The following is a 57,671-nucleotide window of genomic DNA, read 5'->3' as shown; positions in this document are numbered from 1 at the left end:
GCAGTGATTGTGACTCACGAGTTTGGTCACGCCTTGGGAGCAATGCACGAACATCAACACCCCGAAGCCAATATTCCCTGGGACAAACCGAAGGTGTATGAGTTTTACCAGAATAGAGAGATGAACCCGTTGACCAAAGAACAGGTCGATAGCAATCTCTTTGAGCCCTTCAATACAATCGAAGCGATTTATACCTCGTACGACAGAAAATCCATCATGCACCACCCGGTCGCTAACACGCTGACTCTAAAAAATTGGGAAATCCCTATCAACCGTAAAATAAGTAAAAAAGATAAGAGACTGATGTCGTTGCTTTATCCAAAACGTTAGCAATCAAGTTATCCATAGATTCGAGTGAGCCCGCTTAGACTATTTAACCAGCCCAAGATTGGCCTCACTCAAGTCCAGCTCACCCAACACCTCTCGCAGCACGTCATCACCAATCTGGTGATGACGACTGAGGTTATACAACTCCAGGCGTTGCGCCCGCAGCGCCTTGAGTCGTAATCGGCGCTCCAGCAGATCCATCTGAAAGGCCAGCGCCTGGGCTTCCGCCGAATCATTGAACACATCCAGCTGATGCCGATACTCGGACATGATCCGTGCCTTGAGTTCGACAGCCAACGCTGCCTCACTCGCGTCTACAGGCTTGGCCTCTTCGATTTCCAGCGCATGAATCGCCGCTTCAGCGGTCTTGCGCCACGCGTCTCGCACTTCATTGCGGCGCTTGTCGTCAGGACTTATTTCAATGCCGCGCAGTAACAGCGGCAAGCCGATACACGCTGAAATCAGCGACAACAGGATGACCCCGGCCGCGATGAAGATCAGCAGGTCGCGCTCAGGGAATGCCTCGCCCCCCATCATCAGTGGCACCGACAGCACGCCCGCCAACGTCACCGCACCGCGTACTCCGCCGACCGTCAGCAGCCAACAGGAACGCATCGTCGGCACATGCGTCATCTCGCCTTTGCCGCGCAAGCGCCGCATCAACACCGACAAACGCCAGATGCTCTGCACCCAGACAAACCGCAACACCAGCAGGACCAGGAAAATCGCCAGCACATCCAGACAGCGGTAGAGCAGCGTCGGCCACAGCGAGGTTTCATGGCTGGCCACCGCCTTGATGATGTCCGGCAGCTGCAAGCCCAACAACAGGAAAATCAGGCCATTGAAGGCAAATTCCAGCAATGACCAAACGCTGCGGTTGAGCAGTCGGGTGCTGGTCTGGCGCGGCAGCAAGTCGAGCCAGCTCTGCATCATCCCCGCCGCCACCGCCGACAAAATGCCCGAGGCACCGAGCCGTTCAGCCAACACATAAGCGGCGAACGGCAGCAGCAACATGAACACCACGTGAGTCGCCGGGTCATCCCAACCGCGAGCAATCATCCACGACCGCGAGCGCCCGACCAGCCAGCTCAGTGCCACGCCGACGGCCAGGCCTCCAACCGCCACCAATACAAACGCCAGACTGGCACTGGCCAGCGAGAACACGCCCGTCACCGCAGCGACCAAAGCGAATTTGAAGGTCACCAGACCCGAGGCATCGTTCTACAGCGCCTCGCCCTGGAGCATGTGCATCAAGGGCATGGGCAAGCGATTGCGGGAAATGGCCGATACCGCCACGGCATCCGTCGGCGACAACACGGCGGCAAGGGCGAAGGCCACCGGCAGTGGAATGCTCGGGATCAACCAATGAATGAAGTAACCCGCGCCGACTACAGTGAACAGGACCAATCCCACCGCCAACGTCAGGATCGGCCCGCGCAGTCGCCAGAACTCACGCTTGGGCATGCGCCAGCCGTCGGAGAACAGCAGCGGCGGAAGGAACAGAAAGAGGAACAGTTCCGGGTCGAGTGCCACGTGCAAACCCAGGGTCGGCCACGCCAGCAACGCCCCGGCAGCAATTTGCACCAAGGGCAGCGGCAGTGGGATCACCCGTCCGATCAGACGCGAAACGCCGACCAGCATCAACAGGATAAGAACGGTATAGGCGGTTTGCATAAAGCGCGGTTCCCAGCAATCGACAGCATCGAAGTGCCATATTAGCCGCATAGACTGCACGACGGACGTTACACCAATGTCGCAGGCGGATCTGAGCTCCCACAGGTTTTGCGTTTTAACCGGAAGGCCATGGCATAATCCGTCACCTTTTTTTTTCAGCACCTGCAAAGGGGGCAATTCCTTGACCGTTTCAAGCAAAACGTTGCACCTTTTCGGCATCAAAGCCTGCGACACCATGAAAAAGGCGCGCACCTGGCTCGATGAACACGCTGTCAGCTATGACTTTCATGATTACAAAACGGCCGGAATCGACCGTGAACACCTGACCCAATGGTGCGACGAGCACGGCTGGCAAGTGGTGTTGAACCGTGCAGGCACGACCTTTCGCAAGCTCGACGACGAACGCAAAGCCGATCTCGACCAGCCGAAAGCCATCGAACTGATGCTCGCACAACCCTCGATGATCAAGCGCCCGGTGCTCGATCTCGGTGACCGAACCCTGATTGGCTTCAAGCCAGATATCTACGCGGCAGCGCTCAAGTAAGCCAGCCCGTTCAATTTTGTAGAGGTATTCACATGTCCAATTCCCTGTTCAGCCTGGCCTTCGGTGTCGGCACTCAAAACCGTCAAGGCGCATGGCTGGAAGTGTTCTACGCCGCCCCTGTCCTGCATCCGTCGGCTGAAGTCATCGCCGCCATCGCGCCGGTCCTGGGTTACACCGAAGGCAATCAGGCCATCGCTTTCAGCACCGCTCAGGCGTCGCAACTGGCTGAAGCGCTGAAAGGCGTCGACGCTGCCCAGGCTTCCCTGCTGACCCGTCTGGCCGAGAGCCACAAGCCGCTGGTCGCGACCATTCTGGCCGAAGACGTGCAACTGACTTCCACGCCTGAGGCTTACCTCAAGCTGCACCTGCTGTCGCACCGCCTGGTCAAGCCCCATGGCCTGAACCTGGCCGGCGTGTTCCCGCTGCTGCCGAACGTGGCATGGACCAGCCAGGGCGCGATCGACCTGTCCGAACTGGCCGAGCATCAACTGGAAGCCCGCCTGCGTGGCGAGTTGCTGGAAGTGTTCTCGGTGGACAAGTTCCCGAAAATGACCGACTACGTGGTACCGGCCGGCGTGCGTATCGCTGACGCGGCACGTATCCGTCTGGGCGCTTACGTCGGCGAAGGCACCACCGTGATGCACGAAGGTTTCGTCAACTTCAACGCCGGCACCGAAGGCCCGGGCATGATCGAAGGCCGCGTTTCCGCTGGCGTATTCGTCGGCAAGGGTTCGGACCTGGGCGGCGGTTGCTCGACCATGGGTACCCTGTCGGGCGGTGGCAACATCGTGATCAAGGTCGGTGAAGGCTGCCTGATCGGCGCGAACGCCGGTATCGGTATTCCGTTGGGCGACCGCAACACCGTTGAGTCGGGCCTGTACGTGACCGCTGGCACCAAAGTGGCGCTGCTGGACGAAAACAACAAGCTGGTCAAAGTCGTCAAGGCGCGTGAACTGGCCGGCCAACCTGACCTGTTGTTCCGTCGCAATTCGGAGACCGGTGCCGTGGAATGCAAAACCCACAAATCGGCCATCGAACTGAACGAAGCGCTGCACGCTCACAACTAAGCGACGTCACGATCACCTGTAGGAGCAGAGCTTGCTCGCGATGGGGCCCCTGAGGCCACTAAAAGCTTCGCGAGCAAGCTTTGCTCCTACGGGTTTGGCGTACACCCGCCCATGTTTACCAGGGCCGAAATAACATGATGATCCCCTCTCCCTGGCGCGCCGATTTTCCGGCCATCGCCGCTCTGCAACGGCAAGACCAGACCTATCTGGACAACGCCGCCACCACGCAAAAGCCTCAAGCCCTGCTGGATGCCCTGACGCATTACTACGCCAATGGCGCAGCCAATGTGCATCGGGCGCAACACTTGCCCGGCGCCCACGCCACCCAAGCGTTCGAGGCCAGTCGCAGCAAAGTCGCGCAATGGCTGAATGCTGGCGATGGCGGGCAGATCATCTTTACCCATGGCGCGACATCCGCGCTGAACCTCCTGGCCTATGGCCTGGAACATCTTTTCAATCCGGGCGATGAGATTGTCATCAGCGCCCTGGAGCATCACGCCAACCTGCTGCCATGGCAGCAACTGGCCCAGCGGCGCGAGCTGAATCTGGTGATCCTGCCGCTGGATGCCGACGGCTTGATCGATCTTGAGGCCGCCGCGCAGTTGATTGGGCCGCAAACCCGCTTGCTGGCGGTCAGTCAGCTGTCCAACGTGCTCGGCGTCTGGCAGCCACTGCCGTCCTTAATGGCGATGGCCAAGGCGCACGATGCGTTGACCGTGGTCGACGGCGCTCAAGGCGTGGTGCATGGCCGGCATGACGTGCAGGCACTGGGTTGCGACTTCTATGTGTTTTCCAGCCACAAGCTCTATGGCCCCGATGGCCTCGGTGTGTTGTTCGGCCGCAACGAGGCACTGAAGCAACTGCGTCACTGGCAATTCGGCGGCGAAATGGTGCTGGATGCGGATTACCACCACGCACGCTTCCGCCCTGCCCCGCTGGGTTTAGAGGCCGGAACGCCACCTATTGCCGCTGTGATTGGTCTGGGCGCGACCCTGGATTACCTCACCGGGCTCGATCAGGGCGCCGTTAACGCCCATGAAGCCGCGCTGCATGATTACTTGCTGAAGGGTCTTGAGGCCCGTAACGGCATTCGATTGCTGGGCAAACCGCAACTGGCCCTGGCGAGTTTTGTCGTCGAGGGTGTGCATAACTCAGACCTGGCGCATTTGCTGACCGAACAGGGAATTGCCGTTCGCGCCGGGCATCACTGCGCGATGCCGCTCCTCAAAAGCTTCGAACTGGCCGGGGCGATCCGGGTGTCGTTGGCGCTGTACAACGATTCCGAAGACCTGGAGCGATTCTTTGAAGCGCTGGATCAGGCGCTGGAGCTGTTGAGATGAATCTGCCTGCCGATGCGGTGGCGGCGCTGGAGACGTTCCAGAACGCTGCCGGCTGGGAACAGCGCGCGCGATTGCTGATGCAATGGGGCGACCGCCTGCCTGCGTTGAGCGATATGGATAAGGTAGATGCCAACCGGGTGCATGGCTGTGAAAGCCAGGTCTGGTTAGTGGGCGCGCTGCTGGACGGTCATTGGCAGTTTGCGGCAAGCAGCGACGCGCGGTTGATTCGCGGATTGGTGGCGTTGCTGCTGGCGCGGGTCAACGGGTTGTCGGCGGCTGAATTGCGGCAGGTGGATTTGCCGGAGTGGTTCAATCAACTCGGGCTTTCGCGGCAGCTGTCGCCGTCGCGCAGCAATGGCCTGAATGCCGTGCTCCAGCGAATGAATGAGTTGGCTCAGTAACTGATTGTTCCCGCGCTCTGCGTGGGAACAATCATCCAACCTCAGGCTTTACCCGATCCGAAGGGCGCCGAACACCCGCCACAATCTTGTCCACAGCCTTGGTCGCCGCCACCATCCCGAACGTCGCCGTTACCATCATCACCGCACCAAACCCGCCCGCACAGTCCAGCTTCACGCCATCGCCGACAAAACTCTTCTGCAAACAGATGCTGCCATCCGGTTTCGGGTAGCGCAGTTGCTCAGTAGAAAACACACAAGGCACGCTGTAATGGCGAGTCACGGTGCGAGAGAAGCCGTAGTCGCGACGCAAGGTCGAGCGCACTTTCGACGCCAACGGATCATTGAACGTACGGTTCAAGTCGCACACCTGAATCAGCGTCGGATCAATCTGCCCACCCGCACCGCCGGTGGTGATGATCTGGATCTTGCGCCGCTTGCACCAGGCAATCAGCGCGGCCTTGGCGTTGACGCTGTCAATGCAATCGATCACGCAGTCAATGTTCGGCGTGATGTACTCGGCCATGGTCTCGCGGGTGACGAAATCCGCCACCGCGTGCACCGAGCAGTCCGGGTTGATCCCGCGCAGGCGCTCGGCCATCACTTCAACTTTGGGTTTGCCGACGGTGCTGTCCAGCGCGTGCAACTGACGGTTGGCGTTGCTGACGCAGACGTCGTCGAGGTCAAACAGCGAAATCTCGCCCACGCCACACCGGGCGATGGCTTCCGCAGCCCACGAACCCACGCCGCCGACGCCAACGATTGCCACATGCGCAGCGCGCAGGCGCTCCAGCCCCTCGATGCCATACAAACGGGCGATGCCTGCAAACCGCGGATCTTCTGTACTCATGACCAATACCCCAAAAACCGGCGCGCATTATAGGGCCACTGCGCGAGAACTTTTAACCTTCTGGCTACAAGTGTAAGAACTTATGTGAAAGCAAATTGCCCAATGTCCGGCAATTCCCTGTCCGCTGTACGAAAAGAGAATGCCCGGTGTAGGATGCGCGCCCCTTGGCGACCGCCAACCGTTCCTTCGTTCCACAGTCTTTGGAACCTGAAATAGCTATGTCATCCCGCAAATTTGGACTCAACCTGGTCGTGGTGCTCGCCATCGCAGCCTTGTTTACCGGCTTCTGGGCGCTGATCAACCGCCCGGTCACCGCCCCCAACTGGCCTGAACAGATCTCCGGCTTCTCGTACTCGCCGTTCCAGCAAGGCCAGTACCCGCAGAAAGAGCAGTACCCGACCGACGATCAAATGCGTCGCGACCTGGAGATCATGAGCAAGCTGACGGACAACATCCGTACTTACTCGGTCGACGGCACCCTGGAAGACATTCCCAAGCTCGCCGAGGAATTCGGCCTGCGCGTGACCCTGGGGATCTGGATCAGCCCGGACCAGGAGCGCAATGAGCGCGAAATCACCCGTGCCATCGAAATTGCCAACACCTCCCGCAGTGTGGTTCGCGTGGTGGTCGGTAACGAGGCGATCTTCCGTAAGGAAATTACCGCTGCCGAACTGAGCGTGATCCTTGATCGCGTGCGCGCCGCCGTGAAGGTGCCGGTGACCACGTCCGAGCAGTGGCACGTCTGGGAAGAACACCCGGAACTGGCCAAGCACGTCGACCTGATCGCCGCCCACGTTTTGCCTTACTGGGAATTCATCCCGGTGGACAAAGCCGGCCAGTTCGTCCTTGACCGCGCCCGCGACCTGAAAAAGATGTTCCCGAAAAAACCGCTGTTGCTCTCGGAGGTTGGCTGGCCGAGCAACGGCCGTATGCGTGGCGGCACCGATGCGAGCCCGGCGGATCAGGCGATCTACCTGCGCACCTTGGTCAACAAACTCAACCGCCAGGGCTTCAACTACTTCGTGATCGAAGCATTTGACCAGCCGTGGAAGGCCAGCGACGAAGGTTCGGTGGGCGCGTATTGGGGCGTGTTCAATGCCGCGCGCCAGCAGAAATTCAACTTCGAGGGCCCGGTGGTCGCGATCCCGCAATGGCGCGTGCTGGCGATCGGCTCGGCCGTATTGGCATTGCTGTCCCTGACCCTGCTGATGATCGACGGCTCGGCCCTGCGCCAGCGTGGCCGTACCTTCCTGACCTTTATCGCGTTCCTGTGCGGTTCGGTGTTGGTGTGGATCGGTTACGACTACAGCCAGCAATACAGCACCTGGTTCAGCCTGACAGTTGGACTCCTCCTGGCCCTCGGCGCGCTCGGGGTCTTTATCGTTCTGCTGACCGAGGCGCATGAACTGGCCGAAGCGGTCTGGACTCACAAGCGTCGTCGTGAATTCCTGCCGGTGGTGGGCGACTCGGACTACAGACCGAAAGTCTCAATCCACGTGCCCTGCTACAACGAGCCGCCGGAGATGGTCAAACAGACCCTCAACGCGCTGGCCAACCTCGATTACCCGGACTTCGAAGTCCTGATCATCGACAACAACACCAAGGACCCTGCGGTCTGGGAACCGGTGCGCGATTACTGCGAAACCCTCGGCCCGCGCTTCAAGTTCTTCCACGTTGCACCGCTGGCCGGTTTCAAGGGCGGCGCGCTGAACTACCTGATCCCGCACACCGCCAAGGATGCCGAAGTCATCGCGGTAATCGACTCGGATTACTGCGTCGATCCGAACTGGCTCAAGCACATGGTGCCGCACTTCGCCGATCCGAAAATTGCGGTGGTGCAGTCGCCGCAGGACTATCGCGATCAGAACGAAAGCACCTTCAAAAAGCTCTGCTACGCGGAATACAAAGGCTTCTTCCACATCGGCATGGTCACCCGCAACGACCGTGACGCGATCATCCAGCACGGCACCATGACCATGACCCGGCGCTCGGTGCTTGAAGAGCTCGGCTGGGCTGACTGGTGCATCTGTGAAGACGCCGAGTTGGGTCTGCGCGTGTTCGAAAAAGGCCTGTCGGCGGCGTATTACCACACCAGCTATGGCAAAGGCTTGATGCCCGATACCTTTATCGACTTCAAGAAACAGCGTTTCCGCTGGGCCTACGGAGCGATTCAGATCATCAAGCGCCACACCGCCAGCCTGCTGCGCGGCAAGGACACCGAGCTGACCCGTGGCCAGCGTTACCACTTCCTTGCGGGCTGGCTGCCGTGGGTCGCAGATGGCATGAACATCTTCTTCACGGTCGGCGCATTGTTGTGGTCGGCGGCGATGATCATCGTGCCGCAGCGGGTCGATCCGCCGTTGCTGATTTTCGCAATCCCGCCGTTGGCGCTGTTCGTGTTCAAGGTCGGCAAGATCATCTTCCTGTATCGCCGCGCCGTCGGCGTGAACCTCAAAGATGCGTTCTGCGCGGCTCTGGCCGGGCTGGCGTTGTCGCACACCATCGCCAAAGCGGTGCTGTACGGCTTCTTCACCAGCAGCATTCCGTTCTTCCGCACCCCGAAAAACGCCGATAACCACGGCTTCTGGGTGGCAATTTCGGAGGCCCGTGAAGAGGTGTTCATCATGCTGCTGTTGTGGGGCGCGGCGCTGGGGATCTTTCTGGTCAACGGCTTGCCGAGCAACGACATGCGCTTCTGGGTGACCATGTTGCTGGTGCAATCGCTGCCATACCTGGCGGCGCTGATCATGGCGTTCCTGTCTTCGCTGCCGAAACCGGCCGCCGAGACGGAGCCGGCACCCGCCGTCTAAATCTGTATGGATGCACTAAACGGCGGCCAATGGTCGCCGTTTTGCTTTAAGATAACCGCCATTTTGCGCGCCCAGCACCAATTCCTGTAGGAGCAAAGCTTGCTCGCGATTGATGCGACTCGGTGTAACAGAAAGACCTCATCATCGTTCATCGCGAGCAAATTCTGCTCCTACACAATTAGCTTCCGGAGTTTTCCATGACGGCCCACGCCGACCTTTCGCCGACCCTTCAACTCGCCATCGACCTGATCCGCCGTCCGTCCGTGACGCCGGTCGACGCCGATTGCCAGAAGCAGATGATGCAGCGCCTGGGCGATGCCGGTTTCATGCTGGAACCGATGCGCATCGAAGATGTGGATAACTTCTGGGCGACCCACGGCAAACATGACGGCCCGGTGCTGTGCTTCGCCGGTCACACCGACGTGGTGCCGACCGGTCCGGTGACGGCCTGGCAGATCGACCCGTTCAATGCGCTGATCGACGAACACGGCATGCTCTGCGGCCGTGGCGCGGCGGACATGAAGGGCAGCCTGGCGTCGATGACCGTGGCCGCCGAGCGCTTCGTTGCCGATTACCCGGACCACAAGGGCAAGGTCGCTTTCCTGATCACCAGCGACGAAGAAGGCCCGGCGCACCACGGCACCAAGGCGGTGGTTGAACGCCTCGCCGCGCGTAAGGAACGTCTGGACTGGTGCATCGTCGGCGAACCGTCGAGCACCACGCTGGTAGGCGACGTGGTCAAGAACGGCCGTCGCGGCTCCCTCGGTGCCAAGCTGACCGTTCGTGGTGTTCAGGGCCACGTGGCCTATCCGCACCTCGCCAAAAACCCGATCCACCTCGCTGCCCCGGCCCTGGCCGAATTGGCCGCCGAGCATTGGGACCACGGCAACGATTTCTTCCCGCCGACCAGTTTCCAGATCTCCAACGTCAATTCCGGCACCGGCGCGACCAACGTGATCCCGGGCGACCTGGTGGCGGTGTTCAACTTCCGCTTCTCCACCGAATCCACCGTTGAAGGCCTGCAAAAACGCGTCGCCGACATCCTCGACAAGCATGGCCTGGACTGGCACATCGACTGGGCGCTGTCCGGTCTGCCGTTCCTGACCGAGCCGGGGGCGTTGCTGGATGCCGTGGCGTCGAGCATCAAGGACATCACCGGCCGCGACACCAAGGCGTCCACCAGCGGTGGCACCTCCGACGGTCGCTTCATCGCGACCATGGGCACACAAGTGGTTGAACTGGGCCCGGTCAACGCCACGATCCACCAGGTCAACGAGCGTGTACTGGCCGCCGACCTCGACGTGCTGACCGAAATCTACTACCAGACCCTGATCAAGTTGCTCGCCTGATGCTCGCTTGCCCGATCTGCAGTGAACCGCTGAACGCAGTGGACAACGGCGTGGCCTGCCCCGCTGGGCACCGGTTCGACCGCGCCCGCCAGGGTTACCTGAACCTGTTGCCGGTGCAGCACAAAAACAGCCGCGACCCTGGGGATAACCTGGCCATGGTCGAAGCCCGCCGCGATTTCCTGAACGCCGGCCACTACGCGCCGGTGGCCAAGCGTCTGGCGGAACTGGCGGCGCACTATGCGCCACAGCGCTGGCTGGACATCGGCTGTGGCGAGGGTTACTACACCGCGCAAATCGCCGAGGCCTTGCCCAATGCCGACGGTTACGCGCTGGACATCTCCCGCGAAGCGGTCAAACGCGCCTGCAAACGCAACCCGCAGCTGACCTGGTTGATCGCCAGCATGGCGCGGGTGCCGTTGGCTTCCGGCAGTTGCCAGTTTCTCGCCAGCGTCTTCAGCCCATTGGATTGGGAAGAAGCCAAACGCCTGCTCAGCCCCGGTGGCGGCTTGATGAAAGTCGGGCCGACCAGCGGCCATCTGATGGAGTTACGCGAGCGGCTGTACGACGAAGTCCGCGAATACACCGACGACAAGCATCTGGCCCTGGTGCCGGACGGCATGGCGTTGGCGCACAGTGAAACCCTGGAATTCAAACTGACGCTTGCAGAGGGTCAGGACCGCGCGAACCTGCTGGCCATGACGCCCCACGGCTGGCGCGCCAGTGCCGAACGCCGCGCAGCGGTCATCGAACAGGCCGAGCCGTTCGAGGTCACTGTGTCGATGCGCTACGATTACTTCGTTCTTCAATAAACCCTTAATTTTTTGGTCTTGAGCAACGGCTTGAGGCCGGCTAAATCCGCGAATGGATTTTTCAGACCCGCAGTGAGGACATCCATGCGCCAACCCGATATCGAGATTTACCTGAAAGACGCCGACGTCGACTACAAGGCCATCGCGGCCTGGCTCGGCACTGCGTTGGGCCCGTGCACCGACTGGGTTCAGAAAGGCCAGACATACAAGTGCAAGGCCGGCAACGTGCCGGTGACCTGGTTGCCAAAAGCCGTGGGCAAATGGAACAGCCTGTTTCTGGACAGCGACCAGACCCCATGGGAAGACGACATTGCCTGCGCCCGCGCAGCCTTTGCCGCGCTGAACGTCGAAGTGCGTTGCGCGCCGGGTACGTGGGTCGAGGAAGAAGGTGAAGAGACAGCGGATCGCTGGATGCGTATCAGCGCTGACGGTGAAGAAGAAATCACCTGGAAAACTGCTTAAAACCAGCACACAAAACCTGTGGGAGCGAGCTTGCTCGCGATGGGGCCCTGTCAGCCAACATCAATGTTGAATGTCAGTCAGTCATCGCGAGCAAGCTCGCTCCCACAGTGGTTCTGGGTGATCTGAAGATCGGTTTTACAAACCTACAACGTCCTCAGCCTGCAGCCCTTTCTCGCCGGTCACCACGGCGTATTCAACCTGCTGGCCTTCAGCCAGCGAACGGTGCCCTTCGCCGCGAATCGCGCGGTAATGCACGAACACGTCCACCCCGTCCTCGCGTTGAATAAAGCCGTAGCCCTTGGCGTCGTTGAACCACTTCACGTTGCCGGTTTCGCGCGTAGCCATGAATCAGTACCCCCTTGTTTTTATTTTGAACGGCCGAGTATATGACAGCCGTCAAAACTCTCAACTCACTTTACTTAGCCGCTTTTTTGCCGATTTTCGGTGAATACGGCACACTATCGCCCACCCGAGCAAACGCTCGGTTTTATTCACTCACGCAGAAGCCGTATGACCCGTTCCCCGTTCCGCCGTCTTGTGTTTGGCACCCTGCGCCGACTGTTGTATCTCTGGGTTCGCTCGGAGACGATCAACCAGTCGTCGTTTACCCTCAACCTCGACCGCAGTCGTCCGGTGTTCTACGTCCTGCAAAACCCTTCGCTGACCGACCTCGCCGTGGTCGACACCGAATGCAGCAAGGCCGGCCTGCCTCGCCCGGTGTTGCCGGTTTCAGTGGGTAACCTGGTGGAACCCGCCGCGTTCTTTTACCTCACGCCAGAGCCCGACTGGCTCGGCCGTCAGGATAAACGCGGCGCGCCGCCCACCCTGACTCGCCTGGTCAGTGCCCTGAGCCAGAATGCCGCCGAAGACGCGCAGATCATTCCGGTCAGCGTGTTCTGGGGCCAGTCGCCGGACAGCGAATCGAGCCCATGGAAATTGCTCTTCGCCGACAGCTGGGCGGTCACCGGTCGCCTGCGTCGCTTGCTGAGTATCATCGTGCTCGGACGCAAGACCCGCGTGCAGTTTTCCGCGCCGATTCACCTGCGCGAGCTGATCGATCACAACAAGGGCCACGAGCGCACCGTGCGCATGGCCCAGCGGATCCTGCGGGTGCACTTCCGCAACCTCAAAGCCGCCGTCATCGGCCCGGACATTTCCCACCGGCGCAATCTGGTCAAGGGCTTGCTCAACCAGCCGCTGGTCAAGCAAGCGATCCTCGACGAAGCCGAGCGCGAGAACATCTCCCCGGAGAAAGCCAAGGCCCAGGCCCTGCGCTACGGCAACGAGATAGCCTCCGACTACACCTACACCGCAATCCGCTTCATGGAAGTGGTGTTGAGCTGGTTCTGGAACAAGATTTACGACGGCATCAAGGTCAACAACATCGAAGGCGTGCAAAAGGTCGCCCCGGGTTACGAAGTGATCTACGTGCCCTGCCACCGCAGCCACATCGACTACCTGTTGCTGTCCTATCTGCTGTTCCGCAATGGCCTGACCCCGCCGCACATCGCCGCCGGGATCAACCTCAACATGCCGGGGATCGGCGGCCTGCTGCGTCGCGGTGGTGCGTTCTTCATGCGCCGCACCTTCAAGGGCAACCCGCTGTACACCTCCGTGTTCAACGAGTACCTGCACACCTTGTTTACCAAAGGTTTCCCGGTCGAATACTTCGTCGAGGGTGGCCGCTCGCGCACCGGGCGCATGTTGCAACCGAAAACCGGGATGCTCGCGATTACCCTGCGCAGCTTCCTGCGTTCGTCGCGCATGCCCATCGTGTTTGTGCCGGTGTACATCGGTTACGAGCGCGTATTGGAAGGCCGGACCTACCTCGGTGAACTGCGTGGTGCGACCAAGAAGAAAGAGTCGATCTTCGATATTTTCAAGGTCATCGGCGCGCTCAAGCAGCGCTTCGGCCAGGTGGCGGTGAACTTCGGCGAGCCGATCAAACTGGCGGAGTTCCTCGACAGCGAACAGCCGGACTGGCGCCAACAGGAACTCGGCCCGCAATTCAAACCGGCCTGGCTCAACGAAACGACTAACCGCCTCGGCGATAAAGTCGCACAGCATCTCAACGAAGCGGCAGCGATCAACCCGGTGAATCTGGTGGCGCTGGCGTTGCTGTCCACCAGCCGTCTGGCGCTGGATGATCGCGCCATGGCGCGGGTGCTCGATCTATATCTGGCACTGCTGCGCAAGGTTCCGTATTCGCCGCACACCACGCTACCGGAAGGTGACGGTCGTGCGCTGATCGAGCATGTGAAGGACATGGACCTGCTGTCCGAGCAGAGCGATGCCTTGGGCAAAATTTTGTACCTGGACGAGCAGAACGCCGTCCTGATGACCTACTACCGCAACAACGTACTGCATATTTTTGCGTTGCCGGCACTGCTCGCGAGTTTTTTCCAGAGCGCTTCGCGCATGAACCGCGACCAGATCCTGCGTTACACCCGCGCACTGTATCCGTACCTGCAATCGGAACTGTTCATTCGCTGGTCCATGGATGAACTGGACGCCGTGATCGACCAATGGCTGCAAGCGTTTGTCGAACAAGGCCTGCTGCGCTTCGAAAACGATGTCTACCTGCGCCCGGCACCCAGCTCACGGCATTTCGTGCTGCTGACCTTGCTGTCCAAGAGCATCGCCCAGACCTTGCAGCGCTTCTACATGACCGTGTCCCTGCTGCTCAACAGCGGCCAGAACAGCATCAGCGCCGAGGAGCTGGAAGACTTGTGCACGGTCATGGCCCAGCGCCTGTCGATCCTCCATGGCCTGAACGCCCCGGAATTCTTCGACAAGAGCCTGTTCCGTCACTTCATCCAGACGATGCTGGACCTCGAGGTGCTCAAGCGCGACGAAGCCGGCAAGTTGAGCTATCACGAATTGCTCGGCGAACTGGCCGAAGGCGCGGCCAAACGGGTGTTGCCGGCGGAGATTCGCTTGTCGATCCGTCAGGTAGCGTTGCATCGCAGTGAAGATGCGGCGGATCAGGCTTAGTGGGATCGTCAGTAACGCCCTGACAACAACTATAAGAACAGGGACGTTCTTATAGTTGTCCGATTATGGATTAATAGATCCCTTCAAGTACCCCACCACGATATGGATATCACGATGAACTCATTAGATAACCCCACCCACTACATCACCCTGACATTGAGTTTGCCTGAAGACTTTATACCCCCTGACGGTGGCGAGGCCGAGACTTATATAAGCGTTTATACGGCAAACACTCAGGCTCTCATTAAAGTGGCGCAATCCCGTAAACCGTTGCTGTACAGCGGCCGCTGGAACTTTACGTTTGCGCACAGTTATTCCGATGTCAGCGTCAAATACCGCGTGAATGTCAGCATGACCCACAACGGTGTGCCGCTGTTGATTGATCTGGACCACTTCATTGTTGTTCACCGCGCACCACACCGCCAAACACTGCACCTGAGCCCGATCGGTCGCCTCTACATCCAGGCGCAAGAACCTCAAGCGGTGGCGCCTGAACACGCAGTGACCATTGTTGCCCATGAGCACGACAATGCGACGTTGCAACTGACTCAAGTGCATATCAGTGAACAAATGGCAGAGGCGTTTTATCTGGAATACGATCCGAACACTGTTGTGCCAGGTAAACGCTATACCCTGACGGCGATTGAAAATGGATACCGCAACTCAATCGAAGTCTATCCCGGTTCTGTTGTATTAAAACCCTTCAGCAAAGCCTGATAACCTTCACGCTCACAATAAACCGAACAAGGAAGCTGTCATGTTCCGCCCTACCCTTCGCTTCGCCGGCCTCTGCGCAGGCCTGATGATCTCTGCCAGCGCACTGGCGCTGTCGCTCAACGACCTGTCGCAAAAAGATGCCACTGGCGGCCTCAAGGATGCCCTGACCCAAGGTGCACAACTGGCGGTCAAACAACTCGGCACACCGGGTGGCTTCAGCAACAACCCTGAGGTGAAAATCGGTTTGCCGGGCAAACTCGGCAAGGTCGCCGGCAAGATGAAGCAGTTCGGCATGGGCGATCAGGTCGACGAACTGGAAGCCAGCATGAACAAAGCGGCTGAAACTGCCGTGACCCAGGCCCAGCCGATCCTCGTGGACGCGGTGAAGAAAATGAGTGTGGAAGATGCCAAGGGCATCCTCAGCGGCGGCAATGACTCGGCCACTCAATACCTGAACAAAACCAGTCGCGAACAGATCCGCACGAAGTTCCTGCCGATTGTGAAGCAAGCCACTGATCAGGTCGGCCTGGCCAAGCAATACAACACGTTCGCCGGTCAGGCGGCGACCATGGGTGTGCTGGATGCCAAGAACGCCAACGTCGAAAACTACGTGACCGAGCAAGCCCTGAACGGTTTGTTCGAGATGATCGGCAAACAGGAAGAAACCATTCGCCAGAACCCCGCGGCAGCGGCGACCAGTCTGGCGAAAAAGGTGTTTGGAACGTTGTAATTCCGAGCGCCTGAACCCTGTAGTAAAAGCCCGCTGACCTTTACGACTTCAGCGGGCTTTTCACTTAAACGGCCTCGATGATGGATGGGGTAACGGGGGCCGCCCGTAAAAAGAATACCCACTCGCGGCCCATCTTCCGTTTCTCGAACACCTTCAGATCAACCAGCCCGTTCAAGGTCGCCGAAGCCGTGTTGTAAGAACAGTCGAGATTTTCCTTCACATTGACGGCGGTGAACTCCTTGGCCATCCCGCTCTTGGCCACTTGATAGACGGCGCGTTGCTTCTCGGTGAGCTGGTCGAAAAAGCCGGACGCCATCAACCAGCGATCAAAGCGCTCGGCGTAGGCCAGACGCTTGCGATAGACCTCGGTAAAACCGCTGACGGCCCGCAGGACCACCGAACACTGGAAATCGATGAAGTAAGTCAGGTCCAGCTCATCGGCCTCGGTATTCAAATACGACCGCCCGTATTTCACGGGTGCGTTGCGCAACAACACGCTGATCGCGATGTAGCGAAATGCCGAGAAATCATTCTTGAACATGAACCAGTAAAACAGCGCCCGCGCAACACGACCATTGCCATCGCGGAAAGGATGCTCGTAACCCAAGGCAAAATGCAGCGCGATGCCTTTCATCAGCGGATGGAGGTAGTCCTCACGATTGATATCGTTGTGGGACTGATTGATCCACTTCGTCAGCACCTGCAAGCGTGACACCAGCCCTGCGGCGGGCGGCGGTGTATGCACGGTGTTGCCCTCACCGTCCTGCACCACCACATCATCGTTGCCTCTGAATTCACCCGGCGAATACTGCGCGTCATCAATACCCTCGACGCCAACACGGTGCATTGCAGTGATGAGTTCCACACTCAGTGGTTCATAACGCTTTTCCCAGGCAAAGTTCATCATCTGATAGTTGCCAATGACCATTCGCTCATCGGGTGTACGCGGCAGGCGATGGCGCTTAAGCATGTCCTTTGCCACCCGCGTGGTGGTGGCAGCGCCTTCGAGTTGGCTGCTGCTGATGGCTTCGTCTTCGATCAGGTCATTGAGCAGATAGCTGAAATGCGCGCGCTCACCGATCTGGTTGGTCATGTATTCCAGCGCAGCGGTGGTGGTTTGCCGATCGACTGCCGAAATGGCTTTCTGCGCCAATGGCGTCAGCACGAAGTTGCACCACTGGACCGGTTCGCCCAAGGGCAGAAGGCAGGAATATTGTGCTGTCCGGGCCTTTTTGACCAAGGCCCAGCACACTCTGGAATCCAGCCCCGGCGCCCAGCGGTAACGCAATTCATCAAATGGAAGGTAGCGCCCCTGATCATCAAGCGGCTTCAGCAGGGCCAGGTAGTCAGGGAGGCGTTCCTTGTGGGGGAATTTCATCAACAGGTCGAACACCGGATCGGTCCTGCCCGTTACAACCGGTGGCTTCTTCATGACGACTGTCTCAATACTCGTAAAACTGAGTCGTGAGTACAGCATTCAGAGTCCTCTGACTCAACATCAGAGGATTCTGAAATACATGTAGGAAGTCAGACCGGCTCTTTCTTCACCCTGAACCACGCCGCATACAACGCCGGCAAGAACAGCAACGTCAACGCCGTCGCCACGATCAGACCGCCCATGATCGCCACCGCCATCGGCCCGAAGAACACACTGCGTGACAACGGAATCATCGCCAGTACCGCCGCCAATGCAGTCAACACAATCGGGCGGAAGCGGCGCACGGTCGCCTCGATAATCGCCTGCCAGGGCTTGAGACCTGCCGCGATGTCCTGCTCGATCTGGTCCACCAGAATCACCGAGTTACGCATGATCATCCCGGACAGCGCAATGGTCCCCAGCATCGCGACAAAACCGAACGGCTGGCGAAAAACCAACAGGAACAAGGTCACGCCGATCAGCCCCAGCGGCGCGGTGAGGAACACCATCACCGTGCGCGAGAAGCTGCGCAGTTGCAGCATCAGCAACGTCAACACCACCACGATGAACAGCGGCACACCGGCCTTCACCGAGTTCTGTCCACGGGCGGAATCTTCGACCGTGCCGCCGACGTCCAGCAAGTAGCCGTCCGGCAATTCGGCGCGAATCGGATCGAGCGTCGGCATGATCTGCTGCACCAGCGTGGCAGGTTGTTCCTTGCCGTAGATGTCGGCGCGAATGGTGACGTTCGGCAGGCGATTACGGTGCCAGATGATGCCTTCTTCAAAGCCGTATTCCAGCGTCGCGATCTGCGACAGTGCAACGCTGCGGCCATTGTCGGTCGGCACGGCCAGGCTAGGCAGCAACGACAGTTCGGTGCGTTCGTGCAAGGTGCCGCGCAGCAGGATTTCGATCAACTCGTTGTCTTCGCGGTACTGGCTGACGCTGGAACCGGTCAGGGAACTTTGCAGGAACTTCGACAGGTTCGCCGTGCTCACGCCCAGCGCTCGGGCGCGGTCCTGATCGACGTTCAGGTACACCACTTTGCTCGGTTCTTCCCAGTCCAGGTGGACGTTGGCAACGTGCGGATTCTCGCGAACCTTGGCCGCCACTTTACGGGCCAGGGCGCGGACTTCGTCGATGTGCTCGCCGGTCACCCGGAACTGCACCGGATAGCCTACTGGAGGCCCGTTTTCAAGACGCGTGACCCGCCCACGCAGGGCCGGGAATTGTTCGTTGAGGGTTTCGATCAGCCAGGTGCGCAGGCTTTCGCGATCCTCGATGGTCTTGGCCAGGACCACCACTTGCGCGAAGCTCGCCGCCGGCAATTGCTGATCCAGTGGCAGGTAGAAACGCGGTGAACCGGTGCCGACGTAGGCCACATAGTTGTCGATACCGGCGCGGTCCTTCAGCAAGGCTTCCAGGCGTTTGACTTCGTCGGCGGTGTTGCTCAGGGAGGCGCCTTCGGCCAGTTTCAGATCGACCATCAGCTCCAGCCGCCCCGACGCCGGGAAAAACTGTTGCGGCACGAAACGGAACAGCATGACCGAGGCAACAAACATCATGATCGTCAGCACGATCACCGTTTTGCGTCGCCGTACGCACCATTCCACCAAACGTCTGACCCGCTCATAGAACGGCGTGCCGTAAGGGTCGGGCTGATCCGTGCCGTGTTTCGCCGCATGAATTTTCGCCAGATCCGGCAGGAGTTTTTCCCCCAGGTACGGCACAAACACTACCGCAGCGACCCACGAGGCCAGCAGCGCGATGGTCACCACCTGGAAGATCGAGCGGGTGTATTCGCCGGTGCTCGATTGCGCGGTAGCAATCGGCAGGAAGCCGGCGGCGGTGATCAGCGTACCGGTGAGCATCGGGAACGCCGTACTGGTCCAGGCATAACTGGCTGCCTTGATACGGTCGAAGCCCTGCTCCATTTTGATCGCCATCATTTCCACGGCGATGATCGCGTCGTCCACTAGCAGGCCCAGCGCCAGCACCAGCGCGCCGAGGGAAATCTTGTGCAGGCCGATGCCGAGGTAATACATGCAGGCAAAGGTCATTGCCAGCACCAGCGGAATCGCCAGTGCGACCACCATGCCAGTGCGCATGCCAAGTGAAAAGAAGCTCACCAGCAACACAATCGCCAAGGCTTCGACCAGCACCTGAATGAATTCGCCGACCCCGGTTTTCACCGCGGCGGGCTGGTCCGACACTTTGCGCAATTGCATCCCGGCGGGGAGGTTGTTCTGGATGCGGTCGAACTCTTTTTCCAGTGCCTCACCCAGCACCAGAATGTCGCCGCCATCCTTCATCGCCACGGCCAGACCGATAGCATTTTCGGCCATGAAGCGCATACGCGGTGCGGGAGGATCGTTAAAACCGCGGCGAACGTCGGCCACATCGGAAATGCGGAACGTGCGATCACCGACGCGAATCGGGAAGTTCTTGATCTCATCGACCGTCTGAAAATTCCCCGAGACCCGTAGCTGCAATCGCTCACTGGTGGTTTCGAAGAACCCGGCCGTCGACACCGCATTCTGTTCTTCAAGCGCTTGCTGCACGGCGGCCAATGGCAAGCCAAGGGTGGCGAGTTTGACGTTGGACAGCTCGATCCAGATCTTCTCGTCCTGCAGCCCGAGCAAGTCGACCTTGCCCACATCCTTGACCCGTTGCAGCTGGATCTGAATGCGGTCGGCGTAGTCCTTCAACACCGCGTAATCAAAACCGTCGCCGGTCAGGGCGTAGATGTTGCCGAAGGTGGTGCCGAACTCATCGTTGAAAAACGGCCCCTGAATGCCCGGCGGCAAGGTGTAGCGGATGTCGCTGATCTTCTTGCGGACCTGATACCAGAGTTCGGGAATGTCCTTGGAATGCATGGCATCGCGCGCGACAAAGGTGACCTGGGACTCACCCGGACGGGAGAACGAGACGATGCGCTCGTACTCGCCGGTTTCCATCAGTTTCTTTTCGATGCGTTCAGTGACCTGACGCGACACTTCTTGAGCCGTAGCCCCCGGCCAGTTGGTACGAATCACCATGGCCTTGAAAGTAAACGGCGGGTCTTCGCTTTGACCGAGCTTGGTGTAGGAAAGCGCACCGACGACGGCCAGCAAGAGCATCAGGAACAGTACGATCTGGCGATTACGCAACGCCCATTCGGAAAGGTTGAAGCGCATCGGGAATTACTCCTTGTCCGCCAGATTGACCACGCGGTTGGAGCGATCCACCGGACGCACTTGCTGCCCGTCGTGAAGCACATGGACACCGGCGGCCACCACCCAGTCGCTGGCGTTCAGGCCTTCGAGCACAGTCACGGTTTTCTCGCCGAACGGACCGACCCGCACCGGGGCTTTTTTCAGGGTGTTGTTGGCGCCGAGTACCCACACGTAGGTCGCGCCGTTTTCCGCGGTGACCGCCGATAACGGCACCGACAGCGCAATGGTTTCTGCCGTCTGGATAAACACCCGGGCGCTTTGGCCAAGCTCCGCCGGGACTTTGCCGGCGGTAAACGCGATGCGGGCGGCGAAGGTGCGCGATTTTGGATCGGCGGCGGGCGACAGTTCGCGGATGCGGCCGGCGAAGCGCTGATCCGGTTGGGTCCAGAGTTCTACCGACACGGGCTGACCGACCTTGAAGCGGCCGAAACTCTGTTCCGGCAGGCTGATCAGCACTTCACGTTCGCCATCGGTGGCGAGGGTGAACACGGTTTGCCCGGCGGCCACCACTTGCCCGACTTCCACGGCCCGCTTGGCCACGACGCCATCCTGGGGCGCGCGCAGTACCGCGTAGCTCGCCTGATTGGTCGAGACATTGAATTCGGCTTTGATTTGCTTGAGGCGGGCTTCACCGGAGCGGTAAAGGTTTTCGGCATTGTCGTACTGCGAATGGCTCACCATCTGACGGTCCATCAGGGTCTTGTAGCGATCCCGCTCGGTGCGCACCAGGCTCAGATTGGCCTCGGCGGCGGCGACCTGGGCGCGGGTGGCTTCCAGTTGCAGGCGTACGTCTTGAGGGTCGAGCTCGGCCAGAGGCTGGTCAGCCTTGACGCGCTGCCCTTCCTCGACCAGTCGTCGGCTGACTTTGCCGCCAATGCGAAACGCCAGATCCGGTTCATAGCGAGCCCGCACTTCACCGGGATAGCTTTCCATCGCCTGCGCCGAAGGCTCTGGCTGGACCACCATGGCCGGACGAAGGGTGACTTGCGGCGCCTCTTCGTGACCACACGCCGTCAAAAAAAACGCCAGACTGACTGGCAACGCGAGGGACAAGGCATAGCGGAACATGGTGAACGACCTTTCGCTAATGGTGCTTGGAATAATTATACTGAGCAGTATGGTATTAATAGCAAACTCACCAGTCCAGTATTAAAGCGGAATATGTCGAACAATCTTTCAGCACCCAGCGGTCCGGGCCGCCCCAAGGATCTGGCCAAGCGCCAGGCCATCCTCGATGCGGCTAAAATTCTGTTTGTGAGCAAGGGTTACGCGAACACCAGCATGGATGCCGTGGCGGCTGAGGCGGGCGTGTCCAAGCTGACGGTCTACAGCCACTTCAACGACAAGGAAACGCTGTTCTCCGCCGCCGTGGTCGCCAAGTGCGAAGAGCAACTGCCGCCGCTGTTTTTCGAACTGGCGGATGGGGTTGCGGTTGAAACGGTGCTGCTGAATATCGCGCACGGCTTTCATCAGCTGATCAACAGCGACGAATCCGTGAACCTGCACCGCCTGATGATCACCCTCGGCAGCCAGGACCCGAAACTCTCGCTGATCTTTTTCGAGGCCGGGCCGCAACGCATGCTGGATGGCATGGAGCGGTTGCTGACCAAGGTTGATCAAAGCGGTGTGCTGAGCATTGATAAACCGCGTAATGCGGCTGAGCATTTCTTCTGCTTGCTCAAGGGTGGGGGCAATTTTCGGTTGCTGTATGGCTGCGGCGGGCCGGTGACCGGGGAGGCGGCCGAAGACCATGTGCAGGAAGTGGTGGGGTTGTTTATGCGGGCTTATCGGCCGCAGACAGCCTGATAGAAATGGGGTGACTGGTCTGGCCCCATCGCGAGCAAGCTCGCTCCCACAGAGGATCTCTGGCGTTGCACAGATCCAATGTGGGAGCGAGCTTGCTCGCGATGGGAGCGACTCGGTCTCAGGGCTTGAGCGCTTTCTTCGGATAAATGTCATACCGGCTGGATTTCCCGTCCAGCGCATGACTCGGCTTCGGCCCTGCAATGCACGGCGCCTTGCGCGGCCGCTTGACCACTACCCGGTGGCTGGCCAACGCCAATGCGGCCTCCAACAACGCCGGCGCATCCGGGTCATCGCCCACCAACGGCCGGAACAAGCGCATTTCCTTCTTCACCAACGCGGTTTTCTCGCGATGGGGAAACATCGGGTCGAGGTAGATCACCTGCGGCGGCTCACCCTCCCAGTTACGCATCACTTCAATCGAATTGCCCTTGAGCAAACGCATGCGCGCCACGATGGGAGCCACGTCGAAATCTTCCGCGCCGCGCGCCAGGCCATCCTCCAGCAGGGCGCCGATCAGCGGCTGACGCTCGATCAGGCTCATCTCGCAGCCCAGGCTCGCCAGCACGAACGCATCCTTGCCGAGGCCCGCCGTGGCATCCAGAACACGCGGACGCACGCCCTGCGCGATGCCAACAGCCTTGGCGATCATCTGTCCCGTGCCGCCACCGAACAACCGGCGATGCGCCGCCCCGCCTTCGACGAAGTCCACCCGCACCGGCCCCGGCGCATCCGCCCCGAGTTGTTGCAGCTGCAAACCTTGCTCGCCGACCTGCAAGGCGAACTCGCCATCATCCACCTGCAACGGCAAGCCCAGGCGCTCGGCCCATTGCTCGGCCTGGGGCTGAAAGGTCGTGCCCAGGGCCTCGACATGGATGCGGCAAACTGCCGGTTGATCAATCATCGGAAAACACGCTCAAAAAATTAATGATCGGCAAAAACGGCCGATAACAAAACTAACGGGCATTTTGCCAGAGCTGAGCGTCGACCGAGAGAAATGTCAGACTTTCAACCCACAATCACAGGTTTTATCTCGCCCTACGGCGATTACAACCTGCGAAACACCCAGGCGTTGGGCGGTGTCAGTCACCTGTGGCAAGATTTTTTTGCCCGGGCGCTGGCCGATCAGCCAGGTGATGGGGTTCCCGAGTCGCTCAAGTTTCCACCGGTCGATCTCGACAGCCCGGTCGAGCCCACCGTCGGCAGCGATCTGCTGGCACACATCGTCTCCCAGCGCGAATGCAATGTGACGGATACCGTGGTCCGCCCACCGGAGCCACTGTTTTTGCCGATTGCCGAATTCGAAATGGACCTGGCCGACAAACCGGCGCCACCGTTCCCGCCGGAAGAAATCGTCGCTCAGCAAAAACAACAGGACTTCGAAAGCGGCTGGGTTCGCCCTATCGTGCTCACCGCCGGTCAACCCGTGCCGGAAGCCGGCCCGGCGCCACAACCGCGTCCGCTGCACCTGCCGATCGCCGAATTCGAGATGGACCTGCTGGACAAACCGTTCCCACCGTTCTCCCCCGAAGAGCTGGTGGAACAACAGAAACAACTCGACTTCGATAATGGCTGGGCTCGCCCGATCGTTCTGCAAAACCTGCGCATCGCCGCCTGATCCTTCAATAACAGGCCATCAGCGACACACCCACCACGGCCCGGCATCCACATGAAAATGATTGTGATGGGCGGCGTTGTAATCCGGGCTCAACACCACACTGAACAGGTCGCACGCACCGTCGCGGACCTGACGCAGAAAACGCGCGTCCTGATTATCTTTTGGCCAATCCTTGAGCACGCTGACAGTTCGCCCATCCGCGAGGCGGAAACCGGCAATGTCCAGGGCATTGGCCGACGCGTGCTGACTGAGCCTGCCCTTGTCGCGGTTATACACATTGCGACAGGCAAAACTGCCCAGATGCTCGACTCGCGTCACCGCCAGCCCGTAAACCGCCTGCGCCGCGGGTTGCAGGACATGCCGGTCGAACAGCGCGAACGACACCGCGAGGCGGCAACTGGCGAGGAAGCTGCTGCTCAGGGCCACTTCGCCACCCTGCACACGCAACGTGTTGATCAGCGGGCATGTGGCGTCGGGACTGTCGGCCTGGCGAGTCACGCGCAATCCGGAATTGCTCAGGGCCTGATCGCACAACTGTGGGTCATCGCTCAAGCGTATCAACTTGTAGCGGGTCAGCAGATTCGGTTCGGCGTTTACGTCCAGTGGCGCCCAAGGGTTCCACGGTGGTGGCAGGGAGACCCAACCGCGCCAGACACTCAAGCCTGACGCGCCAATGAGCACCAGCATCAACAACAGCCATCCCCTCAACCGCATCGTCAGCCTTTGAACAGCAAATTAGCCTTCGCGTACGGCATGGAGCGCGAGGTAAACCCGAACGTGCCGGAAGTCTTGATCTCTTCAGCCGCCCGGAAAAATTCGCCATACGCCGCCAACGCGAGGGCCGATCCGACGCTGATGCGCTTGACGCCCATTTCGCTCAACTGCTCGACCGTCAACTTGAGCCCGCCGGACATCAACACATTGACCGGTTTGGGCGCCACGGCACGGACCACCGCCAATACCTCTTCGGCACTGCGTAGCCCCGGCGCATAGAGCACGTCGGCACCGGCCTCGGCGAACGCCTGCAAGCGGCGAAGGGTGTCGGCAAGATCAGGATTGCCGTGCAGAAAATTCTCGGCGCGCGCGGTCAGCATGAAGGGGAACGGCAAACTGCGCGCTGCCGCCACCGCCGCTTCAACCCGCGCCACGGCATGTTCGAAGCAGTAGATCGGCGCCGCTTCACGGCCCGTGGCATCTTCGATAGAGCCGCCAACCGCACCGGCCTCAGCTGCGCGCAAAATACTCTGGGCGCACTGGACGGGGTCGTCGGCAAAACCGTTTTCCAGGTCCACCGCCACCGGCAGATCAGTGGCCGCGACAATCGCCCGGACATTCGCCAGCGTATCGTCGAGAGTCAATGCGCCATCCGGGCGCGCATTGGAAAAAGCGTAGCCGGCACTGGTGGTTGCCAGCGCCTCGAACCCGAGGCTGGCTAGCATCTTCGCCGAGCCGGCGTCCCACGGGTTGGGAATGACAAAAGCCGCGTCGCGTTCGTGCAGCGCTTTGAACGCCTGGGCTCGAAGGGTTTGCGCATCCATTGGGCAGACTCCTGAAAAGGGGGACGAATCCGCCTCAGAGCAAGCCAAGTTGTTCTGCTGCGGGTTCTCTGTATAGCTCAGGCAGCGGCGGCAGGCCAGGCAAACGCAGCATCAGTTGTGCGTGAAAACGTTGCGCCAGCCTGGCGGCCAGCAGGTTGTCGGCGGTGTGCAGGAAGATGTAAGGCGTGCGCCCCTCTTCGATCCATGTGGCGATTTTTTCGACCCACGGCTGCAGGAACGGATCGTTGGCTTCCAGCTGAGGATGGCCGATGAAACGCACCTGCGGGAACTGGGTGAACGCCGCCGGGCGTGGCGGCACTTTGGGCTTTTTCGATTGGGCGTGGAGCACCGAGGGATCGGTCGACGTGCAGCTGAACAGCGCACGCGGATCAAGGCAGATCCGTTCGACACCGCGATCCAGCAGCAGGCGATTGAGCATGCGCTCGGCATCACCCTTGGCAAAAAACGCATCGTGGCGCACTTCGATGGCCAGCGGGTGATCTAGCGCATCAATGAACGCGGCCAGTTCGGGCAATCGCTGCGGCGTGAAACTTTTCGACAATTGCAGCCACAACGGCGAAACCCGCTCACCCAAGGGGCGGAGCAATTGCACAAAGGTTTCGGCGGCGGTCAGTTGCTCGCGCAGGTCACCGCCATGGCTGATATCGCCAGGAAACTTGGCGGTGAAACGAAAGTGTTCGGGCATGGCCTCGGCCCAGCGCTCGACAGTGGACGCAGCCGGGCTCGCGTAGAAAGTCGTGTTGCCTTCTACGGCGTTGAATACTTGGGTATAGAGATTTAGAAATTCGGAGGATTTCGCGTCTGGCGGATAGAGATAATCGCGCCAGGCGTTTTCACTCCAGGACGGGCAGCCGAGGTAGTAAGGCAGTCGCATCAGATGTACAGGTCAAGACCCAGCACATCCGTATCCCAATCGACAAAAGTGGCCGTGCTCAGGTAGCTGGCGAGTGCCGTGGCGACGCTTTTGCTCATGGCGCGGTGGTAGATCATGTCTTGCTGGCGCGCCGGCAGATTGCTCAGGCGTTGCGCCGAGGCTTTGGCGGCACGGGCAGCCATTTGCTCTTCGGACGGAATTTCCAGCTCACCGTCGATATCGACGTAATCGTCTTCCGCCACAGGGCCTTTGCGAGGCTTGCGCTTGATGGGGTAGGACTGAGAGGAAACGCCGTCTATACGCATGAGTACATGTCCGGTATCAATGATGGCAGTTTAGTGGCGCATTGAACGCTTCGCAAACCGCTTGGTGATAACTAGAACACAGAATCGGGAAAAGGTTTAAAAGCTGGGGGTATAAATCGACGATTGGCTGCGCTGGGTAGATCGCCATCGCGGGCAAGCCACGCTCCCACAGGATTTGGGTGGTTCACAACGTCTGCAGCTGGCTCAAAACTCTGGGAGCGTGGCTTGCCCGCGATTGGACCTACTCGATACCGAGAAATCAACGCGCCTTAGGCGTCGCCACTTTATCGCGCAGATAAACCGGCTGAGCCTCATCCGCCACAATCGCCTCACCCCGCTCCCAGGCAAAACGCGCCAGGGTCAGCAGGTCTTCGGCATGCGGCAACATGCCCGCGTCCTGCCCGGTCAGGTTCACGGTAATGCGCTCGGCATACCCCCAACCCGTGCCCGCGCCAAACCATTCTCCACTGGCATCCGTCGGCAACGCCGCCACTTCCGGCGGCAACACGGCTTCATTGCCCACCAGGCGCATCTCCCCCGCCGTTTCGCGGTAGCAGCCCCAATACACTTCATCCATCCGCGCATCGATGGCGGACGCCACCTGGCTCACACCGTGTTCACGGTACGCGCGTTGCGCCAGCACGGCCAGGTTCGACACCGGCAACACCGGGCGATCCAGCGCAAATGCCAAGCCCTGGACCACGCCAATGGCAATCCGCACACCGGTAAACGCGCCCGGCCCACGGCCAAACGCGATGGCATCGACTGCTTGCAGCGTGGTCCCGGCATCGGCAAGCAATTGCTGGATCATCGGCAACAGCTTCTGCGCATGGAGGCGCGGGATCACCTCGTAATGGCTCGTGACTTTGCCGTCATGCAGCAAGGCAACGGAGCAAGCTTCAGTCGCGGTGTCCAGGGCCAGCAAGGTGCTCATCGATGTTTCCGTAAGAGAGGTCAGAAAAAGTGCGCCAGTATAAACAACTACGGCCCGCAAGCGGGCCGTAGAAGATGAAGCGTTTTTTTAGCTCAGTGCTTCAAGCACTTTACCGGTGATCGCTTCAACCGAGCCAACACCTTCAACGTGGCTGTACTTCGGTTTGCCTTGAGCGGCGGACAGCTCCTGGTAAAACTTCACCAGAGGCTCGGTCTGGGCGTGATAGACCGACAGGCGATGACGCACGGTTTCTTCGGTGTCGTCTTTGCGCTGTACCAGCTCGTCGCCGGTGATGTCGTCTTTACCGGCAATTTTCGGCGGGTTGTAGACGATGTGGTACACGCGGCCGCTGGCCTCGTGAACACGACGGCCGGCGATACGCTGAACGATGTCTTCGTCTTTGACGTCGATTTCCAGCACGTGGTCCAGTTCGACACCGGCCTTCACCAGGGCTTCAGCCTGAGGAATGGTGCGCGGGAAACCGTCGAACAGGAAACCGTTGGCGCAATCGGCCTGGCTGATGCGTTCCTTGACCAGGTTGATGATCAGGTCATCGGAGACCAGACCGCCGCTGTCCATGACGCTCTTGGCGATCAGGCCCAGCTCGGTGCCGGCCTTGACGGCTGCACGCAACATGTCGCCAGTGGAGATTTGCGGAATGCCGAATTTCTCGGTGATGAACTTAGCCTGAGTACCTTTACCGGCCCCGGGAGCTCCCAGCAGAATGACGCGCATCGATGTGCTCCTCAATTTTTTATATGGATAACGTCAGATTCGCCTCGTGGGGCCAATCTCAAAAATAGGGTCGTGGCCGCCCAAACGGCCAAAGGCTGATCAAGATACACAGCAGGCCCGGACCACACAAGCCGCCGAAAGTCGGAGAAACCGCTGCCTGACGTGACCTTTTGATGGAGTGCCCCAAGTCGCAACCCCATCATTAACTGTCGCCTGACCGACCTTTTCCGGCCCTCGCCCACAGGCACCCGCCGCCTGCGCCGAGTGCCTCGCCCCACGGCAAAAACCTTAGCCGGTATTTCGCAAACCGGCGGCAATCCCCGCCACAGACACCAGCAACGCCTGTTCTACCGGGCTGCCTTGGGCCACATCCTGTTGTCGCGAACGGGCCAGCAACTCCGCCTGCAATAGATGAAGCGGGTCGAGGTAGGTGTTGCGCAACCGGATGAATTCGAGGGTGTCTGGGCTATGTGCCAGTAGCTGCGACTGACCAGTCAACCCAAGCACCACGGCACACGCCTGCGACAATAGGTCGCGTAAGTGCACACCTAAAGGAAGCAAATCCGGCTCGACCAGACGCTCATCGTAGGATTGGGCGATATCTGCATCCGCTTTGGCCAGGACCATTTCCAGCATGTCGATGCGGGTGCGGAAGAACGGCCATTGCTCGCGCATCTGCCCCAACAACTCGCCTTCACCGCGCTCAAGCGCCTTGCTCAACGCGGCTTCCCAGCCGAGCCAGGCCGGCAACATCAGGCGCGTTTGAGTCCAGCCGAAGATCCACGGAATCGCGCGCAGACTTTCGATTCCGCCGGCGCGGCGTTTGGCCGGGCGACTGCCCAGCGGCAAGCGGCCCAATTCCTGTTCCGGCGTCGACTGGCGGAAATACTCGACGAATTGCGGGTTCTCACGCACCACGGCGCGGTACGCCTTGACCCCATCGGCGGCCAATTCGTCCATCAAATGGCGCCACGCAGGCTCTGGTGGCGGCGGTGGCAGCAGGGTCGCTTCCAGCACTGCGGCCAGGTACAGATTAAGGTTTTGCTCAGCGATGTCCGGCAGGCCGAATTTGAAACGAATCATTTCCCCTTGCTCGGTGGTACGGAAACGCCCGGCGACCGAACCCGGCGGCTGCGACAGAATCGCCGCGTGCGCCGGACCACCGCCACGCCCCACGGTGCCGCCGCGACCGTGGAACAACAGCAGTTCCACTTGCTGCTCGCGGCAGATGTCGACCAAGCGTTCCTGTGCCCGATATTGCGCCCAGGCCGCCGCTGTCGTCCCCGCATCCTTGGCCGAGTCGGAGTAGCCGATCATCACTTCCTGCGGGCCTTGCAAGCGCGAACGATAACCCGGTAGCAGCAACAGCTTTTCAATCACAGGGCCGGCGTTGTCGAGGTCCGCCAGGGTTTCGAACAGCGGCACCACGCGCATTGGCCGCAGCACGCCCGCCTCTTTGAGCAGCAGTTGCACCGCGAGCACGTCGGAGGCGGCACCGGCCATGGAGATCACATACGAACCCAGTGAAGCGCCGGGGGCGGCGGCGATTTCCCGGCAGGTCGCCAGCACTTCGGCGGTATCGGCAGAGGGTTTGAAATACGCCGGCAGCAACGGTCGACGGTTGTTCTGCTCGCGCATCAGGAAGGCGATGCGCTCCTCCTCGCTCCAGTCTTCGTAACGTCCGAGGCCCAGATAATCGGTGATTTCGGTCATGGCGGCGGTATGCCGCGAGGCGTCCTGACGCACATCGAGGCGCACCAGGAACAGGCCGAACGTCACTGCCCGACGCAGGCAATCGAGCAGCGGACCGTCGGCGATCACGCCCATGCCGCACTCATGCAGCGACTGATAGCAGAGCTCCAGCGGATCGAGCAGGTCACGGTTGTTTTGCAGCACATCGGCCGGTGCCGGGGTGGTCGTCGTCAAAGAGGCGTGCGCCCAATTGCGCGTGGCACGCAGACGTTCACGCAACTGTTTGAGCACCGCGCGATACGGTTCGGCACTGTCTCCGGCCTTGGCTTTCAAGGCTTCGCTGGCCTGCTGCATCGACAGTTCCGCCGCCAGGTGATCGACGTCGCGCACGTACAAATCGGCGGCCATCCAGCGCGCCAGCAGCAACACTTCACGGGTCACGGCAGCGGTCACGTTGGGGTTGCCGTCGCGGTCGCCGCCCATCCACGAGGCGAAACGAATCGGCGCGGCCTCCAGCGGCAAGTGCAGGCCGGTGGCGTCAAACAGGGCTTTATCGGCCTTGCGCAGGTAATTGGGGATCGCCTGCCACAGCGAATGTTCGATCACCGCGAAGCCCCATTTGGCTTCATCAACAGGTGTCGGGCGGGTGCGGCGGATTTCTTCGGTGTGCCAGGCTTCAGCGATCAGGCGCTGCAATTTCGCCTGGATCTGCTCGCGCTCGGCCGGGGTCAGGTCGCGGTGGTCTTGCGCGGCCAGTTGCGCGGCAATCGCGTCGTACTTCTGGATCAGCGTGCGGCGCGCCACTTCGGTCGGGTGCGCGGTCAGTACCAGTTCGATTTCCAGTCGCCCCAATTGCCGGGCCAAAGCGTCAGCGCTGTGGCCCTCGGCGCGCAGGCGAGCGAGCAGTTCCGGCAACACGCGGGCCTCAAAAGGCGCGGGCTGCGACGCTTCGCGGCGGTGAATCAGCTGATATTGCTCGGCGATGTTGGCCAGGTTGAGAAACTGGTTGAACGCCCGCGCCACCGGCAGCAACTCGTCTTCGCTCAATTGGTTGAGGCTGGCGCTCAGTTCGGCATTCATGGAACCGCGGCGGTCGGCCTTGGCACCCTTGCGGATCTGCTCGATCTTGTCGAGAAAACCGTCCCCGTACTGTTCACGAATGGTGTTGCCCAACAACTCACCCAACAGGTGAACGTCTTCGCGCAAGCGTGCATCAATATCGGTCATCAGCAGTTCTCCAGCAAAAAATCCGGGCGGCCATGAACATCATGCTTTGACCCCAAGAGTGCCGCCGTAAAGCCGTTCTTACAAGCAAACGACGAAGGGACTTTAAACCCGGCGCGCAGAAGCTAGTCTGAAGAGGAAGCCGCACAACGGCTTTCGCCGGCCACTGCCGGACACTGAAACGGCCTGCCACGAGCAGGAACGCATTGAGGTCACTATGAAAATTCGCGAGCTTGCCCAGCATTGGGAAGAAAACGCCAAGGGTCGCCTGACCGAGACGGGCTACACGATTCACCTGGACGTGGAAGCCGCCGCACGGCTGGCGGCCATTACCGAGATGTACCCCAAACGCCAACCTGAAGAACTGCTCGGCGAGCTGATTGGCGCCGCCCTGGAAGAGCTGGAAAAAAGCTTTCCGTATGTGAAGGGCTCGACCGTTGTGGCGACTGATGAAGAAGGTGATCCGCTGTACGAAGACGTCGGTCCTACACCGCGTTTTCTCGCATTGTCGCGGCGGCATTTGCATGATTTGTCGGTCGGTAGTGACAAGCAGAAACACTGATCCTGCTGATGTAAAACTGTGGGAGCCCTGTGGCAAGGGGGCTCCTACAGGGAAGTAATACCCATCAAAAAACGTGAATTCCTGAGCGATAAAAAGCCCCGGAATACCGCCTCTCGCCGCCAAAGTTCCCGATTTAGAGCCTTTCGTGCTTTTTTGCAGGCACGGTGAATTTCTCTGAACTTTTAAAAAATGCCTTTGGTCGTAACCAGTAACCACGCCTGGTACGGTCGTCTCATTTCGCACATCACGTCAGTCGGTTACGGCTCCATACCAGGATGGATATTCAAGTTTTACAGGAGTAATTCCAATGGAGTTGAAGACTATGAAAACCACCTCATCCACCCACTTGCGTGGCCTGAAACTGGCTGCCCTGGCAATTGGCAGCAGTTTCATTCTGGCCGGTTGCGCCGGTAACCCGCCGACCGAGCAATACGCGGTCACCCAATCCGCCGTCAATGACGCGGTCAGTGCTGGCGGCACCGAGTTTGCGGCTGTGGAGATGAAGTCCGCTCAAGACAAATTCAAACAAGCCGAAATCGCCATGCACGACAAAAAATATGACGAGGCGCGGATGCTCGCCGAGCAAGCCGAGTGGGACGCTCGTGTGGCCGAACGCAAGGCTCAGGCGATGAAAGCTCAACAGACACTGAAGGACTCTCAGCAAGGTGTTCAGGAACTGCGTCAGGAAAGTCAGCGCACTGTGCAGTAAGCGCGCATCCAGACCCCGGACCTGAAGCTCTTACCGATTAAAAAGGACGAATGATTATGCGTACACAATTGATGATCCCCGCTCTCCTCGCCGCCAGTGTTGCCCTGGCTGCCTGCTCCACCCCGCCTAACGCGAACCTGGAACAGGCGCGCACCAACTACAGCGGCCTGCAAGCCAACCCGCAAGCGAGCAAAGTCGCGGCACTGGAAACCAAAGACGCCAGTGATTACCTGGACAAAGCCGATCAGGCGTACCGCGACAAGCAAGACGCGGCCAAGGTCGATCAACTGGCTTACCTGACCAATCAGCGTGTTGAAGTGGCCAAGCAGACCATCGCCCTGCGCACCGCTGAAGCCAACTTGAAAAACGCTTCGGCCCAACGTGCCCAGGCGCGTCTGGATGCGCGTGACACGCAGATCAAGCAGTTGCAGGCCAGCCTTAACGCCAAGCAAACCGACCGCGGCACCTTGGTGACGTTTGGTGATGTGTTGTTTGCCACCGACCGCGCAGACCTGAAGCCCAGCGGTCTGGCGAACATCAACAAACTGTCGCAGTTCCTCTCGGAAAACCCGGATCGCAAAGTGATCGTCGAGGGTTACACCGACAGCACCGGCACAGAGGGCCACAACCAGTCGCTGTCGGAGCGTCGGGCCGATTCGGTGCGCACGGCACTGGTGAAAATGGGCGTTGATCCGGCGCGCATCGTGGCTCAGGGGTATGGCAAGGAATACCCGGTTGCTGAAAACAATAGCGTGTCGGGCCGGGCGATGAACCGTCGGGTGGAGGTGACCATTTCCAATGATAACCAGCCGGTGATTCCGCGTTCGGCGGTTAGCTCGAACTAAGCAACATCTGCTTAAACAAAAAGCCCCGGCTGATGGCTCAGTCGGGGCTTTTTCATGGAGCAAAAAACAAATCCTGTAGGAGTGAGCCTGCTCGCGAAAGCTATTCAACATTCAAAATATGTTTTTGCAGACTCGCCGCCTTCGCGAGCAGGCTCGCTCCCACAGTGGAAATTTGGTGCTCGCAAAATGGGGTTACTGCTCCAGCTTCTGCGGGGTTTCCTGCCCCATGCAACGCACCGCTTTTTTCTTGCTGTCGACCAGCACACCGGTCAGGCCTTTTTGCTCGGTATCAAACAGCACCAGCACGCCATCAATGCACTGCGCCACTTGCGCGGCAGGCTCCAGGGAGACTTTGTAGTCCTCGCCCGGCATGGTCTTGAGCATGGTGAATTCGTTGAGCAGCAACGCGTCCTCAGGCTTGGCGAAATGCAGGTAACCGTAGTACCACAAGGCACCCACGGTGCCGAGGATGCTGCAGATACCGGTGATGATCAGCGGGATGGCGTTACGTTCTTCACTCATTGCGGGCTCTCTGGTGGTTCATCTTCTGAATTCGGGGGTGCCGGGTAATTGGGGATTTCACCCAGGCGGCGCAGGCCGTTGAAATGCTGCGGGTCGTCGAGATAACGCAGCATGACTTTTCGCCAGACCGGGTCGGCGAACGTCTGCACATGACCGCCTCGGGTCAGTTGCAGCACACGCGGCGGCGGCGCAGCTTGATACAGACGGATGCCGTTGGAAAGGGGCACGATTGGATCGTCGATGCTGTGATAGAGCAGTTTCGGCACGCTTTTGAGCTGCGGCATCGAGTAGATCGCGCTTTCATCGTCCGGCACCAGCCAGGACAACGGCACCTGGAACGGCCAGGTCAGCCATGAAGTGCTCAAGGCAAATTGGCCGACGCTGCGATAGCTGGCCGGTGCTCCGTCGAGGACCAGGGCCGTGAGCTGTTTCTCACGTTCGGGGTGTTGAACCAGGTAGTGCACGGCCATCGAGCCGCCGAGGCTTTGGCCAAGCAGGATCAGCGGTTTGCCTTTGACTTCGGGGGCCTGGTCGAGCCATTTGAACGCGGCGTCGATGTCCTGGTAAATCGCCGGCAGGCTCGGTTTCCCTTCGGATAAACCGTAGCCGCGATAGTCGATCAGCAGCACTTGATAACCTGCCTTGGGCAGCCACCAGCTCCCACCCAGATGCATCGGCAAGTTGCCGCCATTGCCATGCAGGTGCAGCACCGTGCCTTTGACGTCGACACCCTTTTTGGCCGGCAACCACCAGGCGTTGAGCTTGAGACCGTCGGCAGTGACGAGGGTGACTTCGCGGTATTCGAGATGAGCTTTTTCCGGGGTGAACAACTGGCCGGGCTCGGGGTAGAACAGCAGGGAGCTGCAACCGCTCAAGGTCAGAAGCAGGCAAACCATGCCGAGGAATCTCATCCGTTGAAACCTCGCAAAATTCAAAATTGAAAATACACATCCCCTTGTAGGAGTGAGCCTGCTCGCGATAGCGGTGTGTCAGCCAACATCAATGTTGAATGTTGAACCGCAATCGCGAGCAGGCTCACGCCTACAGGGGTATTCGGGATCGTTAGAGGATGTTGGAGTAATCCGCTTCAATCCGGTCCAGGCTCAAATGGTTAAGGAAGTTGGAGAAGCACATCCATGCCGACAGCGCGTTCAGGTCGCGGAACTGATCCGGCAAATACTTCGGCGGCACCACCAACCCTTCATCAACCAACTGGCGCAGCGTGCGCATGTCTTCCAGCGTGGTCTTGCCGCAAAACAGCAGCGGGATCTGCTCAAGCTTGCCTTTACGCACGGCCAACTGAATGTAGTTGTAAACCATGATGAAGCCCTTGAGGTAGGACAAGTCTTTGGTAAATGGCAGACCGTCGGGCACCGAACCACGGAATACCCGGCTGGCGTTGCCGTAGCTTTCCGCCATTTCGAAACCTTGCTCGCGGAAGAACTCGTAGATCTGCAGGAAGTCCGCGCCCTCCTCCACCATGTGAATGGCGCGGGTACGGTTGGTGAGTTTGCGCAGGCGACTCGGGTAGGACGCGAAGGTGATGATTTCCATCAGGATCGCCAAACCTTCCTGGGTCACCGTCGACGACGGCGGGCCCTTGGACAGGAAGGTGCAGATCGGCTGGTTCAACCCGTTGAGCGTGGTGCCGACATGCACCAGCCCTTCGTGGACTTCCAGGGCGCGCACGTCACGGTCGTTGAACATCGCATCGGCGCGGATCTTGATGTAGTCCGCACCGGCCGCCGCATCGGCGACGATCCCGTCGGACTCGAACACCCGAATGGTTTCCTCGGCTTCGCCAAAGACCTTGTTCAAGCGGGTTTGCAGCAGGTGCACGGCTTCCTTGGCCGTAAGGATTTTTGGCTCATCCTTGAGATCGCCACGGCCGTCGATGTTGTTCAGGTAATCGGAAAGCATCAGCCCCAGATCGGCCAGAGTCGGGTCACCGGCGTGGAACGCGTCGGACGCAGCACCGTACAGTTCCTGGGAAATCAGGCCAAAATCCTCGGTGCCGCGCGCTTCCAGCATGCGCACCACCATCCGGTATTCCTTGCACATGCGGCGCATGATCTGGCCGACCGGGTTGAACTGGCCGAGCTGGCGGGTAATGTCGCGCTCGATGTTCTGGAACTCCAGTTTCACTTTGCTGGAGTCGAACGTCAGTGGCCGATTGAGGTAGTAATCGCGGTCCACCGCCGGCATTTCCTTGCCCTTGGCCTTGAGGAATCCCTTGCGGATGCTGTCGTCCCACTTGACCGCATCGAGGACGCGAATCGGCGTCTGCGCCAGCACAATGCGATCGGACAAAATGCGTATCGTCTGCTGGTAATCGTCCACCCGAAACTCCTGTAGAAAAACCGTTATGTGCTGAGTCTATTTGCTGTTGGCCAGGCGTTGATAGCGCACCGCTTCGACGAAGACATCGGAATTGGCCGGATCGTCGAGGTAACTGAAGACCTGATCCAGTGCGTTGTCGACCAATACGCCGTCGCCGTCGTCGGTCTGAAAACCTTCGCCGCTCAAGACTTTTTGTCCGAGTGCCTGGTTGATCTGCTCGAGGTCGAGGTTGTAGACCACCAATTCATGTTTGTCCGTGAGTTCGAAACCGGCAATGGTGAAATGGCCGCCGTATTTGGCTGGCACTTTCGCCGACAGGTACCAGCGGCTGCCATGGCGCGAGACGGTGAAGGGATAGGCTTCGCGTTCGCCGGGTTTGGCCTTGAAGTAGCTGACCGCCTGATAACGATGGTCACCGATGCGCGTCAGTTCCAGGTTCATCGGCTCGCCCCAGGCGTTAGTGCTGGTCCATTTGCCGAGCAAACCTTTGGGCGCGGGGTCGCTCGCGGGCAGCGGTTCCTTGAAGGTCACCAGACAGCCACTGAGCAGCAGGAACGACAAGGCGATCACAATGACGCGCCAGGCTTTCATTCAACACTCCCTATGAACACGCAGTCCTGTAGCAGCTGCCGAAGGCTGCGTTCGGCTGCGAAGCAGTCGTAAACTCTGAATCCCGAATCAACCTGAAGGAACACGGTGGCAGGTTTTACGACGACTTCGTCGCCGAACGCAGCCTTCGCCAGCGGCTACGGGGACCGTGCTCAACTCACACCGACGCGAGTACCAAGTGCATGTAGCGATTGAGGATACCGAGCATTTCTTCTTCACCCACAGGCTCGGCGTCGTTGAGCAGGCCCTGATATTCCATCCGTCCGATAATCGCCGTCAACACTTTGGCATCCTCTCGTGGCTCACGCGAACCCAACACCTCGAAAAGCTGGCAGGTGCCCTGGAGGAGAATCTGCTGATGCGAGCGCACCAATTCCGCCAGGCGCGGGTTCAACAAGGCCTCCTGACGGAACGCCTGTTCAGCCATCAAGTGTTCGCGACGGTTGATCAATTGCCGGTGAACATAGTCCGTCATCAACCGTGCAATGTCGTCCGCCAGCTGGGAGCGCGCCTCGGGGCTGCCGTCGCCGCTGATCACCATCTCGCGCAGCAAGCCCTCATTGTTCACCCACAACTTGGCCATGAACGCCGCGCTGCGCTCCACGTATTGGGCAAAGGTATCGGTGAGCAAGTCATCGATGTCCTTGAAATAGTAGGTGGTGGCCGACAACGGCACACCGGCCTCGGCCGCCACTGCGCGGTGGCGCACGGCCCGCACGCCATCGCGCACGACAATGCGCATCGCCGCATCGAGAATGTCCTGTCGACGCTGCTCGCTGCCCTGTCGGCTGGCCTTGCGGCCCTGGTACTGAACACTTTCAGCGACCGCAGTGGCGATACCCGCTGCACCTTCTTGAGCCATTGCACGATTCACGACAGGTCTTTCCTCTCAGATGAAAGCAATAAATTGATACGTTTGTACCAGACAGGCAATAAAAAGCCGCCTGAAAAGGCGGCTTTTTAATTGAAACACTTACGCTTGCGGCCGCATGTGCGGGAACAGGATCACGTCGCGGATCGACGGGGAGTTGGTCAGCAGCATCACCAGACGGTCGATACCGATACCTTCACCCGCCGTTGGCGGCATGCCGTACTCCAGCGCGCGAACGAAGTCGGCGTCGTAGTGCATGGCTTCGTCGTCGCCCGCGTCCTTGTCGGCGACCTGCGCCATGAAGCGCTCGGCCTGGTCTTCCGCGTCGTTCAACTCGGAGTAGGCGTTGGCGATTTCACGGCCGCCGATGAACAGTTCGAAACGGTCGGTGACGTTCGGGTTGTCATCGTTGCGACGGGCCAGTGGCGACACTTCGAACGGGTACTGGGTAATGAAGTGCGGCTGTTCCAGCTTGTGCTCGACCAGCTCTTCGAAAATCATCACTTGCAGCTTGCCCAGACCTTCGAAGCCCAGCACCTTGGCGCCGGCCTTCTTGGCGATGGCACGCGCCTTGTCGATGTCATTCAGATCGTCAGCGGTCAGCTCAGGGTTGTACTTGAGGATCGAATCGAACACCGACAGACGTACGAACGGTTCGCCGAAGTGGAACACCTTGTCGCCGTAAGGCACGTCGGTGCTGCCCAGAACCAGCTGCGCCAGTTCGCGGAACAGTTCTTCGGTCAGGTCCATGTTGTCTTCGTAGTCGGCGTACGCCTGGTAGAACTCCAACATGGTGAATTCAGGGTTGTGACGAGTCGAAACGCCCTCGTTACGGAAGTTGCGGTTGATCTCGAACACTTTCTCGAAACCGCCGACAACGAGGCGCTTGAGGTACAGCTCAGGCGCGATACGCAGGAACATTTCCATGTCCAGCGCGTTGTGGTGAGTCTCGAACGGCTTGGCTGCTGCGCCACCCGGGATGGTTTGCAGCATCGGCGTTTCGACTTCGAGGAAGTCACGCTGCATCAGGAAGCTGCGGATGTGTGCGATCACTTGCGAACGAACGCGGAAGGTCTGGCGCACTTCTTCGTTGACGATCAGGTCAACGTAACGCTGACGGTAGCGCTGTTCGGTGTCGGTCAGGCCGTGGTGCTTGTCCGGTAGCGGGCGCAGCGACTTGGTCAGCAGGCGCACGCTGGTCATTTCGACGTACAGGTCGCCCTTGCCGGAACGGGCCAGGGTGCCTTCGGCAGCAATGATGTCGCCCATGTCCCAGGTTTTCACCGCGGCCAGGGTGTCTTCGGACAGGGTTTTACGGTTGACGTAGACCTGGATGCGACCGGTCATGTCCTGGATCACCATGAACGAGCCACGGTTGAGCATGATGCGACCGGCAACCTTGACCGGGATTGCAGCCTCTGCCAGCTCTTCCTTGGTCTTGTCCGCGTACTGTTTCTGCAAGTCATTGCAGTAGTTGTCGCGGCGGAAGTCGTTCGGGAAGGCATTGCCCTTGGCGCGCTCGGCAGCAAGCTTTTCCTTGCGCAGGGCGATCAGGGAGTTTTCTTCCTGTTGCAGGGCTTGCGGGTCGAGTTCTAGGTCGCTCATGTCTTTAAAAATTCCATCACAGGTTCGTTGCCCCCACCGGTGGCAGGGGACTTGAGGTCTTGACTGGCGGTTTACAGGCCTTGTTTCAGGCTGGCCACCAGGTATTCGTCGATGTCGCCGTCGAGCACCTTGTCGCAGTCGCTGCGTTCGATGTTAGTGCGCAAATCCTTGATTCGCGACGCATCGAGTACATACGAGCGGATCTGGTGACCCCAGCCGATGTCGGACTTGGTGTCTTCCAGGGCCTGGGACGCGGCGTTGCGTTTCTGCACTTCCTGCTCGTACAAGCGCGCCCGCAACATTTTCATCGCGGTGTCTTTGTTGGCGTGCTGGGAGCGTTCGTTCTGGCAGCTGACCACGGTGTTGGTCGGTACGTGAGTAATACGTACGGCCGAGTCGGTGGTGTTTACGTGCTGACCACCGGCACCGGAGGAGCGGTAGGTGTCGATGCGCAGGTCCGACGGGTTAATGTCGATTTCGATGTTGTCATCGATTTCCGGCGACACGAACACGGCCGAGAACGAGGTGTGGCGGCGGTTGCCGGAGTCGAAAGGGCTCTTGCGCACCAGACGGTGCACGCCGATCTCGGTCCGCAACCAGCCAAAGGCGTATTCGCCCTTTATGTGCACGGTCGCGCCCTTGATCCCGGCGACTTCACCGGCGGACAGTTCCATGATGGTCGCGTCGAAACCGCGTTTGTCAGCCCAGCGCAGGTACATGCGCAGCAGGATGTTGGCCCAGTCCTGGGCCTCGGTGCCACCGGAGCCGGCCTGGATGTCCAGGTAGGCGTTGTTGGCATCCATTTCACCGCTGAACATGCGACGGAATTCGAGTTTTTCCAGCGACTCGCGCAGGCGCTCGACTTCGGCGGCGACGTCATCGACGGCGGCCTGGTCTTCTTCTTCGGCGGACATCAGCAGCAGGTCTTTGGCGTCGGCCAGGCCGGAGTGCATTTCGTCGAGGGTTTCGACGATCTGCGCCAGCAGGGACCGCTCGCGGCCCAGTTCCTGAGCGTACGTCGGGTTGTTCCAGACAGACGGATCTTCAAGCTCGCGATTGACTTCAGTCAGACGCTCATGCTTTTGATCGTAGTCAAAGATACCCCCGAATAGTTTCGGAGCGCTCGGACAGGTCCTTGATACTGTTAAGGATCGGGTTGATTTCCATGGCGGGCAGCACTCGTTGGCGAACTTTTGAAAGCCGGCGAGTATAACGTAAACAGGCCTCCACGGCAGCCCGCCTGGCGGCTTTAGGCGCGAATGACTCAAACATTCCTGTAGCAGCGGTCGAGCCCCGCGAGGCCGCGTCCGAGGACGAAGTCCTCGCCAATCCTGCGCACACGGTTAGTCTGGAGGACCGCGCTGTACGGTTTTACGGCGGCTTCGCCGCCGGACGCAGCCTAGCAGGCTCGACAGCGGCTACAGGTCGTGCATTACCTCACTCGATCCCGACCTGATTGCGCCCATTGTTCTTCGCCAGGTACAGCCCCTTGTCCGCCGCCGAGATCAATTGCCGACAATCGCTGCCCGGTTGCGGGACCATGGTGGACAGGCCAATGCTGATGGTCAGGCTGGAGCCTTCGGTCGGCGAAAGGTGCGGAATCTTCAGTGCAGCCACGGTTTGGCGGAGTTTTTCCGCCACCAGGCGTGCACCGCCTGGCGTGGTGTTGGGCAGTACCAACGCAAACTCCTCGCCACCGTAACGGGCCGGCAGGTCAGACGGACGAGCGCTGGCGTCGCGGATCGCCGCCGCCACCTTGCGCAAGGCTTCGTCGCCTTCCAGATGCCCGAAGCTGTCGTTGTAGGACTTGAAGTAATCCACATCGATCATCAGCAGCGACAGTTGGCTCTGGTCACGCAGCGAACGGCGCCACTCCAGCTCCAGGTACTCATCGAAATGCCGGCGGTTCGACAGCCCGGTCAGGCCATCGGAATTCATCAGCCGCTGCAGCACCAGATTGGTGTCGAGCAGTTGCTGCTGGCTGACCCGCAACGCACGGTACGCCGCGTCACGCTGCAACAGCGTCATGTAGGAGCGCGAGTGATAGCGGATTCGTGCCACCAGCTCGATGTTGTCCGGCAGCTTGACCAGATAATCATTGGCCCCGGCGGCAAACGCCGCGCTCTTGACCAGCGGGTCTTCCTTGGTCGACAGAACAATGATCGGAATGTCCTTGGTCGCCGGATGATTACGGTACTCGCGCACCAGGCTCAAGCCGTCCAGACCCGGCATCACCAGATCCTGAAGAATCACCGTCGGCTTGATGCGGATCGCCTGCGCGATGGCCTGATGCGGGTCTGCGCAGAAGTGGAAGTCAATATTGTCTTCGTTCGACAACCCGCGACGCACCGCTTCGCCGATCATTGCCTGATCGTCCACCAACAACACCATGGCGGCGTTTTCGTCGGTTTTGAAGCCGTCGAGCTGTAAGTCATTCATGTGCGGTCACCTGAGTACTTCTTGGGCCAGGATTGCTGCTAATGGCGGTCATTTGGCGAATATCTCCAGCAATCGTGGCGCTATCTTGTCCAGTGGGCGAATCTCCATGGCGGCGTCGATGGCCGCGGCCGCTTTGGGCATTCCGTATACCGCACTGCTTTTCTGGTCCTGAGCGATGGTCAGGTAACCTTGTTGGCGCATGAGTTTAAGCCCCTGCGCGCCATCACGTCCCATACCCGTCAACAAAATCCCTACGGCGTCTCCGCTCCAGTAATTGGCCACACTCTCGAAAAACACATCGATCGAGGGCCGGTAGATTTCGTTGACCGGTTCGGCGGTGTAGGCCAGCGTGCCGTTTTTCAACAATCGAATATGGTGGTTGGTGCCGGCCAGCAACACGGTTCCGGCCTGAGGCGCTTCGCCCTCGACCGCCAGGCGCACATTCAAGCCACTGGCGCTGCCGAGCCATTCAGCCATGCCGGCGGCGAACACCTGATCGACATGCTGCACCAGCACGATGGCCGCCGAAAAATCTCGCGGCAAGCCCTTGAGCAGAATTTCCAGCGCGGCCGGTCCGCCGGCGGATGAGCCGATGGCAATCAGGCGCTGGCGCGACCCAGCACTGCGCAACGGGCTCGGCACAGTTCGCTCGCGGTTACCCCGCTCGCCGATCAACCAGCCAATGTTCATGATCTTGCGCAACAACGGCGCCGCCGCTTCCTGGGCATTACCGGCGCCGAGCGCCGGGGTATCGACCACGTCCAGGGCGCCATGGCCCATGGCCTCGAACACCCGGTGTACGTTCTGCTGGCGATCGACGGTAACGATCACAATGGCACACGGCGTTTCGGCCATGATCCGCCGGGTGGCCTCGACCCCGTCCATCACCGGCATGATCAAATCCATCAGGATCAGGTCCGGTGTCTGCTCGGCACACTTTTGCACCGCTTCCTTGCCATCACTGGCGACCCAGATGACCTGGTGCGCCGGCTCAAACGCCAGGGCGCGGCGCAAGGCCTCCACCGCCATGGGCATGTCATTGACGATTGCGATTTTCATGCCCGTGCTCCACCGATGAGCTCAGCCACCGCATCAAGCAGGGCATCGTCATGAAAACTGGCTTTGGCTAGATAATAGTCGGCCCCGGCGTCCAGTCCACGACGGCGATCCTCTTCACGATCCTTGTACGACACCACCATCACCGGCAGCGATTGCAGGCGGTTGTCGCGGCGCAACAATGACACCAATTCGATGCCATCCATGCGCGGCATATCAATGTCGGTGATCAGCAGATCGAAATCCTCCGAACGCAGGGCGTTCCAGCCATCCATACCATCAACGGCCACCGCCACCTCGTAGCCGCGATTGAGCAGCAGTTTGCGTTGCAACTCGCGAACCGTCAGTGAGTCGTCGACCACCAGAATCCGCTTGCGCGCCGCCTCGACCGCTTGATTGCTGTGGCGGGCAATGCGTTCCAGGCGCCCGGTATCGAGCAACTTATCCACCGAGCGCAGCATGTCTTCGACGTCGACGATCAGCACCACCGAACCGTCGTCGAGCAACGCCCCGGCGGAGATGTCCTGCACCTTGCCCAGTCGCTCGTCCAGCGGCAATACCACTAACGTCCTCTCGCCGATAAAACGCTCGACCGCTACGCCGTAAATCGCTTCGCGCTCGCGGATGACCACGACCTTGAGGGTTTGCTGACTGTTCGGGTTGATCGGGCGCTGCAACAGTTGACTGGCCGCCACCAACCCGACATGCCGCCCTTCGTGCCAGAAGTGCTGCCGGCCTTCGACCTGCACAATGTCTTCCGGCTCGAGGTCGCACATGCGTTCGATGTGGGCCAGCGGAAACGCATAAGCCTCGCCTCCGACCTCCACCACCAGGCTGCGGACCACCGACAACGTCAGCGGCACTTCGAGGTGGAAACGGCTGCCCTCGCCCGCCGTCTGCTCCAGCACCACCGCACCGCGCAACTGGCGGACCATGTGCTGCACCGCATCCAGTCCCACGCCGCGCCCGGACACTTCGGTCACCGTGTCGCGCAGACTGAAACCGGGCAAGAATAAAAACGTCAGCAGCTCTTCTTCACTGAGTTGAGCGGCGGTTTGCGCTGGGGATAACTGCCGCTCGATGACCGTGCGACGGACCTTTTCCAGATCAACACCATGGCCGTCATCACTCAATTCCAACACCAGCAGTCCGGCTTGATGGGAGGCGCGCAGACGAATCACACCTTCCGCCGATTTACCGGCCAGCAGCCGCTGTTCCGGGGACTCGATGCCGTGATCCACAGCATTGCGCAGCAAGTGCGTCAGTGGCGCTTCGAGTTTTTCCAGGACGTCGCGGTCGACCTGGGTTTTCTCGCCCTCGATCTCCAGACGAACCTGTTTGCCCAGGTCCCGGCCCAAATCGCGAACCATGCGTACCTGCCCGGTCAACACATCGGCAAATGGGCGCATGCGACAGGCCAGCGCCGTGTCGTACAACACCTGTGCGCGTTGACTGGCCTGCCAGGCAAATTCATCCAGCTCGGCGTTTTTCTCGTTCAGCAGTTGCTGGGATTCCGCCAGCAACCGCCGTGCATCTGCGAGTGCTTCCTGGGCTTCCAGACTCAAGGCGTGATCCTTGAGATGGACGTTGAGGTTTTCCAGGGCCCGCAGACCGTTATTCTGCATGCGCTTGAGGCGCTGCATAGTCGCCAGGTGCGGCTTGAGGCGCTGGGTTTCCACCAGGGATTTGCTCGACAGGTCGAGCAGGCTGTTCAAGCGTTCGGCCGTCACGCGCAGCACGCGCTCACCGTTTTCGGTGGTGCGCTTGGTCTTTTGGGGAGCATCAACTGGCGCGGCAGGCGGCGGCTCAACCACCGGCACCGGCAGCTCGACGCGTGGTTGTTCGGATTGACGCCCGTCGATCAGCGGCGCGGCGGGCGCCAGCGGATCGAGTAACTGCGTCATCAACCCCACATACGTTTCGATATTCGCTGGCGTCACGCTGTTGTTGGGTGTGGCGATGCGCAGCAGCAGGTCGGTGCCTTGCAACAACGCGTCAATGTGCTCGGGACTCAGGTACAGGCGCCCTTCCTGAGCACTGACCAGACAGTCTTCCATCACATGGGCAACGTTGACCCCGGCGTCGACACCAACGATCCGCGCCGCACCCTTGAGCGAATGCGCCGCGCGCATGCAGGATTCGAGTTGATCGGCCTGGGTCGGATTGCGCTCCAATGCCAGCAGGCCTGCGCTCAGGACCTGGGTCTGGGCTTCGGCTTCCAGGCTGAACAGCTCCAGCAACGAGGCGTCGCGCATTTGCTCGGGGGTCATGCGAGGCTCCGGGTCACAGCAGACAGCAATTGTTCTTCATCCAGCCAACGCAAGCTACGACCTTTGAAGGGCAACACGCCGCGGGTGTACTTGCCGCTCGCCTGAGTGCCGGATTGTGAGACAGTCTCGAGAATGCGCTCGTCGATGGCATGAATCCCGTCGACCTCGTCCACCGGCACTACCACCGGCCCGCCATGGGCGGCGATGATCAACATGCGCGGCATGACCCTCGCGCTGGAAGCCACGTTGTGGGTGGCGTCGAGCCCGAGCAATTCCACCAGCGACAGGCACGCGACCAATGCGCCGCGCACATTCGCCACGCCGAGCAAGGCCCGGGAACGCTGATGCGGCAAGGAATGAATGGCTTGCAACGGCGCCACTTCCATAAGGCTGCGAGTGGCCAGCGCCAGCCATTCTTCGCCGAGTCGAAACATCAGCAGCGATCGGGTTTTTATGTCCGATTCGACCGTCGCCGAGTGTTGCACGCGGTCGTCCTGCTGCAACGCATAGCGATCAAGCAAACGCGTGGCGGCGGCGGAGTACACCGCGCAGTTGCGGCAGTGAATGTGTTCGGCCAACAGCGGGCAGGACTTGTCACCGTGAATACCGATGCGGTTCCAGCAATCGTCAATGGCCTGGGCATCTTCATGGGTGACGTTCAAGGTGTCGGAGGCGCTCATCGTTTACGCTCACTGTCGGCGCGCCCGCTGCGGGCGGCGCGGTCCTGCAATCGTCTGGCACCCGCCGCATCGCCCTGGGATTGCAGCAAGGCTGCCAGGTGCATCAACGCGTCGGGATGTTGCGGTTCAAGGTACAACGCCTTGCGATAAAAACCTTGGGCTTCGAGGGCATTGCCACTGACATCGCTGAGCAGTCCCAGCCAGTAAAACACCTGGGCGACCGGTTCGTGACTGCGTAAATACTGTTCGCACGCGATGCGCGCTTCAACACTTTTGCCTTCGTTGGCCAGCACCGCGATGTTCGCGAGCAACGCGGTGGCGTCCGAGGCTTTCGCCGTGACCGGGGGCGGCGTGAGGGTGGCGAACGGTCGATTGCGCACCGGTGGCGGAGGCACGCTGCGCGCTGATTGTCGCACCGGCAACGGGGCCGGCACGAACAGGGGAAACGGTTCTGGCTCCGGCACACGCTGACGGCTGAACGCAAACGACTGCGCAATGCCAATCGAACGCATGCCAAAACGCCCGAGCAAACCGCCCTCGGCCGGGCCGATAAACAGCACGCCGTCGACATGGGTCAGGCGCTTGAGCACCTCGAATACCTGCTGCTGAGTCGGCTGGTCGAAATAGATCAGCAAGTTGCGGCAGAACACAAAGTCATACGGCGGCTCGCTGGCCAGCAACGCCGGATCAAGCAGGTTGCCGACCTGCAAGCGCACCTGCTCAAGCACGCGATCACTGAGGCGATAGACGTCGCGTTCGGCGCTGAAATGCCGGTCACGAAAGGCAATGTCCTGACCGCGAAACGAGTTTTTGCCGTACAACGCACGCCGGGCTTTTTCCACCGACAGCGGGCTGACGTCCATACCTTCCACCTTGAACTGATGGGGCTTGAGTCCGGCATCGAGCAAGGCCATGGCGATGGAATAGGGTTCTTCGCCGGTTGAGCACGGCAGGCTGAGAATCCGCAGCGCGCGCATATTGTTGATCTCGGCCAGGCGTTTGCTGGCCAGTTTCGCCAGCGTCGCGAACGATTCCGGGTAACGAAAAAACCAGGTCTCGGGCACGATCACCGCTTCGATCAGCGCCTGCTGTTCATCCTGCGACCCTTGCAGCGTGTGCCAATACTCGTCAGCCGTCAGCGCACGGGAGGCAATGCTGCGCTGACGCACTGCGCGCTCAATGATCGCCGGGCCGACCGACGTCACGTCGAGGCCGATACGCTCCTTGAGGAAATCGAAAAATCGTTGATCGCTGCTCATGGCCGCTCCTCAAGCAGCGCCGGATCGAGAGGCGGCGACGGGAACAACAGCGCGCGAACTTGATCATCGAGTAAATCGGCAACCCGCACCCATTGCAGCAAACCTTGCGCATCTTCGCGTACCGGCCCGAGGTAAGGCGCCTGGCGATTGTCCAGGCCATAGGGCTTGAAGTCCGCCGGGTTGCAACGCAGCGTGTCAGTCGCCTGCTCCAGAATCAGCCCCAGCCATTGCGTCGGGGTTGATTCATGTGGGCGGTAATTGACCAGCACCAGCCGCGTGCTGGTGCGGGCCTGCGCCGGTTGCCCGAACGTCAGCGCACTGAGGTCGATCACCGGCACCACCGCGCCACGATAGGCAAACACCCCGGCGACCCAATGCGGTGCCTGGGCAATCGGTTTCAACGGCAGCCGCGGCAGCACTTCCGCCACTTCGATGGCCTGCAAGGCAAAGCGCTCGCTGCCGATGCGAAACACCAGGTACAACGATTGCTTGACCGGCACTCCGGCGCCGCGTTTAGCCGCGAGTTCGCTCATCAGACTTTGAATCGCGAAACGCCGCTGCGCAGGCCGACGGCTACCTGGCTCAGTTCGTCGATGGCAAAACTGGCCTGGCGCAACGACTCGACAGTCTGGCTGCTGGCATCACCCAACTGCACCAGCGCGTGGTTGATCTGTTCGGCGCCGGTGGCCTGGGCCTGCATGCCTTCGTTGACCATCAACACCCGCGGCGCCAGCGCCTGAACCTGGTGGATGATCTGCGACAGCTGCTCGCCGACCTGCTGCACTTCGGACATGCCACGGCGCACTTCTTCGGAGAATTTATCCATGCCCATGACCCCGGCCGATACCGCCGACTGGATCTCGCGCACCATTTGCTCGATGTCGTAAGTGGCCACGGCAGTCTGGTCCGCCAGACGCCGCACTTCAGTGGCTACCACGGCAAAACCGCGCCCGTATTCACCGGCCTTCTCGGCCTCGATGGCGGCGTTCAGCGACAACAGGTTGGTCTGGTCGGCAACTTTGACGATGGTCACCACCACCTGATTAATGTTGCCGGCCTTCTCGTTGAGGATCGCCAGTTTGGCGTTGACCAGATCGGCCGCGCCCATCACCGAGTGCATGGTGTCCTCCATGCGCGCCAGGCCTTGCTGCCCGGAACCGGCAAGCACCGAGGCCTGGTCGGCCGCGGTGGACACTTCGGTCATGGTGCGCACCAGATCACGGGAGGTCGCTGCGATTTCACGGGAGGTCGCGCCGATTTCCGTGGTGGTGGCGGCGGTTTCGGTGGCGGTGGCTTGTTGCTGCTTGGACGTGGCGGCGATCTCGGTGACCGAGGTGGTGACTTGTACCGATGAGCGCTGGGCCTGAGACACCAGCGACGTCAGCTCGGTCATCATGTCGTTGAAGCCGGTTTCCACCGCGCCGAATTCGTCCTTGCGCTCCAGGTTCAAACGACCGCTGAGGTCACCGGTGCGCATGATTTCGAGGATTTCCACGATCCGGTTCATCGGCGCCATGATCGCGCGCATCAGCAACAAACCGCAGAAACCGGCAGCCAATACCGCCACCAGCAGGGAAATACCCATGCTGATTTTTGCCTCAAGCACGGCATCGTCGATGGCAGCTATGTCGTTATCGGCCACGGTTTTGTTTTCGCGGATGATGTCATTGAGTTTCATCCGGCCGGCGGTCCACGCTGGGGTCAGCTGTTCGTTGAACAGCTTGATGGCGTCGGCTTCCTGATTGTTCTTATGCAGGTCGAGCACCTTCATCAGGATCTTCTGAAAATCCTCATGCAGTTTTTCGAAGGCCGCGATTTCGACCTTGTCCTCTTCCGTTGTGACCGTGGCACGGTAGTTATTGATCTGCTCCACCAGTCGCGCCTCGAACGCCTGGAAATCGGCGGCGTCCTCGGCACTGATGCCCTGACCTTCCTTGAGGCCGAGCATTTCCTGGGTCCGAAGGAAACTGTCGACCCAGGCGCTGCGAATCATCGAGCTGAAATACACCCCCGGCAACGCGTCATCGCGAACGCTTTGTTCACTGGCTTCGATCTTCAACAGCCGCGAATACGAGACGACCACCATCAACAGCATGATGGCGATGATCACCGCAAAACTCGCCAAGATGCGTTGGCGCAACGTCCAGTTCTTCACAGTCAGTCCTCGGGGGTCGTTCAAGTGCTGCGGAGTATAGCCGAGGGTGTTTCATTTATAAGACTAGGGACGCCAATTCTCGCCCTGGGTGGAGACCGTGGGATGACGGTGGGATCGGGAGAGGGTGTCGGTGGAGGATCGGAAGAAATGGGTCGTGGATGCGCCTGAGGGTGATGGGGTGAGGCTGAAGGCGTCTTCACGGGCAAGCACGGCTCCCACATTGAACCAAGTTGTCCGAATGGACGCGGTCCAATGCAAAAGCGCGCCTGCTCGCAAAGAGCGATGGCGGGGTTTAAGCGACTGATCAGTTCCCAAGAATAGACAATCAGCCATCTTATTAATGTGCGCGTACTTGCCTACAGGGTTACTAGACCTGAATAGCCGTGATAGATGTTTTGGATTTATAGGCAATATAGAGGCGGGAACCATCAGGACTACACCCTAGGGCACAGGGATCACCCTGGACCGGGAACGTCTTGACCTCCTTAAGGCTTAAGGAATCGAGAACCGTTACGGTTCCTTCACTGGCAAAAAAGAGTATCCGCCCATCCGGACTCAAGGTAATCAGGCCCGGTTTCAAAACGTCGACCGACTGGATAGTGAGCAATGTTTCGGGGTTAATAACTCTGATCCTTGGGGAAGACCTATCATCGGCGTAAAGACGTTTACCGTCCGGACTTATTGCAATTGTATTTGCGTTCCAGCCTTGCGAGACGACTTTGACTAACGTGTCATTACTTGTATCAATGCTATATAGAGACCCACCAGCGAAAGTAAATATACGTCGACCGTCGGAACTCAGAATAATTGGACCACTGCTGCTCGGGCCTGGAATATCCTTTTCACGCTTAAACACGATATCGGTCTTTCTCAACCCTTGTTGACTTGTCACATAGGCATGAGCACCCTCCCGATCAAAGACACATCCCCCCGAGTTATAAGTATTCGTTGGAATCAGCACCTGCGTTCCAGTCGACAAATCATAAACTGTACGACTATAGCTGTGAGTGCTGCTTATAAAGACCTGATTGCTATCAAGTCCGATCGCAAAGTTAAAGGCGTTCAAACGCGCCACAGACTTGTCGGACATCTGCAAGGTCTCGGCATCGATAATTGCCAAACTGCCATTATCATTAGCGGGTTTCATCACGCATATCTTGGTCCCATCCGGGCTTACCATAAGCGTATGGTACCCATGACCAATATAAGTGTGTGGAACAAAGCCAAGATCTACTTCTCCAATCGCCCCTCTGGCCGTCACATTTAACTTCGCAATCACAGTTTTACCATTATATTCAGCCGTGATTGTGTAATTGGTGGCTGGCGCATCCGGCCCAGTCACCCCCCGGATGACCAACTCACCAAGTAAACTCGTCTTAAACTCACGCCGCCCTGTCGTGCCGTCCGAGTATCTGAAAATGCCCGGAATAGTCAAATGTACCGACGCCTCTCTGATGAAACTGCCCGTTTCGTCAACCAGTTTCAACGATATGTCGGTCAGGCGACCCGAGGGCGCAACGCGATAAGGTGCATTAATGAACTCCAGGATGGCTTTCATCCCGGCGGTGACTAGCGTGTAGTAGGTCAGCGTGAACGTCCTGATCGTGTCTACGTTTTCATTGGGGTAGAAGTCCACGCGCAGCCGCGCCCTCAACTGATGCCCCGGCTTGAACAGCTCCAGCTCTTTACGTGGCACCACACCGTCTAGCCCGTTGTGGATCTCTTCCGGCGTCAAGGTTTTTCCCACAGCAATGGGGACAGTCTTGGGGTTGTCATCCATGCCAGTGCCCAAGACATGCAGCCAGTATTTTTGCCCCACTCCAATAAATGGCCAAGGTGCGCAGACGATCTTTGCATCGCCTGTAAACGCCCGCAGATCCACAGCGTTCGTCCCATAAGCCTCAACAATTTCCGGCTTGGGAAAATTCGTATCCGTCACATTGACGCTTTCGATTATAAGGGTCAGCGGCTCGGACCCGGTCTCCACGCCACCACTCAACAGAGTCCACGTGAACACCACCTCCCGGCCTGCGTTCGCCAGAATGAACGCCGGGGTCAGCTGGAAATTGGCGCGGAAGTTGGCATTGAACGCCACAAAGTTGAATACCGGTGTTCCTGCTCCCGCAGCTCCGCCCTTCACCACCAGTTTGGCTCTATCGCCGGGTTTGAAGCCTTTGGTCCAATCCACCCGGACCACGAAACCCGCGGTGTGCTTGCCGGGAAAGATCACATTGCCTGCCAGCGCTGGCACAAAAGGCGCAGGTGGGAGTTCAACTTTGGGCGTCAGGTCGACCTTGATCGAGAGGGCCGGCGATGGCAGTGAGTTTTGGGTACTGTTTCCCAGTTGGTCCTTGACCGTATAAAAAATCTTGAAGGTCAGGCTGTTGCCGCCGCCAATGAAAGCGGCTTTAGGCAGCAAGATGTCGAACCCGCCACCGATATCGCCCGCCGTCACAATGTGATTGAACGGAAATCCGTTGCAGTTTACGGTCACCACGTCGTGCAATTTGGCAAACGCGTAAGAGACGGTAAGCGGGACGCCTCGCTCGGCCGCTACCAGGTCGACACCGCTTTGTTTGACGTCCTCAGGCAGATCAATAACCAGCCCTTCGTGGATGTCTTGGTCGTCGACTATCGGGTCCAGACCACCTGGGCGATCCCTGCTGTACAGCACCCACAGATTGGGCGACGGCTCATCGCTGCCACCGATACGCTTGGCTACATAATTGAAATATTGCAGGCCATTGCGAAGCAGAGCCCTGGACACTTCGAACGTGGTGCGTTTTGTGACCGGATCGACCGTCACAGGGGCGTCGATGGGCGTGACACTGCCGTTGAGATGGAGTACCACAGAATCCGCCCCCGGAGAGGGCGGATCCACAACCACTTTCAGATGCCCGCCCCCTGTAAGCCTCAAAGGAACCCCTAACAGCGGCACTCCTGCAGTGGGGTCTTCGCTTTTGACGTCCGGCGTTGCATCGACAATGTAAGGGGGTGACAGCGCCAGGGTCTTGGAATCATTTGAAAGATCGGTCATCACACACGCTCCTTGTCGCGCCGCGAGAGAGCGGCGTAGGTAGCGGTATCAAATGCCTTAAATGCTTTTCCAGCTACTGTCAGAATTAACAGGTACGTGGTGTTTTAAGACGAGCGGCACTGACTGAGTTATTCGTCTCATCCCCCCCACAAGCGATAAAACCCGCCCCACTTTTGCAAGAGCGGCGGATTATGAATAGGTAGTAGAGGCCGTTTCGAGAACCTTCGTCGGCTACATCGATGCCTGTCTCACCTGCCTCTCCAACTCCGCCTTCAACCCCGGTTCCAGCTTCAATTGCCGCGCCAACTCATCGAGGTAGGATTTCTCCATGAAGTTCTGCTCATCCACCAGCATCACGCTGGCGATATACATTTCGGCGGCCATTTCCGGGGTGCACGCAGCACGGGCGACGTCGGACGGGTCGAGCGGCTTGTTCAGTTCGGCGTGCAGCCAGTGCTGCAATTCTTGATCGTTGTCGAGTTTGGTGAATTCGCCTTCAATCAACGCACGTTCGCGCTCATCGATGTGGCCGTCGGCTTTGGCGGCGGCCACCAAGGCTTTGAGAATCGCCTGGCTGTGTAACTCGACCTGCGCCGCAGGCAAGCGGTCCAGGGTTTGCGGTTCGCTCTGCGAGGCAGTGCCTTGTTGGGCCTGCCAGTTGCCGAACGCCTTGTAGGCAATCACACCCAGTGCGGCGAGGCCACCATAGGTCAGCACCTTGCCGCCAACACGGCGGCCCGTTTTGCTGCCGAGCAACAGCCCCATGGCACCCGCCGCTATCGCACCGCCGCTGGCGCCCGAGAGCAAACCACCGAGCCCACCGCTGGACGCCTTGTTCTGATTGCCTCCAGCCTTGTTCTTCACCAGATCCTGACCGGACTTGAGCAGTTGATCGAGCAAACCACGGGTATTCATTTTGCCGTCTCCACGAAAGGGGTAACCGGCCACCAGCCTAGATCGAAAGTGGCCGCCCCCCTGCCGGCGAGAGTGCTTCCAGATGTTGCTCATATCCTGTAACGCCCACAGGCCCATCGATTAAAACGATATACACTCAAGCAAATCTATAAAAACCGTCCACCGGGTACTTTCCCCATGATGACCCTGCGTCAGATTCGTCATTTTATCGCCGTGGCCGAGACCGGTTCGATCTCTGCCGCCGCGCAAACCGCGTTCATTTCCCAATCGACCTTGACCCTGGCGATTCAGCAACTGGAAGAAGAGATTGGCGTCGGCCTGTTCAACCGACACGCCAAGGGCATGAGCCTGACTCACCAGGGCCATCAGTTTCTGCGCCAGGCGCACCTGATTCTCGCCACCGTCGATAACGCCAAACGCAGCCTGCAACAGAGCACCGACCAGGTGGCCGGCCAGTTGATCATTGGCGTAACCAGCCTCGTGGCCGGTTACTACCTGGCGGATTTGCTCACCCGCTTTCAGCGCGCCTACCCCAACGTCGAGATCCGGGTGATGGAGGATGAACGCCCCTACATCGAGCATTTGCTGGTCAGCGGCGAGATCGACGTTGGTGTGCTGATCCTCTCCAACCTCGAAGACCGTCACGCCCTGCAAACCGAAGTCCTGACGCATTCGCCCCACCGTTTATGGCTGCCGGCGCAGCATCCATTGCTCGAACACGACAGCATCAACCTCGCCGACGTGGCGCGCGAACCGCTGATTCAACTGAACGTCGATGAAATGGACCGCAACGCCCAGCGCATGTGGTCCGCCGCTTCCCTGCAACCGCGCATCACCCTGAGAACCGCGTCAACGGAAGCCGTGCGAAGCCTGGTGGCCGCCGGTTTGGGCGTGTCGATCCAGCCTGACATGACCTATCGACCGTGGTCGCTGGAGGGCGACATCATTGAAGCGCGGCCGATTGCCGACTTGAGTCAGACCCTTGACGTCGGCCTGGCCTGGCGCCGCGGCACTGCGCGTCCGGCGCTGGTCGATCCTTTCCTGACCGTCGCCCGCGAGCAACCCCACGGCGGACGCAAGCCATCTATTTAATCGAACGCCACCTTCAGTATTTAGTATTTGTCGACCTCGGGTCCGCGCACTAGTCTTGCTGCATCTATATAAGACGGCCGGGCCCCAGTCACAGGGAGCAGCATGGCCACACAAGAAAAGAGAACCCGAAAAATGGCTGGCGCGCAGACCCCGTTGTTCACCGCGTTGTTGATCGATGGCGAATTGGTCGCAGGTCAGGGTTTTGTCGAACCGATCCTCAACCCCGCCACCGGGGAAGTGCTGACGCACATCGCCGAAGCCAGCACCGAGCAAGTGGAAGCCGCGATTCTCGCCGCGCATAACGCCTTTGCCAGCTGGTCGAGGACCACCCCGCAGCAACGTTCAAACCTGTTGCTGGACATCGCCAACGCCATCGAAAAACAAGCCGACCTCCTCGCCCGTCTCGAATCCCTGAACTGCGGCAAGCCGTTGCACCTGGCTCGTCAGGACGACTTGAGCGCGACGGTGGATGTGTTCCGCTTCTTTGCCGGTGCCGTGCGCTGCCAGACCGGCCAGCTCAGCGGCGAATACTTGCCGGGCTACACCAGCATGGTCCGTCGCGATCCTATCGGGGTCGTCGCGTCCATCGCGCCCTGGAACTACCCGATCATGATGGCCGCGTGGAAAATCGCCCCGGCCCTCGCCGCCGGCAACACGCTGGTGTTCAAACCGTCCGAACACACGCCGCTGTCGATCCTGGCCCTGGCCCCGGCACTGGCAGAAATCCTGCCGCGCGGCGTGATCAACATCGTCTGCGGCGGCGGTGAAGGCGTCGGCAGCCATTTGGTCAGCCACCCGAAAATCCGCATGGTGTCGCTGACCGGCGATATCGTCACCGGGCAAAAAATCCTCCAGGCCGCTGCCAAGACGTTGAAACGCACGCACCTTGAACTCGGTGGCAAAGCGCCGGTGATCGTCTGCAACGATGCGGACATTCAAGCGGTGGTCGAAGGCGTGCGCACTTACGGTTACTACAACGCCGGTCAGGATTGCACCGCCGCGTGCCGGATTTATGCACAAGCCGGGATTCATGACCGGTTGGTGGCCGAGCTCGGCGCGGCGGTCAGCAGCCTGCGCTTTGCCGGTAAACGCGACGCCGACAATGAAATCGGCCCGCTGATCAGCACCCGCCAGCGCGACCGCGTGGCCAGTTTCGTCGAACGCGCCCTCGGCCAGCCGCATATCGAACGGGTGACCGGCGCGGCAGTGCACTCCGGCGCTGGCTTCTACTACCAACCGACACTGCTGGCCGGCTGCAAGCAGAGCGATGAGATCGTCCAGCGCGAAGTGTTCGGGCCGGTGGTCACTGTGACCCGTTTCGATGGGCTCGAACAAGCGGTGGACTGGGCCAACGACTCGGAATACGGCCTCGCCTCCTCGGTCTGGACCCAGAACCTCGACAAGGCGATGCAGGTCGCGGCGCGTTTGCAGTACGGCTGCACGTGGATCAACAGCCATTTCATGCTGGTCAGCGAAATGCCCCATGGCGGCTTGAAGCGTTCGGGCTACGGCAAAGACTTATCCAGCGATTCGCTCCAGGACTACAGCGTGGTGCGCCACATCATGGCGCGCCACGGACAGCATCTCTGACTACGCTAATAACAAGCCGCTAACGGCATGCTTCACCACGTTCACAACTGCCCCGACCATAATTAAAGAAGAGGGAATTCCCATGTTCGTGCACAAGACCGCACTGCTCAGTGCAATCACCACCGCGCTGCTGGCGAGTGCCAGCCTCCAGGCCGCCGAACCGCTGAAAGCGGTGGGGGCCGGCGAAGGTCAGCTGGATATTGTGGCTTGGCCGGGCTACATCGAACGTGGCGAAAGCGACAAGGCCTACGACTGGGTGACCGGTTTCGAGAAGGAGACCGGCTGCAAGGTCAATGTGAAAACCGCCGCCACTTCCGATGAAATGGTCAGTTTGATGGCCAAGGGCGGTTACGACCTGGTCACCGCGTCTGGCGATGCTTCGTTGCGGTTGATCGTCGGCAAGCGTGTGCAGCCGATCAACACCGCGTTGATCCCAAACTGGAAGAACATCGACCCGCGTCTGAAAGATGCGCCGTGGTACGTGGTCAACAAGCAGACCTACGGCACCCCATATCAGTGGGGCCCGAACGTGTTGATGTACAACACCAACGTGTTCAAGACTGCGCCGACCAGTTGGGGCGTGGTGTTCAATGCGCAAAACCTGCCGGACGGCAAGCCGAACAAGGGACGCGTGCAGGCCTATGACGGCCCGATCTACATCGCCGACGCCGCGCTGTACCTGAAAACCGCCAAGCCGGAATTGGGTATCCAGAACCCGTATGAACTGACCGAAGCCCAGTACAAAGCCGTGCTCGATCTGCTGCGCGCGCAGCAGCCGCTGATCCACCGCTACTGGCACGACACCACCGTGCAGATGAGCGACTTCAAAAACGAAGGCGTGGTCGCGTCCGGCGCCTGGCCCTATCAAGTCAACGGCCTGATGAACGAGAAGCAGCCGATTGCGTCGACCATCCCGACAGAAGGCGCCACCGGTTGGGCCGACACCACCATGATGCACACCGAGGCCAAGCACCCGAACTGCGCTTACAAGTGGATGGACTGGTCGCTGCAACCGAAAGTCCAGGGTGATGTGGCGGCGTGGTTTGGTTCGTTGCCAGCGGTGCCAGCGGCGTGCACCGGCAGCGAATTGCTCGGCGCTGAAGGTTGCAAGACCAATGGTTTCGACCAGTTCGAGAAGATCGCCTTCTGGAAAACCCCGCAGGCTGAAGGCGGCAAGTTCGTGCCATACAGCCGCTGGACCCAGGACTACATCGCGATTATGGGCGGCCGCTAACCCACCGGCCCCTGTGGCGAGGGAGCTTGCTCCCGCTGGGTGGCGAAGCTGCCCCAAAACCCGTTAATGCGGTCAATCAGAGAGACCGCATCAGTCCTTTTGGGAGTGCTGCGCACTCCAGCGGGAGCAAGCTCCCTCGCCACAATAAGTTTTCCAACCAGAAAGTTGATTCAGATTTTTCAGAAGTCCAGGCAGGGCCGCTGTGACGGCCCTCGCCTTTTTTGGAGCACCGCACCATGACGCTTGCAGTCCAGTTCACCAACGTTTCCCGTCTGTTCGGCGAAGTGAAAGCCGTAGACCGGGTTTCCATCGACATCCAGGACGGCGAGTTTTTCTCCATGCTGGGCCCTTCCGGCTCGGGCAAAACCACCTGTTTGCGCCTGATTGCCGGTTTCGAACAACCGAGTGCAGGCTCGATCCGCATTCATGGCGAA

The 57,671-nt window shown here is 59.7% G+C and carries 50 protein-coding genes and 1 pseudogene (2 of these 51 cut by a window edge); 21 read left to right on the top strand and 30 right to left on the bottom strand.

Annotated elements, in window-relative coordinates:
• Positions 1-330, top strand: partial view of a M12 family metallopeptidase gene (locus D882_RS0120540; RefSeq protein ID WP_027924970.1) — the end only. It extends 402 nt beyond the left edge of the window; only the last 330 of its 732 coding nucleotides appear in the window; its start codon lies beyond the left edge, outside the window; it ends in the stop codon at positions 328-330.
• 39 nt (positions 331-369) lie between these two features.
• Here D882_RS0120540 and D882_RS01000000131295 read toward each other — a convergent pair.
• A pseudogene (locus tag D882_RS01000000131295) lies at positions 370-2,001 on the bottom strand (Na+/H+ antiporter).
• A gap of 181 nt (positions 2,002-2,182) precedes the next feature.
• Between D882_RS01000000131295 and D882_RS0120530 the strand changes: the two are divergent.
• The 4 genes from D882_RS0120530 to D882_RS0120515 all read left to right on the top strand — a co-directional run bounded on the left by D882_RS0120530 (position 2,183) and on the right by D882_RS0120515 (position 5,353).
• Complete coding sequence (locus tag D882_RS0120530; RefSeq protein ID WP_007949322.1) at positions 2,183-2,545, top strand: ArsC family reductase; 363 nt, start codon at positions 2,183-2,185, stop codon at positions 2,543-2,545.
• 32 nt (positions 2,546-2,577) lie between these two features.
• Positions 2,578-3,612, top strand: a complete 1,035-nt coding sequence (dapD, locus tag D882_RS0120525; protein WP_027924969.1) for a 2,3,4,5-tetrahydropyridine-2,6-dicarboxylate N-succinyltransferase — start codon at positions 2,578-2,580, stop codon at positions 3,610-3,612.
• A 134-nt stretch (positions 3,613-3,746) separates the two neighbouring features.
• Complete coding sequence (locus D882_RS0120520; protein ID WP_027924968.1) at positions 3,747-4,952, top strand: aminotransferase class V-fold PLP-dependent enzyme; 1,206 nt, start codon at positions 3,747-3,749, stop codon at positions 4,950-4,952.
• Entirely contained in the window at positions 4,949-5,353 is a 405-nt protein-coding gene (locus D882_RS0120515; protein ID WP_027924967.1) for a SufE family protein, read from the top strand. The genes D882_RS0120520 and D882_RS0120515 overlap by 4 nt, the downstream gene beginning before the upstream one ends.
• A gap of 31 nt (positions 5,354-5,384) precedes the next feature.
• Here D882_RS0120515 and tcdA read toward each other — a convergent pair whose 3' ends face one another.
• Entirely contained in the window at positions 5,385-6,200 is an 816-nt protein-coding gene (gene tcdA, locus D882_RS0120510; RefSeq protein ID WP_032833614.1) for a tRNA cyclic N6-threonylcarbamoyladenosine(37) synthase TcdA, read from the bottom strand.
• Between the two features lie 218 nt (positions 6,201-6,418).
• On the opposite strand from tcdA, the gene D882_RS0120505 reads away from it, so the two are divergent.
• The 4 genes from D882_RS0120505 to D882_RS0120490 all read left to right on the top strand — a co-directional run bounded on the left by D882_RS0120505 (position 6,419) and on the right by D882_RS0120490 (position 11,630).
• Complete coding sequence (locus D882_RS0120505) at positions 6,419-9,010, top strand: glycosyltransferase (RefSeq protein ID WP_027924965.1); 2,592 nt, start codon at positions 6,419-6,421, stop codon at positions 9,008-9,010.
• 197 nt (positions 9,011-9,207) lie between these two features.
• Positions 9,208-10,359 carry a succinyl-diaminopimelate desuccinylase gene (dapE, locus tag D882_RS0120500; protein ID WP_027924964.1) on the top strand — a complete coding sequence of 384 codons (1,152 nt, stop codon included), beginning with the start codon at positions 9,208-9,210 and terminating at the stop codon, positions 10,357-10,359.
• A complete protein-coding gene (locus D882_RS0120495; RefSeq protein WP_027924963.1) occupies positions 10,359-11,168 on the top strand; it encodes a putative RNA methyltransferase in 810 nt (269 codons plus the stop codon). The genes dapE and D882_RS0120495 overlap by 1 nt, the downstream gene beginning before the upstream one ends.
• 84 nt (positions 11,169-11,252) lie before the next feature.
• Positions 11,253-11,630, top strand: a complete 378-nt coding sequence (locus D882_RS0120490) for a hypothetical protein (protein ID WP_007947690.1) — start codon at positions 11,253-11,255, stop codon at positions 11,628-11,630.
• A gap of 135 nt (positions 11,631-11,765) precedes the next feature.
• Here the strand turns inward: D882_RS0120490 and D882_RS0120485 are convergent, their stop codons facing one another.
• On the bottom strand, positions 11,766-11,975 hold the full coding sequence (locus tag D882_RS0120485) for a cold-shock protein (RefSeq protein ID WP_010462862.1): 210 nt from the start codon (positions 11,973-11,975) through the stop codon (positions 11,766-11,768).
• Positions 11,976-12,140: 165 nt separating this feature from the next.
• Between D882_RS0120485 and plsB the strand changes: the two genes are divergently transcribed.
• The 3 genes from plsB (at position 12,141) to D882_RS0120470 (ending at position 16,071) form a co-directional block, all read left to right on the top strand.
• Entirely contained in the window at positions 12,141-14,624 is a 2,484-nt protein-coding gene (plsB, locus tag D882_RS0120480; protein WP_027924962.1) for a glycerol-3-phosphate 1-O-acyltransferase PlsB, read from the top strand.
• 114 nt (positions 14,625-14,738) lie between these two features.
• Positions 14,739-15,341 carry a hypothetical protein gene (locus D882_RS01000000131290; RefSeq protein ID WP_050590220.1) on the top strand — a complete coding sequence of 201 codons (603 nt, stop codon included), beginning with the start codon at positions 14,739-14,741 and terminating at the stop codon, positions 15,339-15,341.
• A gap of 40 nt (positions 15,342-15,381) precedes the next feature.
• Positions 15,382-16,071 (top strand): DUF4197 domain-containing protein, encoded by a 690-nt coding sequence (locus tag D882_RS0120470; protein WP_027924961.1) that lies wholly within the window; start codon positions 15,382-15,384, stop codon positions 16,069-16,071.
• 64 nt (positions 16,072-16,135) lie between these two features.
• Here D882_RS0120470 and D882_RS0120465 read toward each other — a convergent pair whose 3' ends face one another.
• The 3 genes from D882_RS0120465 to D882_RS0120455 all read right to left on the bottom strand — a co-directional run bounded on the left by D882_RS0120465 (position 16,136) and on the right by D882_RS0120455 (position 21,771).
• The gene (locus tag D882_RS0120465; protein WP_027924960.1) at positions 16,136-17,503 is read right to left on the bottom strand and encodes a Fic family protein; all 1,368 of its coding nucleotides are present in this window, start codon (positions 17,501-17,503) and stop codon (positions 16,136-16,138) included.
• Between the two features lie 95 nt (positions 17,504-17,598).
• On the bottom strand, positions 17,599-20,664 hold the full coding sequence (locus D882_RS0120460; RefSeq protein WP_027924959.1) for an efflux RND transporter permease subunit: 3,066 nt from the start codon (positions 20,662-20,664) through the stop codon (positions 17,599-17,601).
• Between the two features lie 6 nt (positions 20,665-20,670).
• The gene (locus tag D882_RS0120455; RefSeq protein WP_027924958.1) at positions 20,671-21,771 is read right to left on the bottom strand and encodes an efflux RND transporter periplasmic adaptor subunit; all 1,101 of its coding nucleotides are present in this window, start codon (positions 21,769-21,771) and stop codon (positions 20,671-20,673) included.
• Positions 21,772-21,864: 93 nt separating this feature from the next.
• On the opposite strand from D882_RS0120455, the gene D882_RS0120450 reads away from it, so the two are divergent.
• Entirely contained in the window at positions 21,865-22,509 is a 645-nt protein-coding gene (locus D882_RS0120450; RefSeq protein WP_027924957.1) for a TetR/AcrR family transcriptional regulator, read from the top strand.
• A 118-nt stretch (positions 22,510-22,627) separates the two neighbouring features.
• Here the strand turns inward: D882_RS0120450 and D882_RS0120445 are convergent, their stop codons facing one another.
• Positions 22,628-23,410 (bottom strand): class I SAM-dependent methyltransferase, encoded by a 783-nt coding sequence (locus tag D882_RS0120445; RefSeq protein WP_027924956.1) that lies wholly within the window; start codon positions 23,408-23,410, stop codon positions 22,628-22,630.
• A gap of 93 nt (positions 23,411-23,503) precedes the next feature.
• On the opposite strand from D882_RS0120445, the gene D882_RS0120440 reads away from it, so the two are divergent.
• Positions 23,504-24,124, top strand: a complete 621-nt coding sequence (locus tag D882_RS0120440; RefSeq protein WP_027924955.1) for a hypothetical protein — start codon at positions 23,504-23,506, stop codon at positions 24,122-24,124.
• Between the two features lie 18 nt (positions 24,125-24,142).
• On the opposite strand, the gene D882_RS0120435 is transcribed toward D882_RS0120440, so the two are convergent.
• From D882_RS0120435 to ppc, 7 genes are all read right to left on the bottom strand, one after another.
• Entirely contained in the window at positions 24,143-24,838 is a 696-nt protein-coding gene (locus D882_RS0120435; RefSeq protein ID WP_027924954.1) for an extensin family protein, read from the bottom strand.
• 2 nt (positions 24,839-24,840) lie between these two features.
• Positions 24,841-25,662 (bottom strand): isocitrate lyase/phosphoenolpyruvate mutase family protein, encoded by an 822-nt coding sequence (locus D882_RS0120430; protein WP_027924953.1) that lies wholly within the window; start codon positions 25,660-25,662, stop codon positions 24,841-24,843.
• 34 nt (positions 25,663-25,696) lie between these two features.
• Positions 25,697-26,557 (bottom strand): DUF72 domain-containing protein, encoded by an 861-nt coding sequence (locus D882_RS0120425; protein WP_027924952.1) that lies wholly within the window; start codon positions 26,555-26,557, stop codon positions 25,697-25,699.
• Complete coding sequence (locus D882_RS0120420; RefSeq protein WP_027924951.1) at positions 26,557-26,862, bottom strand: hypothetical protein; 306 nt, start codon at positions 26,860-26,862, stop codon at positions 26,557-26,559. The genes D882_RS0120425 and D882_RS0120420 overlap by 1 nt, the downstream gene beginning before the upstream one ends.
• A gap of 259 nt (positions 26,863-27,121) precedes the next feature.
• Positions 27,122-27,796 carry a tRNA (adenosine(37)-N6)-threonylcarbamoyltransferase complex dimerization subunit type 1 TsaB gene (gene tsaB, locus D882_RS0120415; RefSeq protein WP_027924950.1) on the bottom strand — a complete coding sequence of 225 codons (675 nt, stop codon included), beginning with the start codon at positions 27,794-27,796 and terminating at the stop codon, positions 27,122-27,124.
• Positions 27,797-27,883: 87 nt separating this feature from the next.
• Positions 27,884-28,531 carry an adenylate kinase gene (gene adk / locus D882_RS0120410; RefSeq protein ID WP_027924949.1) on the bottom strand — a complete coding sequence of 216 codons (648 nt, stop codon included), beginning with the start codon at positions 28,529-28,531 and terminating at the stop codon, positions 27,884-27,886.
• A gap of 288 nt (positions 28,532-28,819) precedes the next feature.
• Positions 28,820-31,450, bottom strand: a complete 2,631-nt coding sequence (gene ppc, locus D882_RS0120405; RefSeq protein ID WP_027924948.1) for a phosphoenolpyruvate carboxylase — start codon at positions 31,448-31,450, stop codon at positions 28,820-28,822.
• A gap of 214 nt (positions 31,451-31,664) precedes the next feature.
• On the opposite strand from ppc, the gene D882_RS0120400 reads away from it, so the two are divergent.
• From D882_RS0120400 to D882_RS0120390, 3 genes are all read left to right on the top strand, one after another.
• Positions 31,665-32,009, top strand: a complete 345-nt coding sequence (locus D882_RS0120400; RefSeq protein ID WP_027924947.1) for a hypothetical protein — start codon at positions 31,665-31,667, stop codon at positions 32,007-32,009.
• A 307-nt stretch (positions 32,010-32,316) separates the two neighbouring features.
• The gene (locus D882_RS0120395) at positions 32,317-32,718 is read left to right on the top strand and encodes a DUF4398 domain-containing protein (RefSeq protein ID WP_027924946.1); all 402 of its coding nucleotides are present in this window, start codon (positions 32,317-32,319) and stop codon (positions 32,716-32,718) included.
• A gap of 56 nt (positions 32,719-32,774) precedes the next feature.
• On the top strand, positions 32,775-33,563 hold the full coding sequence (locus D882_RS0120390; protein ID WP_027924945.1) for an OmpA family protein: 789 nt from the start codon (positions 32,775-32,777) through the stop codon (positions 33,561-33,563).
• A 192-nt stretch (positions 33,564-33,755) separates the two neighbouring features.
• Here D882_RS0120390 and D882_RS0120385 read toward each other — a convergent pair whose 3' ends face one another.
• From D882_RS0120385 to D882_RS0120305, 16 genes are all read right to left on the bottom strand, one after another.
• Positions 33,756-34,085, bottom strand: coding sequence for a hypothetical protein (locus D882_RS0120385; protein WP_027924944.1), 330 nt, complete (start codon positions 34,083-34,085; stop codon positions 33,756-33,758).
• On the bottom strand, positions 34,082-34,996 hold the full coding sequence (locus D882_RS0120380; protein WP_027924943.1) for an alpha/beta hydrolase: 915 nt from the start codon (positions 34,994-34,996) through the stop codon (positions 34,082-34,084). Before D882_RS0120380 ends, D882_RS0120385 begins: the two co-directional genes overlap by 4 nt.
• Positions 34,997-35,147: 151 nt before the next feature.
• Entirely contained in the window at positions 35,148-36,425 is a 1,278-nt protein-coding gene (locus D882_RS0120375) for a flavohemoglobin expression-modulating QEGLA motif protein (protein ID WP_027924942.1), read from the bottom strand.
• Between the two features lie 36 nt (positions 36,426-36,461).
• The gene (locus D882_RS0120370; protein WP_027924941.1) at positions 36,462-37,016 is read right to left on the bottom strand and encodes a hypothetical protein; all 555 of its coding nucleotides are present in this window, start codon (positions 37,014-37,016) and stop codon (positions 36,462-36,464) included.
• 175 nt (positions 37,017-37,191) lie between these two features.
• On the bottom strand, positions 37,192-37,908 hold the full coding sequence (locus D882_RS0120365; protein ID WP_027924940.1) for a TetR/AcrR family transcriptional regulator: 717 nt from the start codon (positions 37,906-37,908) through the stop codon (positions 37,192-37,194).
• Between the two features lie 99 nt (positions 37,909-38,007).
• Positions 38,008-39,510 (bottom strand): lysine--tRNA ligase, encoded by a 1,503-nt coding sequence (gene lysS, locus D882_RS0120360; RefSeq protein WP_027924939.1) that lies wholly within the window; start codon positions 39,508-39,510, stop codon positions 38,008-38,010.
• Positions 39,511-39,581: 71 nt separating this feature from the next.
• Positions 39,582-40,677, bottom strand: a protein-coding gene (prfB, locus tag D882_RS0120355) for a peptide chain release factor 2 (RefSeq protein ID WP_155953740.1) whose coding sequence is annotated in 2 segments (ribosomal slippage) — positions 39,582-40,604 and positions 40,606-40,677 — 1,095 coding nt in all. Because the reading frame shifts where the segments join, the coding sequence is not laid out codon by codon here.
• A gap of 270 nt (positions 40,678-40,947) precedes the next feature.
• The gene (locus D882_RS0120345) at positions 40,948-41,949 is read right to left on the bottom strand and encodes a PleD family two-component system response regulator (protein WP_027924937.1); all 1,002 of its coding nucleotides are present in this window, start codon (positions 41,947-41,949) and stop codon (positions 40,948-40,950) included.
• A gap of 48 nt (positions 41,950-41,997) precedes the next feature.
• Positions 41,998-43,008 carry a chemotaxis response regulator protein-glutamate methylesterase gene (locus D882_RS0120340; RefSeq protein WP_027924936.1) on the bottom strand — a complete coding sequence of 337 codons (1,011 nt, stop codon included), beginning with the start codon at positions 43,006-43,008 and terminating at the stop codon, positions 41,998-42,000.
• Positions 43,005-45,275, bottom strand: a complete 2,271-nt coding sequence (locus D882_RS0120335; RefSeq protein ID WP_027924935.1) for a hybrid sensor histidine kinase/response regulator — start codon at positions 45,273-45,275, stop codon at positions 43,005-43,007. The genes D882_RS0120340 and D882_RS0120335 overlap by 4 nt, the downstream gene beginning before the upstream one ends.
• Positions 45,272-45,955, bottom strand: coding sequence for a chemotaxis protein CheW (locus tag D882_RS0120330; RefSeq protein ID WP_027924934.1), 684 nt, complete (start codon positions 45,953-45,955; stop codon positions 45,272-45,274). Before D882_RS0120330 ends, D882_RS0120335 begins: the two co-directional genes overlap by 4 nt.
• Positions 45,952-47,214 carry a protein-glutamate O-methyltransferase CheR gene (locus tag D882_RS0120325; RefSeq protein WP_027924933.1) on the bottom strand — a complete coding sequence of 421 codons (1,263 nt, stop codon included), beginning with the start codon at positions 47,212-47,214 and terminating at the stop codon, positions 45,952-45,954. The genes D882_RS0120330 and D882_RS0120325 overlap by 4 nt, the downstream gene beginning before the upstream one ends.
• Positions 47,211-47,747, bottom strand: coding sequence for a chemotaxis protein CheW (locus tag D882_RS0120320; RefSeq protein WP_027924932.1), 537 nt, complete (start codon positions 47,745-47,747; stop codon positions 47,211-47,213). The genes D882_RS0120325 and D882_RS0120320 overlap by 4 nt, the downstream gene beginning before the upstream one ends.
• Positions 47,747-49,369, bottom strand: coding sequence for a methyl-accepting chemotaxis protein (locus D882_RS0120315; RefSeq protein WP_027924931.1), 1,623 nt, complete (start codon positions 49,367-49,369; stop codon positions 47,747-47,749). Before D882_RS0120315 ends, D882_RS0120320 begins: the two co-directional genes overlap by 1 nt.
• Before the next feature lie 367 nt (positions 49,370-49,736).
• Positions 49,737-52,406, bottom strand: a complete 2,670-nt coding sequence (locus D882_RS0120310; protein ID WP_027924930.1) for a YncE family protein — start codon at positions 52,404-52,406, stop codon at positions 49,737-49,739.
• 231 nt (positions 52,407-52,637) lie between these two features.
• The gene (locus tag D882_RS0120305) at positions 52,638-53,321 is read right to left on the bottom strand and encodes a tellurite resistance TerB family protein (protein ID WP_027924929.1); all 684 of its coding nucleotides are present in this window, start codon (positions 53,319-53,321) and stop codon (positions 52,638-52,640) included.
• 177 nt (positions 53,322-53,498) lie between these two features.
• Here D882_RS0120305 and D882_RS0120300 point away from each other — a divergent pair, with 177 nt between their 5' ends.
• The 4 genes from D882_RS0120300 to D882_RS0120285 form a co-directional block, all read left to right on the top strand.
• Positions 53,499-54,413 (top strand): LysR family transcriptional regulator, encoded by a 915-nt coding sequence (locus D882_RS0120300; RefSeq protein WP_027924928.1) that lies wholly within the window; start codon positions 53,499-53,501, stop codon positions 54,411-54,413.
• 102 nt (positions 54,414-54,515) lie between these two features.
• Positions 54,516-56,003 carry a gamma-aminobutyraldehyde dehydrogenase gene (locus tag D882_RS0120295; RefSeq protein WP_081743987.1) on the top strand — a complete coding sequence of 496 codons (1,488 nt, stop codon included), beginning with the start codon at positions 54,516-54,518 and terminating at the stop codon, positions 56,001-56,003.
• An 82-nt stretch (positions 56,004-56,085) separates the two neighbouring features.
• Positions 56,086-57,237: a putative ABC transporter substrate-binding protein YdcS gene (gene ydcS, locus D882_RS0120290; protein ID WP_027924926.1), complete on the top strand. Its 1,152-nt coding sequence runs from the start codon at positions 56,086-56,088 to the stop codon at positions 57,235-57,237.
• Between the two features lie 236 nt (positions 57,238-57,473).
• A protein-coding gene (locus D882_RS0120285) for an ABC transporter ATP-binding protein (protein ID WP_027924925.1) crosses the window boundary here: on the top strand, positions 57,474-57,671 show its 5' end (the start). Its footprint extends 840 nt past the window's final position; only the first 198 of its 1,038 coding nucleotides appear in the window; the start codon lies at positions 57,474-57,476; its stop codon lies off the right edge, out of view.

Source organism: Pseudomonas sp. URMO17WK12:I12 (assembly GCF_000514395.1).
Lineage (GTDB): Bacteria > Pseudomonadota > Gammaproteobacteria > Pseudomonadales > Pseudomonadaceae > Aquipseudomonas > Aquipseudomonas mucoides.
The sequence above is the reverse complement of the archived record's forward strand: the minus strand, read 5'-3'. Positions and strand labels throughout refer to the sequence as shown.

Bases quoted from the DNA above. Each gene is read 5' to 3' on its own strand.
- D882_RS0120300 (WP_027924928.1), top strand. From the start codon at position 53,499: ATGATGACCCTGCGTCAGATTCGTCATTTTATCGCCGTGGCCGAGACC.
- tcdA (WP_032833614.1), bottom strand. From the start codon at position 6,200: ATGAGTACAGAAGATCCGCGGTTTGCAGGCATCGCCCGTTTGTATGGC.
- D882_RS0120435 (WP_027924954.1), bottom strand. From the start codon at position 24,838: ATGCGGTTGAGGGGATGGCTGTTGTTGATGCTGGTGCTCATTGGCGCG.
- D882_RS0120330 (WP_027924934.1), bottom strand. From the start codon at position 45,955: ATGAGCGCCTCCGACACCTTGAACGTCACCCATGAAGATGCCCAGGCC.
- ydcS (WP_027924926.1), top strand. From the start codon at position 56,086: ATGTTCGTGCACAAGACCGCACTGCTCAGTGCAATCACCACCGCGCTG.
- D882_RS0120490 (WP_007947690.1), top strand. From the start codon at position 11,253: ATGCGCCAACCCGATATCGAGATTTACCTGAAAGACGCCGACGTCGAC.
- D882_RS0120425 (WP_027924952.1), bottom strand. From the start codon at position 26,557: ATGCGACTGCCTTACTACCTCGGCTGCCCGTCCTGGAGTGAAAACGCC.
- D882_RS0120345 (WP_027924937.1), bottom strand. From the start codon at position 41,949: ATGAATGACTTACAGCTCGACGGCTTCAAAACCGACGAAAACGCCGCC.
- D882_RS0120465 (WP_027924960.1), bottom strand. From the start codon at position 17,503: ATGAAGAAGCCACCGGTTGTAACGGGCAGGACCGATCCGGTGTTCGAC.
- D882_RS0120340 (WP_027924936.1), bottom strand. From the start codon at position 43,008: ATGAAAATCGCAATCGTCAATGACATGCCCATGGCGGTGGAGGCCTTG.
- D882_RS0120420 (WP_027924951.1), bottom strand. From the start codon at position 26,862: ATGCGTATAGACGGCGTTTCCTCTCAGTCCTACCCCATCAAGCGCAAG.
- plsB (WP_027924962.1), top strand. From the start codon at position 12,141: ATGACCCGTTCCCCGTTCCGCCGTCTTGTGTTTGGCACCCTGCGCCGA.
- tsaB (WP_027924950.1), bottom strand. From the start codon at position 27,796: ATGAGCACCTTGCTGGCCCTGGACACCGCGACTGAAGCTTGCTCCGTT.
- D882_RS0120455 (WP_027924958.1), bottom strand. From the start codon at position 21,771: ATGTTCCGCTATGCCTTGTCCCTCGCGTTGCCAGTCAGTCTGGCGTTT.
- D882_RS0120325 (WP_027924933.1), bottom strand. From the start codon at position 47,214: ATGAGCAGCGATCAACGATTTTTCGATTTCCTCAAGGAGCGTATCGGC.
- D882_RS0120515 (WP_027924967.1), top strand. From the start codon at position 4,949: ATGAATCTGCCTGCCGATGCGGTGGCGGCGCTGGAGACGTTCCAGAAC.
- dapD (WP_027924969.1), top strand. From the start codon at position 2,578: ATGTCCAATTCCCTGTTCAGCCTGGCCTTCGGTGTCGGCACTCAAAAC.
- D882_RS0120520 (WP_027924968.1), top strand. From the start codon at position 3,747: ATGATGATCCCCTCTCCCTGGCGCGCCGATTTTCCGGCCATCGCCGCT.
- D882_RS0120390 (WP_027924945.1), top strand. From the start codon at position 32,775: ATGCGTACACAATTGATGATCCCCGCTCTCCTCGCCGCCAGTGTTGCC.
- D882_RS0120495 (WP_027924963.1), top strand. From the start codon at position 10,359: ATGCTCGCTTGCCCGATCTGCAGTGAACCGCTGAACGCAGTGGACAAC.
- lysS (WP_027924939.1), bottom strand. From the start codon at position 39,510: ATGAGCGACCTAGAACTCGACCCGCAAGCCCTGCAACAGGAAGAAAAC.
- D882_RS0120470 (WP_027924961.1), top strand. From the start codon at position 15,382: ATGTTCCGCCCTACCCTTCGCTTCGCCGGCCTCTGCGCAGGCCTGATG.
- D882_RS0120380 (WP_027924943.1), bottom strand. From the start codon at position 34,996: ATGAGATTCCTCGGCATGGTTTGCCTGCTTCTGACCTTGAGCGGTTGC.
- D882_RS0120485 (WP_010462862.1), bottom strand. From the start codon at position 11,975: ATGGCTACGCGCGAAACCGGCAACGTGAAGTGGTTCAACGACGCCAAG.
- dapE (WP_027924964.1), top strand. From the start codon at position 9,208: ATGACGGCCCACGCCGACCTTTCGCCGACCCTTCAACTCGCCATCGAC.
- D882_RS0120320 (WP_027924932.1), bottom strand. From the start codon at position 47,747: ATGAGCGAACTCGCGGCTAAACGCGGCGCCGGAGTGCCGGTCAAGCAA.
- D882_RS01000000131290 (WP_050590220.1), top strand. From the start codon at position 14,739: ATGAACTCATTAGATAACCCCACCCACTACATCACCCTGACATTGAGT.
- D882_RS0120310 (WP_027924930.1), bottom strand. From the start codon at position 52,406: ATGACCGATCTTTCAAATGATTCCAAGACCCTGGCGCTGTCACCCCCT.
- adk (WP_027924949.1), bottom strand. From the start codon at position 28,531: ATGCGCGTCATTCTGCTGGGAGCTCCCGGGGCCGGTAAAGGTACTCAG.
- D882_RS0120305 (WP_027924929.1), bottom strand. From the start codon at position 53,321: ATGAATACCCGTGGTTTGCTCGATCAACTGCTCAAGTCCGGTCAGGAT.
- D882_RS0120370 (WP_027924941.1), bottom strand. From the start codon at position 37,016: ATGAAAGCCTGGCGCGTCATTGTGATCGCCTTGTCGTTCCTGCTGCTC.
- D882_RS0120460 (WP_027924959.1), bottom strand. From the start codon at position 20,664: ATGCGCTTCAACCTTTCCGAATGGGCGTTGCGTAATCGCCAGATCGTA.
- D882_RS0120385 (WP_027924944.1), bottom strand. From the start codon at position 34,085: ATGAGTGAAGAACGTAACGCCATCCCGCTGATCATCACCGGTATCTGC.
- D882_RS0120395 (WP_027924946.1), top strand. From the start codon at position 32,317: ATGGAGTTGAAGACTATGAAAACCACCTCATCCACCCACTTGCGTGGC.
- D882_RS0120445 (WP_027924956.1), bottom strand. From the start codon at position 23,410: ATGATTGATCAACCGGCAGTTTGCCGCATCCATGTCGAGGCCCTGGGC.
- D882_RS0120440 (WP_027924955.1), top strand. From the start codon at position 23,504: ATGTCAGACTTTCAACCCACAATCACAGGTTTTATCTCGCCCTACGGC.
- D882_RS0120400 (WP_027924947.1), top strand. From the start codon at position 31,665: ATGAAAATTCGCGAGCTTGCCCAGCATTGGGAAGAAAACGCCAAGGGT.
- D882_RS0120335 (WP_027924935.1), bottom strand. From the start codon at position 45,275: ATGACCCCCGAGCAAATGCGCGACGCCTCGTTGCTGGAGCTGTTCAGC.
- D882_RS0120450 (WP_027924957.1), top strand. From the start codon at position 21,865: ATGTCGAACAATCTTTCAGCACCCAGCGGTCCGGGCCGCCCCAAGGAT.
- D882_RS0120505 (WP_027924965.1), top strand. From the start codon at position 6,419: ATGTCATCCCGCAAATTTGGACTCAACCTGGTCGTGGTGCTCGCCATC.
- ppc (WP_027924948.1), bottom strand. From the start codon at position 31,450: ATGACCGATATTGATGCACGCTTGCGCGAAGACGTTCACCTGTTGGGT.
- D882_RS0120295 (WP_081743987.1), top strand. From the start codon at position 54,516: ATGGCCACACAAGAAAAGAGAACCCGAAAAATGGCTGGCGCGCAGACC.
- D882_RS0120430 (WP_027924953.1), bottom strand. From the start codon at position 25,662: ATGGATGCGCAAACCCTTCGAGCCCAGGCGTTCAAAGCGCTGCACGAA.